Below are 57,671 nucleotides of genomic sequence, written 5' to 3'. Positions count from 1 at the left end.
CCATTATTTAAGTCATTGATATCGAATTGGTAATCTTCAGATGAAATGTTTTCAAATGATTTAACCAATTGACCTGTGATTGAGTATACTTCTACTTTAGAAACTTCTCCTTTGATACTGAAACTTCCTGAAGTTGGATTTGGATATAAACTAACACTATTGACAGGACTGAATTCATCTGTACTTAAAGTTGATTGCTTATTTCCGTAAACTCTGAATTCTCCAGGAGGAATTGATATGTTCATGTTAGTATCGGTAACAGTAATAGTTGAATTATCCATTAAGTTATACCAAGTTCCGGCAAAAGGAAATCCAGCTCCGGTATTTAAAGTATTATCTGAAAAATTTGTTCTGACAAAAACATAACTTAAAGTAGGAGTTTGTGAAGTACTAGTCCAAATATCAAGTCTTGGACTACCGGTAGCACTTAGATTCCAGGCATATTGTCCATCTTCAAAAACAGTTTCAGTTTTTTTCAATTCAATCATTTTGGCCCAACTGTTGTAAATATTTAATCGAGCTGCATCGCCAAGCCAATTGTCAACCCATTGAGGTTGTGGCTTTGTATCCAATTTACAATCTGGTGCTGAGTACGAAACAACTCCGTTATTACAGGTCCACAAGGAAGCTGTATTTCCTAAATCTCCAAAATGCCATATCATTTTTGGTCCTGGAACCAAAAGATGAACTGCTCCCATCGCTGGAAATCTTTGCAAAATTTTAGGTAAATTTCCTTGGGTTTGTCCAGCTTCGTTAAAAGCCTTATAACCTACTCTTTCTTCGTCATGACTTTCGGCGTAGCCAATAAATCTATTGGTTGTAGCATCTGCTACTCCTGAAAGGTCAGCATAATTTCCTTTTAATAAATTAGCATAAGGATCAGTCATTTTTCTCCACTGCATGATTCCTTTGGTATCCCCTGAACGTAGGTAGTTTGCCCATTCCAATTCTTCTGAAGCCGAACCACCATTACCTAAATGTTCAAAAATTACTAAAAAATTAGGATCATAAGCCCATTGAATATCGGCATACTGTTTCAATTTTGCGACTCTGTCTGTAAGATAGCTATTGGTACATCCCTCATCTCCACTTGTACAACTATTGGTAAACCCTTTGGTTAAATCCCAACGGAAACCATCAATTTTATAATCTTGAATCCAAGTTCTGATGGTTTCAGTAACATAAGGAGTGATTACATCTCCACCTGGACCAGTTGTTCTAAAATGGTTGATATCGCCTCCGACATTATAAGAATGTTTCGCTTCTTGGTGAAGATAAGGATTTTCAGTTGTAGTTCTGAAACCTGTACCATTTGCCCAGCCATCATTGTCAGTATCTAACATCCACATTCTTTCTAAAGGGGAACGACCAAAGACGTGGTTTAAAGCAATATCGAGTATTACCGCTATTCCGTTTTGATGACATAAATCGATCAATTCCTTTAGTTTAGCAGGCGATCCATATCTTTTGTCTAAAGCCATGTGGTAAACTGTATTGTAACCCCAACTCATATTACCTTCAAACTCCATTACCGGCATAAGTTGGATGGCATTGATTTTTAAATTTTTGAAATAGTCAATTCTATTTATCAAATCCTGGTATGTTCTGTTGGCGTCAAAATCGCGAACCAAAACTTCATAAATAACTAAATCTTTCTTTTTAGGTTTAACAAAATTTGTTGTTGCTGCACTCCAAGTATAGTTCCACCATGCTGTTGGCCCAGTCTGTAGAACAGACACTTCTCGTTGTTGTCCCGGAGCGATGTCGTTATAAATCGGTAATCCAGGATAAACTCCTAAAGTTACAATTTCTGGATCATCAAAAGGAGATAAAACTAATTTTGAATAAGGATCCGCTGTCTTAACTATTGCTGGTGACCCAATTGGCACATTAACTACGTCACATACCCAATATTGATAAGCATACATTTGACCGGGTGTTAATCCTGTTAGTTCCAACCAATATTTAGTAGATCCCGATGCGGTATCTTTTTTCATTGCATATGTTGCATTGGGTTGCCAACTATTAAAACTACCAGCCACATAAACAAAACTTTTTGTTGGAGCATTTAACACCAAAGTTGCTTTAGTAGGATCTGATGGATTATAATTAATCCCATCAACCAGCCCAGCGGGCATTGCTAATGAATTTGTGCCTGGATTTATGACAACTGCAAATCTTGCTGAAAAGGTTGTTGTTCCTTGTGTAATTCTTAATTCGTAGTTTTTATTTACAGTAACATTGGTATCCGTATAAGAATAGGAAGCTGTAGTAGTTGTATTGATAGACACTCCATTTGCTAAAAGATTATAGGTAGCACTACCATTAGTATTGTTTGCTGTTACAGTTACATTTGACCCGTTTGTTATGATATTACTGCTGTTTAAAAGTGGTGCAGTTAAAGTATATTGAAAAGCTCCAACAGGAATAAAGGCATCAGAAGTTTGCATTGAAGCATCGGCACTTCTAAATATAATACAAATTTGTGTTATTGAGTTTGTAGTTCCTACACCGAAATAAGTGTATAAATCAGGTGAAATAGTAAGACTATAAGTATTACTCGTTACTTGAGTCATTGTAGGTTGCAGATTATTTCCCCAAGTGGCGCTTCCTTTAATATTTTGCCATTGTACTCCATTCACTGTTACACCAACATAAGCATAAATTGTTCCTGTATAAGATGCCAATGGTGTTCCGGTTTTATTAAATGTAATGGTAGCTGTTTGATCCGCAAGAACCGTAGTGGGAGATGTTGTTATCTGTCCGAAAGACAAATAAGTAAACATCATCAAAATTACTAATATTAAATAGTTCTTTTTCATAGCTTGAAGATATAAAATGGACTGAGAGCTTTATTTCTCAGTCCATTATTAAATTGTTAATGTTGTTTACTTAATCTACCGTAATTACTTTGGTAATAGTGTTTATTTTAAATGTTCTAAGAGCTGTTGGACCAGTATATCTAATATTACTATCTCCATCAGCCGCATTTACTAATTCAGAATCGATTGTATAACCATTTGACTGGTAATAAGGATAATTTCTGCTTCCTAAGTCCCAGCTATCTCCTCCATTATTTCCTAAAAATATTCTGAATGCTTCACCGCTGGTCATAACAATTTTTGCTTCATAAACACCGTCAGAAATCAAACCGAATTCTGTTTCATTGTTACCGGCCCATGACCATCCTCCAGGAGTAGCAGCACCAACTAACCAGTTAGAACTAGCAGCTGTTGTACCTTGAAAAGCTGTTATTTTTTTTGTGTTAGCATCTATTTTAAAACGATAAGTACCCGGAGTTCCTATGAATCTGAAATTACTATCACCATCTCCGGCATTTTCGAAATTAGAGCTAATGGTATATCCTTCTGTAATGTAGTAAGGATAGTTTCTCCCTGTATTCCAATCTCCACTTACAGTGAAAATTCTGAAAGCATCATTGGCAAAATTTGTGGTCGCTGTTAAAACATTATCATCACAAATTAAGCTTAGTGGAGAATCCCAATTCCATCCCGCAGAAGGGATTCCGGCTCCTACAGCATATTGTCCTAAACAACCATAAGCCGTAACTAAATAGGTAATTGTAGAAGAATAAACTTCTTGAGTTCCCGTTGTTCCGGTTGTCGCTTTGATTCTAATATCTACCGGACTTTGCACAAAAGGAGTCCCTCCAGCAGTTAAAACAGCTAAATTCAAAACATCTGACTGAATGGTTGCAAAAGTACTAGTCGTTGAAGCTAGATCTTGAGCATTAGAAAAATCAGAACCATTTGGCGCTAATTGAACAGTATAAGTAACCTCAGTAGGTGTTGTGTAATCCATAGGAGACCACGTAAGTGCTATACCTGGATTGGTCGGAGTTGCTTCATTCAAAACTATAGATTCTCCTGATAATGGTGTTACGATTGAAAATGAGCCTTCAGGTTCTGAAAATTTTAAATTATCATCATCTGTACATGAGGTAATCCCCATAAATGCAATTACTGCTAATACTATTTTATATTTGTTTTTCATCTTTTATACTTTTAAAATTTTTGATTAATAACCTGGGTTCTGTGTTAAATTAGGGTTTGAGGCTAAAGATTGAGCTGGTATTGGGAATAATTTTAAGTTATTTGAAATTGAAATTCCATTAACGCCATTACCTTTCCATGCCCAGTTATAGCTTCCGCCTGTATATTTTCCAAATCGAATTAAATCTTGTCTTCTGTGACCTTCCCAATGCAATTCTCTGGCTCTTTCATCGATGATAAAATCCAAAGTTACATCACTACTTGCTACATTCGCAAAATTTCCATCATTAGCTCTTTCTCTTAAAGAATTTAAATACACTAATGACTCGGAACTCACATTAGTAGTAGTACTACCATTTGTAGCGCCGTCTCTTCTCATTTGTGCTTCTGCATACATCAAATAAACATCAGCCAATCTGAACAGAGGAAAATCTGTATTTACAAAAGTTGAATTTCCACCAGGAATACCTGTCGAGCTGATATTAGAAAACTTGGATAAAATGTACCCTTGATTTTTGTCGGCGATATCAGCAATATCTAGCGCTCTAGGACCGCCACCTGAAATTGTTTTTCTCGCATCAAAATCATAAGCTACTCCATCAAATTTTTGAACAAATTGCTTTCTTAAGCGTAAGGCACCACCCCATCCACCAGAACCAACACCAAATGAAGTTCCATTAGCTTCTAAAGAGCCTATTTGACCATTAACCATAACTGTTGTTGCTCCGTAACTTTGAGTTACTTGACCATCAGACTGAATAGTAAAAATCATTTCCTCTGAGGTATTATTATCTGCTTTAAAATTGTCTAGATAATTTGGTTTTAAAGCATATCCTCCGCTAATGATTTGTGTACATTGAGTTAAGCAGTCAGCATAGCGGTTAGCGCCAATATATACTTCCGCATTTAAATAAATTTTAGCCAGAACCATTCTAGCAAAACCTTGGTCTAGTCTCCCGCCTTCATTTGTTCTAGGAGCTTTCAAATTTGGCAAAACTTCAGTTAACTCACTCTCAATAAAAGCAAATAATTCAGCCCTATCATATTCGGGACCAACTGTATTTATAGGGTCTGCCTCTGTCAAAAATGGCGCTTTACCATACAAATCCATCAAGTTATAATAAGCATAAGCTCTTAAAACTCTAACTTCATTTCTATAATCCTCAATGTCGCTTAGCAAAGTAGCATCGGTAACGCCTCTTCCGCTTAGCTTAGCCGGAGTTGTTTGACGCAAATATTCATTTGCCAAAGCAACTTCAGCCATTGTTCTACTAAACATTCCTAAAATAAGAGGATTGCTTTCATTCCAAATATTTCTTTGTAATTCTCTAGTACCAGGGTCATTTTCATAACTCCAAATAACTTCATCTGTGGTTAAATTCTGTAAATACCACAAACATCTTGTAAACTGACTGGTTCCTGCATCAATTCCTTGAAGAAAAGAAGAACCCGCATCGCCAGCGCCCGTTAATGCCAAATTACCATAAACTCCCGCCAATCCGGACTTGTATGCTCCCGGTTGTGCGAAAAACTGTTCTGATAAAAATACATCATCATCTGTAGGCACTACATTTAGATCATCTGTACATGAATTAAGTACAAAGAAAAAACCTAATAAATAATACGCATTAATTTTTAATTTTTTCATAGTTTTTTTTTAAAATTTAATATTTGCACCAAATAAGAAAGATCTTTGTCTAGGATAAATAGTATTATCTCTTCCATTATTAGTTATTTCAGGATCTAATCCTGAATAGTCGGTAATCAAAAGCGCATTTTGAACACCGGTGAACAATCTCAAAGAAGCTTTTCCTTCAATCCATTTAGGGAAAGTATACCCTAAAGTTACATTATCTAATCTGATAAAAGACCCGTTTTCAACATAGATGTCTGACAAAACCACATCTGCTGTAGTAGTAAATCCTGTGTTTAAAACTGAAGTTGGAACATTTTCAAGAACACCATTAATCAAAGAATTGTATTGGGCTCTACCTGCATTAACTGCGTTGTATATTCTAGCACCATAGCTTGCTCTGGCATTGAATGAAAAATCGAAATTTTTATAATTCATAGTTGAAGCAAAACCAAAAGTTACTTTAGGATCTGCGTTTTTATAAATATATCTATCATCTCCATTGATGATTCCATCTCCATTCAAATCTGCATAGGCACCTTCAATTGGAGACCCCGAAGCATCATACAATTGCTTGTAAACATAAAATGAATAAGGTGTATATCCTTCTCTTAAAATTTGAGCAGTTCCTCCTGTTCCGGCTCCGGTATCTCCTGTGAAAATATCGGCACCATATGCTAACTCATCAATTCTTCTTTTGAAAGCTGTTGTATTGAAGTTAACATTCCAGTTGAAATTATCATTTTTTATAACCTGTGCATCTAAAGAAAACTCGATACCTTTTGTAGAGAAACTACCAATATTTTGAAATCCGGCATTTGAGAAGTTACCGCCATCAGCAAAAGCTGCATTTACAATCAAATCATCTGATACTTTATAAAATAAATCTAATGCTCCTGTTATTCTATCATTAAACAAACCATAATCAAAACCAACGTTATAGGTAGTTGTTTGCTCCCATTTCAAAGCAGGATTGTATGGATTCGAAATTGCGATAGGAGTTGGTGAAGTCCCAAAAATATATTGACTAGATCCACTTCCTGTAGTATACTGTTGTAAATAGAAATTTCTTTCATTAAACCCACCAAACTCTTGTTGACCTGTTATACCATACCCTAATCTTAATTTTAAATCAGAAATAACCTTTGAGTCTTTAAATGCTACATTTTTTAATTTCCATGCAAAAGCTGCCGATGGAAAAGTACCATACTTTTCATTTGATGGAAATCTCGAAGAACCATCTCTTCTAACAGTAAATGTAAATAAGTAGGTATCGTTAATCGCTAACTTGGTTCTACCAAAATATCCGAGCAACACATTATCTGTAAAGATTGTAGTTTCAGGAAAATTTGAAGGTAAGTTAGGGTCTAAAATATTCCCTGTTGATTGAATTTGGTTTTGACGAATCTGATAAGAGTAACCAGCTTGTGCTTCAAAGTCTATTTTGCCAAAAGTCTTGGTGTATACTAAGTAAGCATCAAATAATTTATTTCTAGCAATACTCTCTTCGTATTCATTTTTACCATAAGGTAAGTTATTATTACTTGGTCCGGAGGCGGCATCAGCTCCCATTAATTTTGTTCTTTCACCATTTGCTTCATCAAATCCAAGGTTGATAACCGCTCTCAATGCTGGGAAAAAGTGGAATTTGTAATCAATCTCAAAGTTACCAAAAACTCGGTTATTTACACCTCTGTCATCGGTTTGTAACAATTGAGCAACTGGATTTCTTGTTCCTAACTGTAAAGTACCATCTGGATTGTAATACTCAAAAAACCCTCCAAAAGGCGAAGCAGGGTCATAAACTGGCTGCGTAGGGTTAAACCTTAAGGCAGAACCTTCAACACCATCGGCAAATCTGTTTTTCTCATTAGTATAAGTAGCATTCAATCTAATTTTTAAATGATCGTTAAAAAAAGAAGGATTCAATGCAGTCGAAACTGTATTTCTATTGAAAGTATTTGTCAATCTCAAACCTTCTTGATAGGTATTCCCAAAAGACAAACGTGCTGGTATTATGTTAAATAAATTCCCTTTAATAGAAATGTTATTGTCAACATAATCAGTTCTTCTGTAGATTTTATCCTGCCAATCAGTATTCGCAGTTCCCAACATTGAAACATCTCCTGGTCTTAAATCCGTAATTAAGTCACGATAAGCATCACCGTTAAAAACACTGATTTTATCTACTAATCTTCCAGAACCATATTGAAAATTATAGTCAACCGCTAATTTTTTTCCTCCTCTTTTAGTGGTAATGATAATAACTCCATTTGAAGCTCTAGAACCGTAAATTGCAGTAGCAGATGCATCTTTTAGCACTGTAAAACTCTCTATGTCATTCGGATTTAAAGCTGCCAGAACCGAAGTTGTTCCTCTGTTGTTATCCGCATTATTTTCAATTGGCAAGCCATCAATTACAATTAACGGGTCATTAGATGCAAACAAAGAAGAACCTCCTCTAATTCTTATTTCAGAACCAGAACCCGGAGCCCCACTCGTGTTGACTGTTAAACCCGCCACTCTACCGTTAAGTAAATTTTCTGCGGTTACATTGGAGCCTTTGTTAAAGTCTTTTGCGCCTACAGTAGTTACTGAACCAGTGGCGTCTTTTTTCTTAACAGTTCCATAACCAACCTGAACTACAACTTCTTGCAGTTGGTTAGCACTTTCCTCTAAGCTAATGTTTACCGTATTCTGACCTGAAAAAGTAACCGTTTTAGAGTCATATCCTATAAACGAAAAGACAACTTTGTCTCCGTTTTTTAGGCCTCCTAACTGGAATTTTCCGTCAAAATCTGTTGTGGTGCTGCTGTTTGCACCTTGAACAATTACATTTACACCTGGCAAGGGTTGGTTTGATTTGCTATCAAGAACAACTCCACTTAAAGAGCTCTGTGCAAGAGCGCCAAAAGGCAGTAACAGGAATAAAAATAACAACTTTTTGTAAATTGTTTTCATACGTTTTGTTTAGGTTAAAAAATTTAATTTTGTGCTTGTACTTTTACTTCGAATGTTAAATTTATGTAAAAAAATCAATTTTTGAAATTAACACTTGTTAAATCTATACCGAAAACGTTTTCGTGTTGAAAACTTTTCTGTTATTGTATTATTTTAAGGCTAAAATTGAAAGAATAAAAAATAACTTATATCTTTATTCAGAAATCATTATTTATCACATGAAAAGAAAAGTAACGCTTAAACAAATTGCCAGAGAGCTTGATGTCTCCATTTCAACCGTCTCAAAATCCTTGAGAAACAGCTTGGAAATAAGCGAAGATACCAGACAAAAAGTGCAGGCATTTGCCAAATTATACAATTACAAACCCAACAATATCGCCTTAAGTTTAAAGAACAAAAAAACAAAGACCATTTGTATTATTATTCCTGAAATTATCCATCATTTTTTTGCCACAGTAATCAGCGGCGTCGAAAATGTAGCCAACGAAAATGGCTATAATGTTTTGGTCTGTCTTTCCGACGAATCTTTTGATAAAGAAGTAATTAACATGGAAATGTTGGCTAACGGAAGTATCGATGGCTTCATCATGTCGCTGTCAAAAGAAACCCAACAAAAGAAAGATTTTCACCACATCGTCGAAGTCATTAATCAAGGAATGCCGGTCGTTATGTTTGATCGCGTAACCAATGAAATTCTTTGCGACAAAGTAATCATTGATGACAATCTTGCAGCTTTTAATGCTACCCAACATTTAATTGATAAAGGCTTTAAAAAAATTGCTCTGATTTCAACAGTTGATTATGTGAGCGTCGGAAAACTCAGAACCGAAGGTTACACCAAAGCCCTAAAAAATAATGACATCAAAGTAGATGACAATCTAATTTTGAAAATCGAAGACACTGAAAACTTCGAAGACAGTATAGCTAATCTCTTAGCGAACAATGAAATCGATGCTGTTTTTGCCGTAAACGAATTATTCGCCGTAACCGCTATAAAAGAAGCCAACAAACTAGGCAAGAAAGTTCCGGAAGACATTTCAATTATCGGTTTCACAGACGGTATTATCTCTAAATATTCTTCTCCAAGTATTACCACCGTAAGTCAAAACGGCGTGAAAATGGGAGGCAAAGCCGCTAAAATGCTGATTGAAAGACTAGAAGCCGAAGAAGAAGACGAAGAACAATACAGAACTGAAGTGATCGAAACCGAATTGGTAGAAAGAGAATCCACGAAATAAAAAGGTTTTTATCAACAAAAAACGTTTTCGTAACCAGTTGATGCCATTTTTTTTTAGGAGAATAGTCTCAATATAAATTCTTTGTTATCTTTACGATAATTATCAAAGCTTGTACTTTACTTCGAAAATAGATTAAAGTTTTGATAAGCAAGGCGCTTATCGTTTTAAAAATCAACAAATTACGATAATGGAAAAGCGTAAATTAAGTTTCTGGGAAATTTGGAACATGAGTTTCGGTTTCTTAGGAATCCAGATGGGTTTTGCCCTTCAAAATGCTAATGCCAGTAGAATTCTTCAAATTTTTGGTGCTGATGTCCATGAGTTATCATGGTTTTGGATTATTGCACCCTTAATGGGATTAATTGTTCAGCCCATAATAGGCCATTACAGCGATAATACTTGGGGAAGGTTTGGCAGAAGAAAACCATACTTTTTAGCAGGAGCTTTGTTGGCTTCAATCGGTTTGATATTAATGCCACAAGCAGAAATATTTATTGCCTTTATGCCCGCTTTATGGGTTGGTGCCGGAATGCTGATGATTATGGACGCTTCGTTCAACATTGCTATGGAACCTTTTAGAGCCTTAGTTGGTGACAATTTAAGAGCCGACCAACACACTTTAGGCTTTAGTGTTCAAACCGCTTTAATTGGAATTGGTGCTGTAGTAGGTTCGTGGCTTCCCTATGTTTTAAACGAATGGTTTGGTGTAAGCAATTTACCTACTGAAACTTCCGCTATTCCAAATAATTTGATTTATTCTTTCATCATAGGAGCCGCCATTTTGATTGCTACTATTTTGGTAACCATTTTTACTACCAAAGAGTATTCGCCTGAAGAATTAGCGCAATTTCGCGATGAGAAAGAGCATGAAGAAGCTATGGGAGAAACCAAAGAATCTAAACTCTCTGATATTTTTACAGACTTTGCCAAAATGCCCGAAACCATGCGCCAATTGAGTTGGGTTCAATTCTTCTCTTGGTTTGGTCTCTTCGGAATGTGGGTTTTTACTACGCCGGCCATTGCTCAACACATTTATGGACTATCAGTAGAAGACACCAAAAGTCCTGAATTTCAATCTGCAGGAGATTGGGTTGGAATCATCTTTGGAGTTTACAATTTCGTATCTGCTATCGTAGCATTCATACTTCCTTATATTGCAAAACAAATCGGAAGAAGAAAAACGCATGCTCTTTCCCTTGTATTAGGTGGAATCGGACTGATCTCTATGTATTTTATGCCCAATAAAGAATCATTGATATTTTCCATGATATTAGTCGGGTTTGCCTGGGCAAGTATTTTAGCGATGCCTTATGCAATTCTGGCAGGTTCAATCCACCCGAAAAAAATGGGAGTTTACATGGGAATATTCAATTTCTTCATCGTAATCCCGCAAATCATTAACGCTTTAATTGGTGGTCCGCTAGTGAAATATGTATATGGCGACCATGCTATTTATGCTTTAGTAATGAGTGGCGTAAGTTTCATCATTGCCGCATTTTTAGCCCTAAAAGTTAAAGACAGTAAAGACATTAATTAATGAGTAAAAAAGCATTCATTTTCGACCTTGACGGAGTAATCGTAGACACAGCCAAATACCATTTTTTGGCGTGGCAAAAATTAGCTCAAGAGTTAGGAATCGAATTTACCCCAGAACACAACGAAGAATTAAAAGGCGTTAGCCGCGTTCGTTCTCTTGAGATTATTTTAGCGCTGGGCAATGTTCAAGCATCACAAGAAGACAAAAACAAATGGTTAATCCAAAAAAATGAAGAGTATTTATCTTATCTGGTCGATATGGACGAAAGCGAATTACTACCGGGTGTAATCAACGTTCTTCAATTTATTAAAGAAAAAAAACAACTGATTGCTTTAGGTTCGGCGAGTAAAAACGCCCGACCTATTTTAGAAAAAACAGGAATCTTACACTTTTTTGACGCAATCGTTGATGGTAATGATGTAGCCAATGCCAAACCCGATCCGGAGGTTTTTCTAAGAGCAGCCAAATTGGTAAAAGCAAACAACAAAAACTGTATTGTTTTTGAAGACAGTGTTGCCGGAATACAAGCCGCCAATATTGCCAATATGATAAGTGTCGGCATTGGAGAAGAAGAGATATTGCATGAAGCAAAATACAATTTTAAAGATTTTACGTTTATGGACCTTTCTTTTATAGAAGCACTTCTAGACTAAAATTGAATGATAAAAGGACAATAAAAAAATTACAATGAACCAAGATTATATCAAACCAGATAACTGGTCGATTATTGAAGAAGGATTTGATTTAGAACGAGTAAAATCCTCGGAAAGTTTATTCAGTATCGGAAACGGTGCCATGGGTCAACGAGCCAATTTTGAAGAATTCTATTCAGAAAATACTTTCCAAGGAAGTTACATCGCCGGAATTTATTATCCGGACAAAACCAAAGTGGGTTGGTGGAAAAACGGCTATCCGGAATACTTCGCTAAAGTGTTAAACGCACCAAGTTGGATTGGAATTCTAGTCGAAATCAATAGCGAAACGCTTGACATTGCGGCTTGCAAAATCACCAACTTCAAACGCGAACTGAACATGAAAGAAGGTTGGTACAATCGTTCTTTTTCGGCCACTTTGAACAACGGAATCGAAATCGACGTCAATGTTAGAAGATTTTTGTCTTTGGATATAGACGAATTGGGCGTAATCAAATACGAAATCACTCCAAAAAATAATGAGGCGACTATCGTTTTCAAACCTTATTTGGATGCCGGCGTGCACAACGAAGATGCCAACTGGGAAGAGAAATTCTGGGAACCATTGGAAACCCAACATAAAAATAACGAAGCTTTTGTCGTAGCGCGAACTTTCAAAACACATTTTGAAGTAGCAACGTATATGCACAATAGCATTTTCATCAATAACGAAAATCAAAACGCCGAACCAACATTCGTAGACACCACTTCAGACAAAGTGGTCTTCACTTATGAGCAATTGGTTTCAAAAGGTGATACTATAGCCTTTCAAAAGTTAGGCGGTTACACTGTTTCGATGAACCATTCTTCTGCCGAATTAATTCCGGCTGCACAAAAGGTAATCGAAAAAGCATTGTCTTTAGGCTACGATACTTTATTACAAAACCAAGTCGATTCTTGGGCAAAAATCTGGGAAATGAGCGACATCACTATTGAAGGCGATGTAAAAGCCCAACAAGGTATTCGTTTCAATATTTTCCAATTGAACCAAACCTATTTAGGCAAAGATTCTCGTTTGAATATTGGTCCAAAAGGATTCACCGGAGAAAAATATGGCGGTTCGACTTATTGGGATACGGAAGCCTATTGTATTCCGTTTTACATGGCTACTAAAGACCAACAAGTTGCTAGAAACCTATTGGCTTATCGTTATAACCAATTGGGCAAAGCCATTGAAAATGCCGAGAAATTGGGTTTCAAAAATGGCGCTGCATTATACCCAATGGTAACTATGAATGGTGAAGAATGCCATAACGAATGGGAAATCACTTTCGAAGAAATTCACCGAAACGGAGCGATTGCTTTTGCCATTTTTAACTATTACCGATTCACCGGAGATTACAGTTATATTCCTGAAAAAGGTTTGGAAGTCTTAATTGGTATTGCTCGTTTTTGGCACCAAAGAGCTACTTTTTCAACGTATAGAAATCAGTATGTAATTTTAGGCGTAACCGGTCCGAATGAGTACGAAAACAATGTAAACAACAACTTTTACACGAATTATATTGCCAAATGGTGTATCGATTATACCATCGAGCAAATCGAAAAAGTAAAACAAGAATACGCTGCTGATTTTGCTCGAATCATGAGTAAAGTAAAATTAGAAGCTACCGAAATCCAACATTGGAAAAAAGTGGCTGACCATATGTATTTCCCTTATTCTGAAGAGCACGACGTCTATTTACAACAAGACGGTTTCTTAGACAAAGAATTGGTCAAAGTGCACGATTTAGACAAATCACAACGACCAATCAACCAAAAATGGTCTTGGGACAGAATCTTGCGTTCGCCTTATATCAAACAAGCCGATACTTTACAAGGTTTCTACTTCTTTGAAGATCATTTCACCAAAGAACAACTAGAGAAACATTTCGACTTTTATGAACCTTACACCGTTCACGAAAGTTCATTATCACCTTGCGTTCACTCGATTCAAGCCGCTAATTTAGGCCGAATGGAACAAGCGTATACTTTCTATTTAAGAACGTCGCGTTTGGATTTGGATGATTACAATAAAGAAGTCGAAGAAGGTTTACACATCACATCAATGGCCGGAACTTGGATGAGTATCGTGGAAGGTTTTGGCGGCATGCGTATCAAAAATGACACCTTGCATTTCGAACCAAGAATTCCAAAAGAATGGAATGGCTATTCATTCAAAATCAATTTCAGACACCAAATTTTAAAAGTTTCTGTTCATCAAAACGAAACCAACTTTACCCTAGAAGGCGAAAAAGCGATTTCGGTTTTCGTAAACGGCACAGCCATTTTGGTGGAACCGAATAGTTTGGTGACTGTATAATTAAATCAACTAAAACCCTTTCGGACGCAATTCTGAAAGGGTTTTTTATTTATAAACCTATGAAAAAACTACTCTTCTCTCTCTTGATTTCTGTTTCAGCTTTCGCCCAAATTGACAAAGTTGAACCGCCGTTTTGGTGGAATGACATGACGCTTTCCGAGGTGCAAATTATGTTCTACGGTAAAAATATTGCTCAAAACGAAGTCACCGTTTCCAACGGCATCATCATCAAAGGCATTCAAAAAACAGAAAACCCGAATTATGTTTTTGTAACTATTGAAACGAAAAATATTCCGGCTCAGGATTTTGTCTTTACGTTTAAAAATGGCAAAAAAACATTTACCCAAAATTATTCGCTTAAAGCAAGAAGAGAAAATTCCCGCTTCCGCGAAAGCTACGACAGTTCCGATGTGATGTATCTTTTAATGCCGGACAGGTTTGCTAACGGCAATCCAAACAACGACAACAACGCTTTGCTAACTGAAAAAATGGACCGTTCAAAAGACAACGGAAGACACGGCGGCGATATCGAAGGCATCATCAAAAACTTAGATTATATCCAATCGCTTGGTGTGACAGCCGTTTGGCCAACGCCACTTTGCGAAGACAACGACGAAAGAGGTTCGTACCACACTTACGGTCAATCCGACGTTTATAAAATCGATGCGCGTTTCGGAACCAATGAAGAGTATGTTCGAATGAGTGCCGAATTACACAAACGCGGCATGAAAAACATTATGGATTACGTGACCAATCATTGGGGTTGGCAACATTGGATGTACAAAGATTTACCAACACGCGATTGGGTTCACCAATTCCCGGAATTCACGAATTCTAATTACAGAATGACTACGCAATTTGACACCAATGCTTCTGAACGCGATGCAAAATATTGCATGGATGGTTGGTTTGTAAAATCGATGCCCGATTTGAATCAGTCGAATCCTTTGGTCTTAAATTACCTGATTCAAAACGCCATTTGGTGGATTGAATATGCTGATTTAGACGGTTTCCGTGTAGACACTTATTCCTACAATGACAAAGTGGGCATTGCCAAATGGACCAAAGCCATTACCGACGAATATCCGCATTTCAATATCGTAGGAGAAGTTTGGATGCAAGACCAAGCCCAAATGGCTTTTTGGCAAAAAGATAGTAAAATTGGCGCCATTCAAAGCTATAATTCCTATTTGCCAAGTGTAATGGATTTCACTTTATACAATGCTTTGGAAAAAGTGTTCAACGAAGACAAAGGCGAATGGGACAAAGGAATGATTAGAGTATATGATAATTTAGCCAATGACTTTTTGTATCCCAACATAAACAACATCCTAATTTTTGCTGAAAATCACGATACCAATCGTATCAATCAAGCTTATAAAAACGATTTCAAAAAATACCAAATGGCAATGACCATATTGGCCACTGTTAGAGGAATTCCGCAATTGTATTACGGCTCCGAAATTGCGATGGCCGGTGACAAAGGCAAAGGCGATGGCGACATTCGTCATGATTTTCCCGGCGGATGGAATGGCGATACCAATAATGCTTTCACCAAAGCCGGAAGAACTGAAGAACAAAACAAATTCTATGATTTCACCGCCAAAATATTCAACTGGAGAAAAAATAAAGAAGTGATTCATTTCGGAAAAACAACACATTACATCCCGGAAAACAACGTTTATGTTTATTTCCGTCACAACGAAAAAGAAAGCGTGATGGTTTTGGTAAATAATAGCCCCGAAAAACAAACTTTCAAAACCAACAGGTTTCAAGAGAATTTAAACCATTATAAATCCGGAAAAGACGTGTTAAGCGATGCTTCTTTCGATTTGAAAAAAGATATGACTATTGAAGGAAAATCGGTTTTAGTCTTAGAATTAAAATAAATAAGTCTCGCAATCCCGAACCTTCGGGAGCAGAGACGCAAAATAAATAAAAAATGCCTTGTGCCTTTGTGCCTCTGCGAGATTAATTAAACAAAATGAGAAAGCTATTACTCTTATTATTAATTACCACATTTTCATTTGCTCAAAATGCGAATAGAAAATACCTTTCCCACAGCTGGAAAAACAACCTATTGGAAGTAAAAACCAGTGACGGAACTTATCGCATAAAACCTTATTCTGATAAAATTATTGAAACTTCTTTTGTCCCGAATGGGGAAATTTTCAATACCAATTCGCATGCGGTAATCAAAACTCCCGAAAAAGTGAAAGCAACCGTTTCTAAAACAGATAACTCCGTTTTGCTTTCTACAAAAGACATTACGATGGTGATTAACAAATCGCCTTTCAGAATTACTTATTCCAACAAAGGAAAAGTCTTGTTGTCCGAGAAAAACGGCTACATTAAAAAAGACAGCACCGAAATTCTACAATTCAATCTTGACAATTCAGAAGTTTTATTTGGCGGTGGTGCGCGTGCCCTAGGCATGAATCGCCGTGGTAATCGTTTGCAATTGTATAACAGAGCGCATTATGGTTATGAAACCAAAGCCGAATTGATGAACTTTTGTATTCCGCTTGTTTTATCTTCTAAATTATACGCGGTGCATTTTGACAACGCTGCGATTGGCTATTTGGATTTAGACAATAAAAAGAACAATACTTTAGAATACGAAACCATTTCGGGAAGAAAAACTTATCAAATAATTGTAGGCGATACTTGGGAAGATTTGGTAGCCAATTATACTGATTTGACCGGAAAACAACCCATGCCGGCACGCTGGACCTTCGGAAATTTCTCGAGCCGATTTGGGTATCATACGCAAGATGAAGTGGAAAACACCATCAAAAAATTTGAAGCCGATAACATTCCGGTTGATGCAATCATATTAGACTTGTATTGGTTTGGTAAATCAATTAAAGGCACTATGGGCAACCTCGATTGGGACAAAGACCAATTCCCGAATCCGGAGAAAATGATAGCCGATTTGAATGCCAAAGGTGTTAAAACCATTCTAATTACAGAACCATTTATCTTAACAACCTCATCAAAATGGCAAGAAGCAGTCGATAAAAAAATATTGGTCACAGATAAATCAGGGAAACCCGCCACTTGGGATTTCTACTTCGGAAATACAAGTGTGGTTGACATCTTCAAACCCGAAGGCAATCAATGGTTTTGGAATGTTTACAAACGATTAATCAATCAAGGTGTCGGCGGCATGTGGGGCGATTTGGGTGAACCTGAAGTTTTTCCTTCCAAAGCAATGACCGCTGCCGGAAAAGCAGATGAAGTACACAATATTTATGGTCACAATTGGGCCAAATTAATAGCCGATGGTTACCAAAAAGATTTTCCAAACCAACGTCCATTTATCCTAATGCGTGCCGGTTATTCGGGTTCGCAAAGATTCGGTATGATGCCGTGGAGTGGCGATGTATCCAGAAGTTGGGGCGGATTGCAATCACAAATGGAAATCGCGATGCAAATGGGAATGCAAGGCATGGCGTATATGCATTCGGATTTAGGCGGATTTGCCGGAGATTATTTTGATAACGAATTGTATTTGCGTTGGTTGCAATACGGCGTTTTTAACCCCATTTTCCGTCCGCACGCGCAGGAAGAAGTCGCTTCAGAAGTCTCCAGAAAAGATATTATCACCAAAGCCAAAGCCAAAAAATCGGTTGAACTTCGTTACCAACTACTGCCTTATAATTACACTTTGGCATTTGAAAATAACCAAAAAGGAACGCCATTAATGCGACCGTTATTCTTTGAAGAACCAACGAATGAAAAACTGCTCAACGAAAAGGAAAGTTATTTTTGGGGCAATGCATTTTTAGTAAAACCAATCACAAAATCAGGTGTAACTTCGACGGAAGTTTATTTTCCAAAAAGCAACAATTGGTTTGATTTTTATACCGGTAAAAAATACAATGCCGGCGCAACAGAATCGGTAAAAGTAGAAGAAACAACTATTCCAACTTTCGTTCGTGGCGGTAGTTTTGTGCCTATGATTGAAACCATTCAAAACACTTCAAAATATACGGTTGACAACTTCAATTTGCATTTTTATTTTGACGAAACCGTGAAAACTTCTTCCGGTAAATTGTACAACGACAATGGTGAAACACCACAAGCTTTTGAAAAAGGACAATACGAAATATTAAATTTCAATAGCAATAACAATGGCAAGGAATTGGTTCTAAAACTAACATCAACTGTTGGTAAAAACTATTCGTCGACTGATAAAACGGTTTTGGTGTTAATTCACAACATCAAAGCCAAACGCATTTTTGTAAATGGCAATGAAATGCTGTTTAAAACCTTTAACGAACCTTTACAAATTCCGGTAGAATGGAAAAAAGGAACTGCTTCTGAAATTAAAATTGAATATTAGACTATGAAAAATATACTGCTTACCCTATCGGCTTCGCTTTTATTCTTTGGTTGTAAATGTACCAAAGAAGTAGCTGCCAAACAACCAACAACCACTCAAGCGTCAACTCAAACACCTTTCATTTGGGAAAGTGCCAATGTGTATTTTCTATTGATTGATAGATTCCAAAACGGCAATCCGGAAAATGACAAAATCATCAACCGCAACAAACCCACCGGAGTTTTGCGTGGCTTTGAAGGCGGCGATATTCGTGGCGTAATTCAAAAACTCGACGAAGGTTATTTTACCAATTTGGGAATCAACGCCATTTGGATGACGCCGGTCGTGGAGCAAATTCACGGTTCAGTCGATGAAGGCACCGGAAACACTTATGGCTTTCACGGGTATTGGACCAAAGATTGGACGGCGGTTGATCCGAGTTTTGGCACCAAAGAAGATTTAAAAGAACTAGTCGAAAAAGCACACGCAAAAGGTATTCGCATCATGTTGGACGCGGTTATAAATCACACTGGTCCGGTAACCGAATTGGATCCTGCGTATCCGAGTGATTGGGTTCGAACTTCGCCGAAATGCACCTATAAATCATACGACACTTACATCAATTGTACGTTGGTAGAAAACCTTCCGGATGTTTTAACCGAAAGCAATGCCAATGTGGCTTTACCGCCAATGTTGATTGAAAAGTGGAAAAAAGAAGGCCGTTACGAACAAGAGGTGGCCGAATTGGATGCTTTCTTCAAAAAAACCGGTTATCCTCGTGCTCCGAAGTATTACATCATGAAATGGCTTTCAGATTACATTACCGATTATGGCATTGACGCCTATCGTGTTGATACCGTAAAACATACCAGAGAAGATGTTTGGGCTGATTTCAAAAAGGTATGTGACCAAGCTTTCACCGATTTCAAGAAAAAAAATCCGGAAAAAGTCTTAGACAACAACGATTTCTTTACTGTTGGCGAAGTTTACGGTTATAATATCGGTGCCAAAAAACAATATGATTTCGGAGACAAAAAAGTCGATTACTATGCCAACGGTTTCACCGGATTAATCAATTTCGACTTTAGAAATGAGGCCAAAATGAACTATGAAGATTTGTTTTCCAAATATTCTAACCTCTTGCAAAACGACCTAAAAGGCAATACAGTCATGAACTATGTTACCTCGCATGACGATGGTTATCCTTTTGACAAAAAACGCGAAAAAATATTCGAAGCCGGCACCAAATTACTATTGACTCCCGGAATTTCGCAAGTGTATTATGGTGACGAAATTGCTCGTTCACTCGAAATCGAAGGCGCACAAGGCGATGCTACTTTGCGTTCGTTTATGAATTGGGATGATTTATCATTTGACAGAATCAAAAACCAATTATTGATGCATTACAAACTTTTGGGAACATTCAGAAGTAACCATCCTGCGGTTGGCGCCGGAGTGCACCAAATGATTTCGCAATCACCTTATGTGTTCAGCAGAACGTATACTAAAGGCAATTTCAATGACCAAGTAGTTGTTGGTTTGGATTTACCAAAAGGCCCGAAAGAAATCTCAGTCGGAACTATTTTTGCCAATGGCACTAAAATCAGAGATGCTTATTCTAATTTATCTGTTATAGTAGAAAACGGAAAAGTAAATTTAGATACTAATTTTACGATAGTTTTACTCGAAAAACTATAACCATGCTCAAAATAGGTCATCGCGGTGCGAAAGGTCATGCTGATGAAAACACTTTGGATTCTTTCCAAAAAGCCATTGATTTAGGCGTTGACATGATTGAACTAGACATACAATTGAGCATAGACAAAGTGCCAATGGTTATTCACGACACAACCGTCGATCGAACGACTTCTAGCATTGGTTTGGTAACTGATTATAGTGCCAAAGAATTGCGAAAATTAGGTATTCCAACTTTAAGAGACGTATTTGAATTGGTTCACAATCAATGCGAAATTAATATTGAAATCAAAGTGTTTTCGGCAACCCAAGGCGTATTAGATTTGATTGACCAGAACATTTTCGACAAGAACAAAATTCTTATTTCGAGTTTCGATTGGAATGCTTTGCAGGAAGTGCGTTTTCACGATGAGGATATACGCATTGGGGTTTTGACAGAAACCGACTTAGATTTGGCACTGGCTTTCGCCAAATTTATTAAAGCCTATTCGATTCATCCTTATTATCATTTGATAACCGCTGAAAACATTCAAAAAATAAAAGAAAAGCACTTTAAAGTTTTTCCATGGACGATAAATGAGCCTACAGCTATTACCTTTGTCAAATCGTTAAACGTTGACGGTATTATTACAGATTTTCCGGAAAGACTATGAACTCAAACTATGACATTATAATTGTTGGCGGCGGTGCAGCTGGTTTTTTTACAGCTATCAATATCGTTGAAAACAATCCGAAGCTAAAAGTTGCCATTTTAGAACGTGGCAAAACGGTTTTGGAAAAAGTGCGTATTTCCGGTGGCGGACGTTGTAATGTAACTCATGCCTGTTTTGTGCCGAATGATTTGGTCAAATTTTATCCGCGTGGGGAAAAAGAATTGCGCGGTCCGTTTCACCAATTTTGTTCCGGCGATACGATTGAATGGTTTGAAAAGCATGGCGTAGAATTGAAAATAGAAGATGATGGCCGGATGTTCCCGACATCGGATTCCTCTCAAACTATCATCGACTGTTTTTTGGGCTTGACCCAGAAATTGAAAATCGATGTGCTTACCGGTCAAAGTGTACAATCACTTTTTAAAGGCGACAATTACTGGAAAGTAGAAACCCATCACGAAACTTATTCTTGTTATAAATTAGTCCTGACTACCGGTAGCAATCCTAAAATTTGGGAACTACTCGAAAGTATGAACCACACAATTATTCCTCCGGTTCCTTCGCTATTTACTTTTAACATCAAAGATACTCGAATCAAAGATTTGATGGGTGTTTCAGCTTTTGCCAATGTGAAAGTCAAAGCTACTAAACTAGAAGCTTCCGGACCATTATTGATTACGCATTGGGGCATGTCGGGTCCCGGAATTCTGAGACTTTCGGCTTGGGGCGCGATTATTTTGGCGGAAAAAAAATACCAGTTTGTAATCGAAATCAATTGGCTCAACGATGTTACTTTTGAAGAAGCGATGGAAACTTTAAAAGAACTCAAACAAGAACACGCTAAGAAAGTAGTCAGTAAAAAATCGCCTTTCGAGTTTCCGAATCGATTGTGGGAAAGTTTGGTGTTGGCTTCCGGTATTTCAAATGAAACGAAATGGGCTGATTTGACTAAAATACAATTGACCAATTTGGCGAACCAACTCACCAACGGGCAATTTCAAGTGAATGGCAAAAGTACTTTCAAGGAAGAATTTGTCACCGCCGGCGGCATTGATTTAAGAGAAATCAATTTTAAGACAATGGAAAGCAAGTTACACGAAAATTTATTTTTTGCAGGCGAAATTGTCAATATCGATGCGATTACGGGCGGCTTTAACTTTCAAAATGCTTGGACAAGTGGATTTTTGGCAGCGAATTCAATTACCTCATCATGAAAAAAACAATCACTATTTCAGTACTATTTATAGCTATTCTTTTCCTAGAGAGTTGTAGTACGCCAAAATCAAATAGTTTTCAATTAACGAAAAACTACCAACCGGATAATCCCGAGTTGTATGAAGCTATTGTAAAACTTGACAGTGTATTTTTTGACGCTTACAATAATTGTGATAGTAAATTTGAAATTTATGCCGATTTCTATTCAGATGATATTGAGTTTTACCATGACCAAGGCGGCTTATCCAATTCAAAAAAAGATATCTTGGAAGGCACCAAAAAAAATATCTGCGGTAAAGTAACCAGAACATTGGTAAAAGGCAGTATTGAGGTTTATCCGATTAAAGATTATGGCGCGATTGAAATTGGTTTGCATTCCTTCAGCAACAACACCAATCCACCGAATGAGCCCAAAAAAATCAGTCGGTTTACCATTTTTTGGAAAAAAGTGAATGACCAATGGAGAATTGCTAAAGTGATTAGTTTACATTAAAAAATTTCTTATGTTTATATAGTAGTTTGCTCAAAATCAGTTAAATTTGGGTTTCAAAATTACTAACGGATGAAAAAACTACTACTTCTATTGTTGTTTGCTGTTACGGCTAATGCACAATTTCTACCTTCATATCCAACGATTTCTCAATGTGATGATAACAATGATCAATATGCTGTTTTTGATTTAACCCAATTAACATCACAAATTTTAGCTGCTGTTGTTGAAAGTAATTACACCATTACTTATTATCCTTCCTATGCTAACGCTCTGAATAATACAAATCCGATTATCAATGCAAACAATTATAGTAATATCCAACCCGCTATCCAAACGTTGGGCATTAGAATAGTAAACAATTCAACCAATGATGTCAATGTGGCTACGGTTGATATTAGGGTTTTACCCAGACCTACTGTCAATTCGGCAATATTACAGTTTTGCGACACCAATGAGTTGCCTATATATAATTTGAATGATGCCATACCACAAATAATTAATGGCGATCCAAGTGTTACCATAACCTTTTATGAAACAATAGCTGATGCTGAAACTGGTTCTAACGCTATACTTGATGGCGGATATATCCCCTTAATTAGTCCCGGAATACAAATACTATATGCCAGAGTTGAAAATACTCAAAATGCCTGTTTTTCAGTTACAACATTAACATTGAATACATACAACTGCGGAGAAGCCTGTCCGGCGCCAAGTAATTTAATGGCAACCAACATCACTCCTACTTCATTTACTTTAAATTGGAGTAATTCGGGTGGCTTTATAGGTTACATTTTCAACCGAATTTCAATTGTTCCTTATGGCGCTCCTCCACCAACAGAAGACAACTCAATAGTCGTACAAGCTCCTTTAAATTCCTATATTTTCACAGGACTATTACCGGATGCCTGTTATTCGGTATATGTTAGAAAAGTTTGTGACATTGGAGTAAACAGTCCTTGGTCTGAACCTTTAACCATTTGTATGTTAGATTGTGTCAATAGTGGAAACTGTGCTGAAGCTTTAATATTAAACGCTTTCTTAGACAGTAATAACAATGGCATCAAAGACACCGGAGAGTTCAATTTTAATCAAGGTAATTTTGTGTATCAAATCAATGATTCAGGTAATAATCTTTATGGAAGTTCGAATAATGGTTCTTATTATATCTATGAAAATAACCCTCTGAACTCGTATGATATTAATTTCGCTGTGAATAGCGAATTGACCAATTATTATGTGTCCAATGCCTCTTATACAAATGTAACACTACCCGACGGAAGTGGCGCAAATTACTTGTATTTTCCAATTACTACCAACCAATCTTATATTGACGCCGTTTGTTATGTTTATCCACAAAACCAACCTAGACCGGGATTTACATATGATGTTGTAGTAAGCTATACAAACAATAGTTTTGGAACAATTTCAAATGGTACTTTGACATTTACCAAAGACCCAAATGTAACCATAGTTTCAATTTCGCAAACAGGAACAACAGCATCAAGTACCGGATTTACTTATGACTTTACCAATTTAGCCTATAATGAAATTCGTTATATTACTGTAACGCTACAAGTTCCAACGATACCAACTGTCAATTTAGGAGATTTATTAACCAATAGCGCTTCAATTCAAGTTGATGGTGATGCCAACCTCGCTAACAATTCTTCCTCTTTTACCCTAACGGTTGTGGGTTCTTATGACCCAAATGACAAAGCCGAATCTCGCGGGGGCAAAATAGTTTTTGACCATTTTACTGCCAATGATTATCTGTATTACACCATTCGTTTTGAAAATACCGGAACGGCCAACGCAGAGTTTATCAGAGTGGAAGATGTACTTCATGCCGATTTAGACGAAAACACTTTTGAAATGCTTAACGCCAGCCATACAGTAAACACAAGACGTGAAGGCAATCAACTGACTTGGCATTTCTTCGACATCAATTTGCCGCCAAGCAGTATTAACATCAGTGATGGTCATGGCTATGTTTATTTCAGAATCAAACCAAAATCAGGTTATGCCATTGGTGATATTATTCCGAATACGGCTTCCATTTTCTTTGATTACAATCCGGCAATTGTGACCAATAGATTCGATACAGAATTTGTAGAAAGTTTGGGTATTCCGACTTTTGAAGCTAATAATATTATTTTGTATCCTAATCCGGCAAGCGAACTGGTTACCGTAAATCTATCCAATGTAGCCGAAAACCTCAAAGAAATTGTCTTCTACGACATTATTGGCAAAAAAATAAAAACAATTTCTTCTTTATCTGATAATCAAACAACAATTGATTTATCCGATTTATCAAAAGGAGTTTACTTGGTAGAAATCAATACAGAAAACAACTTGAAAACCATCAAAAAACTAATAATTCAATAATCGAATATTCATAGAAATAAAAATCCCGTCTCAATAAAAGACGGGATTTTTTTATTTGTTCAACCACCAAATACTCGCATTGAGTACGGTAGCAAAACTGACCCAAGCCAAATACGGAACAAACAACATTCCGGCGACTTTATCAATTTTCTTAAATTGAGTATAGGTTTCAAAAATCACTAACCAAAGCAAAATGATTTCAATCAAAGCCAATAACGGATTGTGCAATCCAAAGAACAAATAAGACCAAAGCGCATTCAACCCTAATTGGTACATAAAAAACTTAAAAGCCTTTTTGACATTTTCTTCATCAGTCTCCATTCGGTTCCAAATCATGCCGCCTGCAACACCAATCATGATGTAAAGTACTGTCCAAACCGGGGCAAAAATCCAATTCGGCGGATTAAAAACAGGCTTAATCAATGTCGGATACCAAGTCGTAATACTTTCACGAGTAACTACTCCGGATAAGTAACCAATAACCAAACATGTTGCTACAACGAGGACTATTCTTAAAATCTTTTGCATGGCGATAAGTTTTAATTTTAGTCAAATATACTAAAGTTTAACCACTAAGCACAAGAGGAAAGGACTAGGAACACTATGCTCTTTGTGAACTTTGCGTATCTCTTTGTTTCCTTTGCGGTTAAAATCAAAACTCCTTAAGTCTATTTGTCAATTCAAAAAAGAAAAAATTATCTTTGCTTACTCAAGACCAATTTTGGTCAAACTGAACGAAGTTAAAATCAAATCTATGCTTTCTTCCAGTAATTCGCTTAAGCTCTTGTCCGAAAAGGATTTTATGACAAAACCATTTTCAACAGTAATCGAAAACGGAAGTTTTCAATGGAGTGCACCTAGTAATATTGCTTTAGTCAAATATTGGGGCAAAAAAGAGAATCAGGTTCCGGCCAATCCTTCAGTCAGTTTTACTTTGAACAATTGTAAAACAATTACCAAATTGGCTTTCGCCAAAAAAGAGAGTAATAGTAATTTCTCTTTCGATTTGCTGTTTGAAGGCCAACCCAAAGAAGATTTCAAACCGAAAATCCAAAAGTTCTTAGAACGTATTGAAATCTATTGTCCTTTTCTGAAAGATTATCATTTCACGATAGATACCGAAAACACTTTTCCGCACAGTTCAGGCATTGCTTCTTCCGCTTCAGGAATGGCTGCTTTGGCGATGAATATTATGTCTTTGGAAAAAGCTTTATCCCGAAACTTCGGGACGGAAATGACAGACGATTTCTTTAACCAAAAAGCTTCTTTCTTAGCCCGATTAGGTTCGGGAAGCGCTTGCAGAAGTGTAAAAGGAAGTGTTGTCGTTTGGGGCAATCATGCTGAAATCAATGGAAGCTCAGATTTGTTCGGAGTGGAATTTCCATCGAAGATTCACGACAATTTCAAGAATTACCAAGATACTATTCTCTTAGTGGATAAAGGCGAAAAGCAAGTTTCAAGTACGGTGGGACACGATTTAATGCACAATCATCCATTTGCTGAACAACGATTTGCGCAAGCACACGAAAATTTATCGGCTATCAAAAAAGTTTTGGAAAACGGCGATTTAACCCAATTTATAAAGATAGTCGAAAGCGAAGCTTTGACACTTCACGCGATGATGATGACCTCGATTCCTTATTTTATCCTAATGAAACCCAATACATTGGAAATCATCAATGAAATTTGGAAGTTTAGAAACGAAACGAATATTCCTATATGTTTTACCTTAGATGCCGGTGCCAACGTACATATTTTGTATCCCGAAAACGTTAGAGTTCAGGCAATGCAATTTATTACTACAGAATTAGTTGGCTATTGTCAAAATGGTAACTATATTTGTGATGCGATTGGACTTGGAAGTCAATTGATAATTGATAATTGATAATTGATAATTGATAATGCAAAATTAGAACATGGAGAAGAAAAACGTTATCAAGGAGAAATCATTTTCTTTTGCGATTGAAGTTGTTTCTCTTTATAAAGTTTTAGTTGAAAGGAAAGAGTTTGTTTTGTCAAAACAATTGTTACGTTCTGGAACATCAATTGGAGCCAATGTCAGAGAAGCAGAACATGCTCAAAGCAAAGCAGATTTTATAAATAAATTATCTATTTCCCTTAAAGAAGCAAACGAAACTGAATATTGGATAGATTTATTGTTTGAAACCAAATATTTAAATCAAGCCGAATTTGAAAATATAAAACCAAAAGCAGTAGAATTATTAAAGTTACTAACTAGTATAATTAATACGTCAAAAACAAAATAATTATCAATTATCCATTGTTAATTATCCATTAAAACATATGAAAGGACCATTATTTTACTCAAAGATTCTTCTCTTCGGAGAATACGGAATTATAAAGGATTCTAAAGGTTTATCCATTCCCTACAATTTTTACAACGGCGCTTTGAAAGTGGACGAAAATCCATCCGAAGAAGCGATTAAATCTAACGCGAGTTTGCGTCGTTTTGTAACCTATTTGGACCAACTTCAAAAAGACCAACCCGAGTTAGTAACTTTCAATATTGAAGTTTTAAAAACCGATGTAGAACGCGGCATGTATTTCGATTCCAGTATTCCGCAAGGATATGGTGTTGGCAGCAGCGGTGCTTTAGTGGCGGCGATTTATGACAAATATGCCAACGACAAAATCACGGTTTTAGAGAATTTAACCCGTGAGAAATTATTGCAGTTAAAAACGATTTTTTCCCAAATGGAGTCATTCTTCCACGGAAAAAGTTCCGGTCTTGATCCATTAAACAGCTATTTGAGCATTCCGATTTTGATCAATTCCAAAGACAATATCGAAGCCACCGGCATTCCGTCTCAAAGTGCGACCGGAAAAGGTGCTGTGTTTTTGTTAGACTCCGGAATCGTAGGCGAAACTGCTCCAATGGTGAACATCTTCATGGAAAACCTAAAAGAAGAAGGTTTTCGAAAAATGTTAAAATCACAATTCATCAAATACACCGACGCTTGCGTGGAAAATTTCCTCGGCGGCGATATGAAATCTTTGTTTGCCAATACCAAACAATTGTCTAAAGTAGTCTTAAACAATTTCAAGCCAATGATTCCCGAAGCGTTTCACGGCGTTTGGCAAAAAGGACTTGACACCAATGATTACTACTTAAAACTTTGCGGTTCCGGCGGCGGCGGTTATATTCTAGGATTTACCGAAGATTTAGAAAAGGCCAAAAAATCCCTGAAAGATTACAAATTGGAAGTGGTTTACCAGTTTTAAACATGAAATCCACTTTTGTCATCCTGAGCGCAGTCGAAGGACTAATGTATGCAAAATGTTAAGCCGAAAAACCAAACACACCTTACTGAAAATCATCAGCATGTTTTCTGTAGTGCGCGGTTACAACATTCCCGTAATTGCTTTAGCCCAATATTTATCGGCCATATTCATTTTGGCTCCCGAAAAAAGAGCACTCGATGTTTTGCTCGATTTCAACTTGTTTATCATCGTTTTAGTTTCCAGTTTGACCATTGCTTCGGGTTATATCATCAACAATTTTTACGACAGCAAAAAAGACCTAATCAATCGTCCAAACAAATCCCAATTAGACAGATTGGTCAGTCAAAAAACCAAACTACAGGTCTATTTTTCAGTAAATTTCATAGTCTTCTTGTTAGCTTTCTTGGTTTCTTTTCGAGCGGTTCTATTTTTCTCCGTTTACATTTTCCTGATTTGGTTCTATTCGCACAAACTCAAAAAAATCACCATCATAGGCAATCTGACTGCTTCATTTCTAGCCGTTTTGCCTTTCTTCGCGATTCTTTTGTATTATAAAAATTTATATCCGCAGATATTTGCGCATGCCACTTTTCTCTTTTTATTGATTTTAATCAGAGAAATGATCAAAGATTTAGAAAACATCAAAGGTGATATTGCCAACGATTATCAAACCATTCCGGTGCTTTTCGGAGAAGCTTTTTCCAAAAAAGTAATCACGCTGTTAACCGTTTCCACCATCATTCCCATCTATTATTTGGTCGAAGTTTTTGAAGTCGGTTACATGGATATCTACTTTTACATCAGCATGATTATCCTGATTTTTTTTCTGCAAAAACTCTGGAAATCCAACTCCAAACCCGATTACCTAAAACTACACAACATTTTGAAATTCCTAGTAGTTTCAGGCGTGTTTTGCATTGTACTTATCGATCCGTCGGTCTTAATTCACGGCAAAAAAATGGTGGAAACCATTGTTCGTTAGGTTTGATATTAAGAGGAGAATGTCCTGTGGACATTCGGTAGAATATTGTGATAAACTAAAATTATCTGACAGTCATTAGCTGTCTTCCTTTTAATTTCATATTTTCTGGGCTAATTCAATCCTTAGTTTTGTACTCTTTAAAAACGTATCTTTGCACCCACCCGAGGCCAAAATGGCCGAACGGAACGAAGTTAAATTACAGAATTTATGAACAAGAATGAAGGCAATAACAAAAGAGGTGGTTCACGTCCGAACAGTTCGAGACCAAGCTCTAATAAGCCTAAACCAGCCATGCAAAAAAGAGCGCAAGGCCCGAAAAAAGCCAAGCCAACCACTGACGATGCCGCTGCAAAAAAAACCCAAAAACCTGCTAAAGCAGTAAACAATGTCCCGAAACCTTTGAAATCGGATGATATTCGTTTAAACAAATACATCTCCAACTCGGGCGTTTGCTCGCGTCGTGATGCTGATATTTACATCCAATCCGGAAATGTGAAAGTGAACAATATCGTCATCACCGAAATGGGTTATAAAGTAAAACCGGGCGATGTGGTCAACTTTGACGGTGCGACTTTAACACCGGAACGCAAAGAATACATTTTGCTGAACAAACCTAAGAACTTCACCACTTCTAACGAAGACAATGATGATTACAGAAATGTATTGGAATTGGTTCGTGGTGCCACGAACGCCAAAATCCAACCGATTGGACGTATGGACAAAAACACTACCGGATTGTTGATCTTTACCAATGATACCGATATGGTTAGAAAATTCAGCTTACCCAATCAAAAATCAGCTAAAATCTACCAAGTTTCTTTAGACAAGAATTTGAAATTTGAAGATTTAGAGAAAATTTCCAATGGTGTAACTTTAGACGGACACAAATTATACGTAGACGAAATCTCGTATATCGAAGGCGAACCTAAAACAGAAATCGGGTTAAAATTGAGAACTCCTAACGTAAAAGTGGTTCGCGCTATTTTTGAAAATTTCAAATACGATGTATTGAAAATCGACCGTGTGGCTTTCGCCGGTTTGACCAAAAAGAATTTACCGCGTGGCAATTGGCGTTTCCTGACTGAACAGGAAATTATCAATTTGAAAAACGTTTAAAAAAATTATCATACATTTACCATTATAAAAATTCTCTCGTTCGATTAACGAGAGAATTTTTTATTTCTAACAATATGTCAGCAGAAAAAAATCTCTCAATTGCCCATCTTTGGTTTGAAGCTTTCAACGCACACAACCTCGAAAAATTATTGTCCTTGTACGATGACGAAGCGGAACACTTTAGCCCTAAACTAAAAATCCGCCATCCGGAAACCAATGGTTTAGTCACCGGAAAAGACGCTTTACGCACGTGGTGGCAAGAGGCGTTTGACCGTTTACCGACTTTAAACTACAGAGTAACTTCTTTGACTTCCAATTCCGACCGCGTTTTTATGGAATACATTCGAACCGTAGAAAACGAAGCCGATATGTTAGTCGCCGAAGTATTGGAAATCAAAGAAAACAGAATCATTGCTTCACGAGTATATCACGGATAATTTATCATTCTGTTAACAATTCAATTGACCAAAAACCAATAGCTTTACTTCAACTAAACCATTAACCATGAGAAACTTATATTTATTTTCTTCGGCAATTTTATCGTCACTTTTTTTTGTAAGCTGCAAAACTGAAGAAAAACAAGGTGATATCAATGCCATTGCCAAAACCTATTTTGATTACAAAAATGCGCTAAACCCTTTAGAAGCTACTCAAAACGGTCAAAGCCAATTCAATGACCAACTGATTTTTGAAATGACTGATTCCCACCGAAAAAAGCAAGCTGAATTTTACGCAAAATATGAAAAAGAACTGGCAAGTATTGATACTACTTCATTATCAGAAGAAGAAAAAAACAGTTTCGACATCATCTCATGGGAAATTACCATTGGTAAAGATTTATTAAAACAAAATGCCAATTTGACTCCTATTCATCAATTTTGGGGAACGCATTTAACCATGGGCCAATACGCAAGTGCCGAAAGTGCCCAACCGTTTAAAACCGAAAAAGACTATCAAAACTTCCTAAAAAGAATGGATGCCTACACGGTGTGGATTGACTCGGCAATGGTGTATATGAAAAAAGGAATTCAAGAAAAAGTAGTCTTGCCAAAAGCTTTAGCAGAAAAAATAATTCCGCAATTTCAAGACGTAATAACGCCCAATGTTGAAGATAATTTATTCTATTCAAGCTGCAAAAAATTCCCGGCTGATTTTACGCAAGAGCAAAAAGACCAATTTTCCAAAGCTTATGCCGACTTAATTAACACCAAACTTACACCACAATTTCAAAAGCTTATTACTTTTATGAAATCCGATTACGTTCCGGTTTGCCGAACCACAAGCGGAATTGGTAGTTTGAAAGGCGGAGCTGACTTGTATAAAGTCTATGTAAAACAATGGACGACCACTACTAAAACGCCCGAAGAAATTCACGAATTAGGCTTAAAAGAAGTGGCGCGTATTAAAGCTGAAATGGAAAAAGTAAAAGCCCAAGTAGGTTTCAAAGGCACCATCATCGAATTCTTTGATCATGTGAGAAACAAGCCCGAATTAAAGCCTTTCAAAACGCCGGAAGAGGTAATTGCTAATTTTGAAAGAGTGCACAAAATCATTGAACCTAATGTGAATAAATTTTTCTCTTTACAACCCAAAACCGCCTTCCGAATTAAAAGAACGGAAGCTTTTAGAGAGAATACCGCAAGTGCCGAATATTCTCAAGGCGCCGCCGATGGCAGTAGACCGGGCACGTTTTACGTTCCGATTCCGGATGTAGCCAATTACAATTATTATGGCGATGAGGATTTGTTTTTGCACGAAGCGATTCCGGGACATCATTTCCAAATTTCACTCCAACAAGAGAACGAACTTTTACCTGATTTCAGAAAGTTCAATTGGTTTGGCGCTTATGGCGAAGGTTGGGCTTTATACACGGAGAGTCTAGGAAAAGAATTGGGATTGTACAAAGATCCGTATCAATATTTCGGGATGTTGGGTAACGAGATGCATCGTGCGATTCGTTTGGTTGTTGATACCGGAATACACAGTAAAGGTTGGACACGCGAACAAGCTATCAAATATTCATTGGAAAATGAAGCCGAAAGCGAAGCCAGTATCATCGCCGAAATTGAACGCTATATGGCTATTCCGGGTCAGGCATTGTCGTATAAAATTGGGCAATTAAAAATTTTAGAATTGCGCAAAAAAGCAGAAGAAAAGATGAAAGATAAATTCGACATCAAAGTCTTCCACCAAAAAGTATTAGAATCGGGCGTGATGCCTTTAGCCTTATTGGAAAAGAAAATTAACAACTGGATTACCACCGGAAAATAGGGCCGAACTTAAAAAAAAATATTCAGTGAACATTTTTAGTAAAGGAGCAAGCAGGCGCGCTGGAGTTTTTAAATTTTAAATAAAAAGCCTCTCGACTGAGAGGCTTTTTTTATTAGTTACTAATGTTGTTTTCGAGATTATTGAAATCAATCGTATTCCCATTGACATCAAAAAATTCATAATTGTATTTTAACTTTCCGTCGACTTCATCAATCTTGATAAACATTTGGTAAAACCCTTGACTCCATTCTACAATCACATGGTATTGATAATCGGCAACGCCAAAACTACTCGGCAAATTACTGGTGTAAAGTAGCTTCTTCGATTTTAAATTAAGCGTATTGACTTCAATATTTTCATACTCGCCCATTTCCGCATCATTCACTTTTTTACCCAAATAATCAACACTCGCCACGGCTTTGACCATTTTCCTTTTTTCTTTGCCTTTGTTGTAATCATCTTTTATAGAGAATATTACATCTTTCAAGGAACTTTTTCCGGCATTGACTAAGGAGAATTTGATTTGGTGATTGTACATTAATTTATGTACTTTCTTATTACCGTCTTCAGTCGAACTTTCTTCACTTAAATCGTTATCCACAATTTCTATAATGGGAATATTTTGCCCGGCAGATAAGGTAAAAGTATCAAATCTTAGGGTTTTTATTTTTTGCTCTGCTTCGTCAACAATTTTATCCTTTTCAACAATTTCCGCATTCAACACCTCAATTTGCTTAATAGCTTCTTCCAACTGTTTTTGTTTTTCCGCCGAAATGGAATTGGAACTATTTCTATATAGCAAATACCCCGACAGTGCTAACAAAACAAATCCAAAAATTCCAAGTACCACAGTTATCATAAGCTTTTTCCCTTTCATTAGAATAAAAGATTTACCTCAAATTAGTATTGATGCTGTAAAAATAATCGAATTTTCAAAAATTAAAACACTCTAAAAGAACAAACTGTAAACATATTATTAACCAATTGGTAACAATAAAAAAGCCCCAACTTTCGTTAGAGCTTTATTGTGCGGGTAATAGGACTCGAACCTACACGCCTTGCGGCACCAGATCCTAAGTCTGGCACGTCTACCAATTTCGCCATACCCGCAAAATCGTGAGTGCAAATATAATCATAACTTCAAACTTTCAAAGGAAAATTATTAAAAAAAATAACGCTCAATTTTGTACTTTTGAAGCACAACAAATTTAAACCCATGGACAACATCAAAAATTACGTTCAACAAAACAAAGAACGTTTTATAAATGAGTTAATTGAACTCCTAAAAATCCCTTCCGTAAGTGCCGACAGCGCTTATGCCCAAGACGTAATCAACACCGCCGATGCCGTAAAAGCCAGCTTGGAAAAAGCCGGTTGTAACTTTGTAGAAATTTGCGAAACGCCGGGTTATCCAATTGTTTTTGGGGAACATATCATCGACAAGAATTTACCAACGGTTCTGGTTTACGGTCATTATGATGTGCAACCGCCGGATCCAATTGATTTATGGACTTCGCCTCCATTCGAACCGGTAATCAAAACTACTGAAATCCATCCGGAAGGAGCGATTTTTGCCCGTGGCGCTTGTGATGACAAAGGTCAGATGTACATGCACGTCAAGGCTTTTGAATACATGATCCAAAGCAATTCGCTTCCGTGTAACGTGAAATTCATGATTGAAGGTGAAGAAGAAGTGGGTTCCAAAAGTCTAGGCTGGTTCGTAGAAAAAAACCAAGACAAACTAAGTTGCGATGTGATTTTAATTTCTGATACCGGAATGATATCCAACCAACAGCCATCAATTACAACCGGTTTGCGTGGTTTGAGTTATGTAGAAGTAGAAGTAACCGGACCAAATCGCGACCTACATTCAGGTTTATACGGTGGCGCTGTAGCCAATCCGATTAATGTGTTGACTAAGATGATTGCTTCGTTGCATGACGAAAACAACCACATTACCATTCCCGGTTTTTATGACAAAGTAGAAGAACTTTCCGCTGCAGAAAGAGCTGAAATGGCGAAAGCACCATTCTCTTTAGACAAATACAAACAAGCGTTAGACATCGCCGATATTTATGGTGAAACCGGTTATGTAACCAATGAAAGAAACTCGATTCGTCCGACCTTAGACGTTAACGGAATTTGGGGCGGTTATACCGGCGAAGGTGCCAAAACGGTTATTGCGAGCAAAGCTTACGCCAAAATCTCGATGCGTTTGGTACCCAACCAAGACTGGGAAGAAATCACCGAATTATTTAAAAACCACTTCGAAAGCATCGCTCCAAAAGCGGTAAAAGTAAAAGTAACACCGCATCACGGCGGACAAGGTTATGTAACGCCAATTGACAGCATTGGTTATAAAGCCGCGAACAAAGCCTATACAGAAACCTTCGGCGTGCAAGCCATTCCGGTGCGTTCCGGCGGAAGTATTCCGATTGTGGCTTTATTTGAAAAAGAATTAAAATCAAAAACTATCTTGATGGGATTCGGTTTAGATTCTGATGCAATTCACTCGCCTAACGAGCATTTCGGAGTATTTAATTACTTAAAAGGGATTGAAACGATTCCATTGTTTTATAAATATTTTGTGGAGTTGAGTAAGTAATATTGCTCGCAAAGACGCAAAGTCACAAAGAAAATCCGTTTATTCCTTTTTTGAATAAACGGATTTTTTATTTGTTGGGCGTTCACTATTGCAGAAATTCTTTCTTAAACAGAAACCAAACACAAGCAATAGCGGCGGGCTTTACGCACTCGCTTCCCGATAAAAATCGGGAGAGCTCAAACAATGCTTCAATCCCTAACGCAAACCATAATAAATTAGACGTAAATGTTAAATTTTTACTCTACAGTTGTAGAATTGATTTTTTATTCTACATTTGTAGAGTTAATGTTAAAAACCTCAGCACAATGCAGTTATCCAATTCAGAAGAACAATTAATGGAACATTTGTGGAAATTGGAGAAAGCCTTCATGAAAGATTTATTAGAAGCCTTTCCCGAACCCAAACCGGCAACGACAACCGTGGCAACACTTTTGAAAAGAATGATTGACAAAAAGTTTGTGGCTTACAACGAATATGGAAACTCACGAGAATATTATCCGTTAGTCAAAAAATCGGATTATTTCTCCAAACACGTCAACGGATTGATTAAAAACTTCTTTAACGATTCGGCTTCTCAGTTTGCTTCCTTCTTTACGACTTCAACCAATTTATCGGAAAAAGAATTAGAAGACCTAAAAAAAATTATTGATGTTGAACTTCAAAAAAAGAAAAAATGACCGACTTCCTAATTACATCAACCATAGGCCTAATCGTTTTTCTTGGTTTCTATCATTTAGTACTAGAAAAAGAAAAAATGCACCAATTCAATCGGTTTTACTTATTGTTTTCGATTGCAATTTCACTCGTGCTTCCGTTTATAACTTTTGAAATAATCAAAGAAATTCCGGTTACAGCAATTCCAGAACCGATTTACATGCCGATTCCAATTTCACCTGAAATCGTTCCGGCAACCGAAACCATCAATTATACTTCACTTTTTTTATGGGGTTTATATGGATTGACAACACTTATTCTTGTGTTCAGATTCGGTAAAAACATTTGGAAACTAACTTCAAAATCAAATTCCAATCCAATTATAAAATACAAAAACGCGCAATTGGTTTTAATTGATGAAAAAATACTTCCACATACTTTTTTGAATTCTATTTTTATCAATTTTGACGACTACAATCTGCGAAAAATTGAAGACGAATTATACACCCACGAATTGGTTCATGTTACTCAAAAACACACGTTAGATATCTTGTTTGTTGAATCTTTGAAAACCGTTTTTTGGTTCAATCCTCTATTTTATTTCTATAAAAAAGCCATCCAACTCAACCATGAATTCCTCGCCGATGAAAAAGTGGTGGTAACCTATAATAATATTCCGTTTTACCAAAGCTTGCTATTGCAAAAAGGAAGTAAGAACCCAACGATTTGCTTGGCCAGTAATTTGAATTATTTAGTAACCAAAAAACGCTTAATCATGATGACTAAAAACACTTCTAAAACATTGGCTTTGCTAAAAAAAGCAACCATTTTACCCATAATTTTCGGATTGATTTATTTATGCTGTGTGGAAATTGTGGCGCAAGAAACAGCATTACCGACAACAAATAAGGCTGAAAAAAGCATAACTAATGAAGATAAGATTAGAGATCGTTATTACTCCAACGTCAGAGTCATTTTGAAAGATGCAAGGAACGGTACAACGATTGACAAAATGTATGAAGAACTAACCCTTGAAGAAAAAAGAAAGTATTTGAGTTGGGTTCCCGATATGATTATCGAAAAAGAAATTCCGGAACCTTTGTTTCAGAAAATGAAAACCAAAAATATGGCGGTGTGGATTAATGGCAAAACAAGTAGCGCAGCCGAGATTCAAAAGTACAAGAGAACCGATTTTTCGCATTATACTTATAGTTTTGTGCACAAAAATGCCCGTTCAAAACGTTTTCCTCAAGAATACCAATACACGTTGTATACCAAAAAATATTTTGACGAAAATCTAAAAAACAGCCATTTGCATTTCGGAAATGACACTTTAAAAATGGTCATCTCAAATTACAAAAAAAACAAAGTCGATGAAATCCTAAACCAAAGCAATCCGGACACAATCGTTTGGCATACCAAAGGAAAGGAAGAGTATAATTTATATGTCAAAGATACAGTCAAAAAAAGTAAAATTATCGAGAAACCAAAACCAACCTACAATCCGGAAGTACCCATAAAAAAAGACAGTAGTGATGTTAAATCTGTAGCTGAATTGACTGAAAAACCCGAGTTTGAATTAGGACTGGAAGCCTTTTTCAAATACATTGGCGCCAACTATAAAATACCGGAAGAAGTAACCAAAAACAAACTAAAAGGAAAGGTTTTTGCCAGTTTCATCGTGGAGAAAGACGGAAGTTTATCCAACATAAAAATCCTCAGAGACATGGGTTACGGTACTGGAGAAGAAGCCGAAAGAGTCTTGAAAAATTCACCCAAATGGAAACCGGGAAAAATAGACGGAAAACCGGTGAGAACAATGTACAGTTTGCCAATTTCCATAAAATCTGAGTAGATGAATTGGAGAATTCTATCCTTTTTGATGCTTTTTTTATTGGTTTGCAGTTGTAAAATCAATAAAACGGTAAATCATGACCGCGTTGGAAAATGGGTTTACAAAGACACGGTAAACGGCATTCAATACAAATCAAAAGGACGATACAAAAAGAGTATAGAAATCAAAACTTGGAGATATTACGAAAACCGAAAACTAGTTAAGACCGAGAGATATTTGAATGGCATTTGCCACATTAAAACTTTTGATCACAAAGGCGATATTACTTCAACCGGTCAATCGATGATGGTAGAAGAACAAGACGGAACGCATTGGTATATCATTGGAGAATGGACTTTTTTTGACCCAAACGGTAAAGTTATTGGCATCAAAAAATACGAAAAAGGCGAATTGGTTTCGGAAATAGCAATGTAAAATACTATTCTTTTAAAAACTGCTTCGAATAGCTGGAATCATCTGTTTTGATTTTCAAATAATAACTTCCCTTTGCCAGTCGTGAAACGTTGATGGTTTGTTTATTTCCAATTTCTTTTTGGACAATTTGCCCTAAGTTATTATAGATTTCAATCGCTTTGACATCTAAGTTATCCATTGTCTCAATATGTAAAATATTTTTAGCCGGAACAGGATGAATCGTAAATAGATTATCTGCCTCAAAATCATTTTGCCCTAAAACGGCAATTACAGAACTTGTAGTATTGGTAACAATCGGAAAATTATAATCAAAGAAAATACTCGCTTGATTGCTAAACGTCACGCCTTGAATTACGCTCGGCAACAATTTTATTTTGAAAACCAAATAGCCATCATTGATAGAATCATCAAATGGCAAGTTGATATTTTCAAAAATAAATTCAGCGGTATTTCCCGTAATTCTTGTGAAGAAACTATGGCTTCCGGTGATTGGCGTTAAAGTTGAAATATCAAATTTGGTAGCATCAATAACATCTTTTACCACTATGTTTTGTGCCGGAAAAGTGCCTGTGTTTTCAAATCTGATTCGATAGGAAACATAATTCCCAATAAAATCATTGCTCAACGATTCTCCTTCTAAACAAATTTTATCATTTGGATCAAAAGAATTCACGACAGTCTGATTCAATGAATGGGTATTAAGATACGGTATTGCTGCATCGGTTTCGCTTATAGAAGTTGTATAACTCAACACATCATTGCTATTCAATGGAGGCGTTTCCATCGGACTGTTAAGATTGAACGTTAAGTTTATTGTTCGGGTTTCAAACGGCAATAAATTCGCAAATGACCAACTCAAAGCTCCACCTAAAATGGCTGTTGGAGTGATTGAAGCAGCAACAAAATCCAAAGTTGCATCGGGAAAATTTAGTAATATCATTCCACTGTCAATAGTGTTTCCGGTATTCTTGTAGACTATTTTATAATTTGCATCAAATCCAGAAACCGCTGGACTTAGCGGAATTAAGGTAATATCAAAATCATGTATTGCTGCGCCTGCGGACAAACAAAAGTTTTGATTCAGCGGACTGTTTTGGGTTGGAAAATTGACCGTGACATTGGCTGGTGTGATTGCAAATGCTGCTGAATTCTCAAGAACCGGTGTTATGGTGTGCGTTCCGAAACCAACATTTAGTGTATAATTCCCGGAAGCATCAGAAATTATAGTGCCTGTTTCACTGCCATTGGTAATGGTAAACTCTTGATAAGGAATTGGGAAATCATTAATATGACACCCATTGGCATTAAAATCAAATTTTGTTTCTCCGCTTACCGTATAATAAATGCCACCAGGAGTGAATGTGCAATAAGAATTGACCTGAACCTGATTTTGCAACCCCAATTGGTTGATTCTTGATTGAATATTAGGCCTTTCGCCATCGTCCACACAGATAAAGGATAAATTAGGACAACTCCAAATACTCAAGCTTAATGCAGGATTTTGAAAAATATCACCTCCTTCATTACAACTAACAGTAGTATGATTGAATCCGTTTTTTAAAATGACATATTCCAAATTTGGACTATTAGAAATACTGAGATGCCCTTGATCTTCCGGATCACAAGAAGTAATCATCCTAAAATTTCCTAAATCAAAAAAAGTGTTGTTGGAGTTATAATAAATATTCCCCGGTTGTATGTAATTTTCACTAAAAAGGACTCTGTCAACCATGTTATTTCCAAGAAAAACATCACACTCATTGTTAAAACTAAAAAGTGAAAGATCTAAAAGTGAAAATTGATTATTCCTAAAATCGGCACTGGAATAAGCAGAAGTAGTTCCATTAACTTGAATGGTCGTTAAATTATTATGACTGACACTGAAAAACTCAAAAGTAGCATTATCAATGACTAAACTCGTAAGCTGATTGTGACTCAGATTAACGGTTTCGTAATAAGTACCGCTTTCAATCGTATAAGAGGTAAGATTGTTATAACTCAAATCAAGACCTTCTTTAAAGGAATCCCAATTTACACTAACTGAAGTTAAGGCATTGTGATTGGCGTACAACATTGACAAAGCTGTCGGCGCCAATATAGAGATTGTAGTCAGTAAATTGTTATTACAATTGAGGTATTTTAAACTGGTAAAGTATTCTATCCCTGTTAAATCTGAAATGTTCGCATTGGACACATCCAGTTGCCAAACATTGTCAACTTCACTCACTTCAAGCTCACCATCGTTATTGGAATCAAGATATATATCATTTGGATTATTGGTCACTGCTACATAAGGCTGCATCAATTTCGCTTTAAAATTAGCATCCGGAAAATTGATGATTTGTCCATTAACTAAACCGCAGAAGAGTAAGCAAAAGAATAAGTAAAAATGTTTCATAACCAAATATTTACCATTTAAAAGTAATCTTTTATTTTAATTTACCAATATAAAAACAAAGTTTTTAAGTCACTATCAAATTACTCTCAACCCATCATTAAATTAATTATCAACGTCTTACAATAAACCAAAAGTTTTGGCGTTATATTTGTATAATCATCATAATCAAAATCTTCCGAACCCGTTTCGGAGTAAAATCAATCATCATGTTAAAACGTTTCTTCCTTCTTTGTTCCGGTGTCGACAGTGACATCGTGAACTCTTGTTCCAATGGCGAACAAAACAAATACGCAGGCATTGGCGCTACCGTATTTTTTACAGCAGTAATGGCATTTATTGCCGGCAGTTATGCGCTTTATACCGTTTTCGACAATATTTATACCGCGGTTTTCTTTGGATTGATTTGGGGATTTTTAATCTTCAATCTCGATCGGTTTATCGTTTCTACCATCAAAAAAAGAGATCGTTTTTTAGACGAATTTATTCAAGCTTCGCCTCGAATTTTGTTGGCCATTATCATCGCCATCGTGATATCGAAACCCTTGGAAATAAAAATTTTTGAAAAAGAAATCAATACCGTTTTATTAAAGGAGAAAAATGAAATGGCGATTGCCAATAAAAATCAGGTGTCTAATTATTTCAAAGGCGATGTTGATAAAAACAAAGCCGAAATGGACAGCTTAAAGTCATCGATTGCCAAAAAAGAAAAAGAGGTTTCGGCCTTATACGATTCCTATATTACTGAAGCTGAAGGTTCAGCCGGAACGAAAAAAATGGGCAAAGGTCCAATATACAAAGAGAAACGTGCCGCACATGATTTGGCCATCAAACAATTGGATTCGTTAAAAATATCAAGTGCCAAAATCATCGCCGAAAAAGAAACCCGAAGCAAAACACTTCAAGCTGATTTGGATAAAAAAGTTTCCGAATCTCAGCCTATCATTGACAGTTTCGATGGATTAATGGCAAGAATTAATGCTTTAGGAAAATTGCCTTGGTTGCCATCCTTTTTTATCATGTTGTTGTTTTTAGCGATAGAAACTTCTCCTATTTTCGCCAAATTATTATCCCCAAAAGGCGAATACGATTTGAAACAAGAAGACCAAGAAATGGGCATCAAAAATATCATTGAGCAAAACCGCTACCAAAGCGAATTGCAAAAGAAAACCGATGCCGAGATTTACGATAAGGTTTATGCCGACATTCGCGACGACAAAGAATTATACCACTACAAGAAAAAAGGTGCTATCGAATTGCTCAAACTTCAAGCTGATGGTTTTGTGGATAAGCAGAAGAAATCGATGTAGGATTAGGTAGGCATTAGGCAAAAGTAAAAAAGGCAATAGTTAGAAAATTTAACTATTGCCTTTTGCCTTATCACTATTGCCTTAAATTACATATGGCTTAGAATCTCTTTTTTGTAATTATCATATTCTCCTTGAAGAATCAATCCGTTGTCTAATAATTTTTTGTAGTTCTGTAGTTTTTCGAACAATTCGTCTTGCGACAATTCTGCCAAACCCGATCTGTCATCAGGAAATTGTTTTTCGTCACGGTAACCTGATTGCTCCACCGGAATAATTTCTGCATAATTGATTACTTCTACAGTAGCTACTTCTTCAATTACTTCGGGTTCTGCGATGACTTGTGGCTCTTCAATAACCTCAACGGCTTTGGGTTGCTCAACAATTGGCGTGTCTACTTTTGGATGCTTTAATAAATCCAATTGCTCTTTGGCAAAAGTGTATAATTTTCGTGCTTGATTTTTAGGTAAATAATCAACGGTATGCGTCAAATCTGACTTGGTAGAAAATGTAAAATCAGCCCCTAAAATCCCTTCTTTTACAAAACTCGCTTCAATATCATCCCAATCATAATCTATGAATTCCATTGACAAGCCTAAGTTTTTAGGTTTGCAAAGGATGATTCTTTTATTGGTCACGACAATGCTGTCGGGAAACATGTTTACAGCTGGTTTTTTTTGAACAGCGATGTATCCGATTTCTTCGTTTGACATTAGTAAATTATCCAACTTGGCGGTGATTTTCTCAATCGCCTTTGGATCTTGGTCTTCGTTTAATATCTTTTTTAAATTATCTAACATGGTTTGGTGTTTTAATTTGACGCAAAATTTTTAGCAAAAGTAATGCCTAATTCTCATTTTCGAGAATTTCGTTTTGAATTTTTTTAGTCAAACTTTTGAAAACCAATTCATAGGAATGATTTATCAATTCGCACATCATTTTATCCGAAACATCGCCATGGAAATCAACCGTATTCCAATGGATTTTACTCATGTGATAACCGGGCTTAATGGCGTCGTATTCGGCACGTAATTCTTCGGCGCGTTCCGGATCACATTTTAAATTGAGTGATGGTGTTTCTTTTTCCCATTCCTTAAGCGAAGTTAGGCAAAACATTTTGCCGCCGACTTTAAACACCAAAGTGTCTTCATCAAACGGAAAGTGTTCAGTTACACCTTTTTTAGAAAGGCAAAATTCGTAGAGTTGTTGTATGTTCATGGTATTACTTTTTCCATCATTTTTTCGGGATGCGCCAAGGCTGTAAATCCAAATTTTTCATATAAAAAATGGGCGTCAGACGTTGCCAAACGCCAAATCTTGACTTGTTGTAATTGGGGTTCTTTCATCATTGTTTCAATCAACAGAGAAGAATAACCATTTCCCCTATGTTGTTCGTCAATAAATACATCCATCAAATAAGCAAAAACGGCATAATCCGTAATCACTCTGGCAAAGCCAATTTGTTTGTCATCCAAATAAATCCCGAAGCAAACCGAAGCATCAATCGTAGTTTGTACCTCTTCAATCGTTCTTCCGGCTGCCCAATAAATATCTTTCAGGAAGTTTTGGATAAATGGAACGTCAAACTTATTTTTATCGGTTGAAACAGTGATCATTAGTGGTCAGTGGTCAATTTTTAGTAATCAGTTAAATCGTTTAAGTTTCAAATATTGGGTTTTGTTCTCTACGTTATTCTACTGAACACTGAATACTATAAAGAACAGGTTTACTTGGCGATGCATCATTTTCAAAAGAAGCAATTTGCAAATTCAGCATGTAACTTCCATCTTGAACTTCGTCGTTTACATAAATCATTTCGGTAATTGTACAATCCAATCGAGCATCTGTATTGATATTGTTGACATTTTTGACATTCCAAAACGCTTTGTGTGCTAATAATTTTCCTTCATCTTCTTCCCTATCGACACTTGGCAAATCAATCAGCAAATGTTTGATACCGCTTTCGCGGATGAAAATCGCTGCCTCTTCTGATAAATAGGGCGGATTAGTGCGTGAATAATTTTTATTTTTTTTACTTATTTCATTGGGCAAAGTCCGAATGACAATAGCTTCTGGTGTTTTACCTGCCAAAGCGGAAGCTATTTGAAATTTAGTGATAATTAAATCATCAACTATCCTTTCGGGCTCAATTGAAATCAATTCTGCCGTAAAGAAAAACTGCTTCAAACATTGATTGATGCTGTAAAATTCTTTGGTAATATGTCCGAGACATTCGGTGTGCGTACCGTGTCCGTGTGGATTGAAGAAAATATTGTTGAAGTTGGTCGAACTGCCTTCGGATACTTTTCCAACCCAATCGCCAAATTTAACCGGTTCAATTTCGGGTTTTTCAATATACCACGCAATCGGATTGGCATCGGTATTGGATAATGGAATAGAGATATCAATGGGTTTTGATAAGTCGATTTGGAAGTTGTTTATTATTGCTATCATATTGTTTAACCGCAAAGCTCGCAAAGAATTACGCAGAGCTTGCAAAGGTTTAAAGATTATTTACAATTCTTTTTATTCCGTTTTTTTATCATTTCACAAAACAAACACCCTTAGTAATTGTAATCTAAAATGCTAGTATACAATGTTTTATAAACAAAAAAGCAAAGTCAAATACACTTCAGACAATCCATTCTCTATCATAATTATCTTATTCTTTGCGTAATCTTTGCGAGCTTTGCGGTTAAATCATTCCAAATTTAGCAAAAACAAATCACTTGCAATTCCGTCTCCTAAAAACTTACCGCTTTTGGTAGTTCGCAAAACATTGTCATCTACAAAAAGCAAATGATCTTCGATGTATTTAGCAGATTGTTGATTCAAATAGTCAAGGTATTTTGGCCCAAATTCGGTTTCGATTCTATCCAAAGAAACGCCCCAAATGGTGCGCAAACCGGTCATGATGTATTCGTTATACCGATCTGTTTTGGTTAAGGTTTCGGTTTCAATCGGCAATTGATTTTCGGCTAAAGATTTTAAGTAAAGTGAATTATTAGACACATTCCAACCGCGTTTTTCGCCATCATAACTGTGTGCCGATGGACCAATGCCGATATATTTCTTGCACAACCAATAACTGGAATTGTTTTTAGAAAAATAATTCTCTTTTCCAAAATTGGACAATTCATAATGTATGAATCCGTTTTCCTCTAACTTGTCTACCAAAATATTGAAGTGTTCTTGTGCCAATTCGTCATCCAATTGCGGAATGATGCCTTGCTTGATGAATAGGTCCAAAGCCGTTTTTGGCTCGACAGTCAAAGCATAACTCGAAATGTGTGGAATATTATAAGACAAAGCCATTTCGATATTCTGAAGCCATTTTTCATTACTCATGTTCGGCATGCCGTAAATCAAATCGATGGTAATATTGTCGAAATATTGCGTGGCGATTTCCAAACACTTTTTGGCTTCTTCCACATTGTGCGCGCGATTCATCAGCTTTAAATCATCTTCAAAAAAAGATTGGATTCCGATGGACAAACGGTTGATTCGGTTATTGGATAATTCAGTTATTCGTTCTTCGGTTAAATCATCGGGATTGGCTTCGACAGTGATTTCGGGATTGTCGACAACAGTATAATTTTGATAAACGGCATCAATCAACAACTCTAAATCTGCAATGGACAATATACTTGGTGTTCCGCCGCCGAAATAAATGGTTTCGACAATCTCGTCTTTAAACTCGTCTTTTCGCAAAGCGATTTCTTTGGCTAAAGCCAAAACCATCTCGTCTTTTTTCTTTAAGGAAGTCGAAAAATGAAAGTCACAGTAATGACAAGCTTGTTTGCAGAAAGGAATATGGATGTAGATACCGCTCATGTTTAGTGGTCATTGGTCAGTATTTAGTGGTCAGAACTTTTTACTGAGCACTAAATACTGAACACTATTTTTTTATTCGTTCTTCATTCTGTTTTACAAAAGCATCCCAACCGGTATAACTTTTTGTTCCGGATACTTTACCCGAGTTGAAAAAATGACAAACCGCCGCCGCTAAACCATCGGTTGAATCGAGATTTTTGGGTAATTCTTTTAAGCTTAAAAGCTGTTGAAGCATTTTAGCAACTTGTTCTTTGCTGGCATTTCCGTTGCCGGTGATGGCCATTTTTATCTTTTTGGGTTCGTATTCGGTGATGGGAATTTGACGTGATAAACCTGCGGCCATTGCCACGCCTTGCGCTCTTCCTAACTTCAACATCGATTGCACATTCTTTCCGAAAAATGGTGCTTCAATCGCTATTTCATCAGGATGATGGGTTTCGATGAGTTCGATGGTGCGCTCAAAAATGACTTTCAGCTTGGTGTAATGGTCATCATATTTGCTCAAAATGAGTTCGTTCAACTGAAGGAACTCCATTTTTTTGTTGACTACTTTGATTAACCCAAAACCCATAATGGTTGTTCCTGGGTCAATTCCTAATATGATGCGTTCGTTCATTTTCGTTGTCAGTTGTCAGTTGTGGGTTGTCGGTTTAATTTATTTTCAAATTCTCAAATCTTCAAATCTTCAAATCCATTTACCTACTTTTGCAACAATGATTGCAATTCCTCACAAAGCTAAACAATTCGTCGTTTTTTTAATCAAACTTTTGATTGTAACTGCTGCTTTTTATTTTATCTATGACCAATTGGCGAATAATGACCAACTCGATTGGAAAAAGTTCAGCACTTTAGTCAAAGAAAAACAATCAGTTTTAGGAATACTGTTCTTACTTTCCTTTAGTGTTGCCAATCGTTATTTAGAAATCTTGAAATGGCAAAATCTGGTTTCTTTCATCAAACCGATTTCCGTAGGCGAATCGACTAAACAAGTGCTTGGTGCTTTAACTGCGGGAATTTTTACGCCCAATGGGTTAGGCGAGTATGCCGGAAAAGCGTTGTATTTTGACAAAAAGAAAACCAAAAAAATCATTTTCCTCAACTTGATTTGCAACGGAATCCAAATGATTTTGACAGTTATTTTCGGGACGATTGGTTTATGGATTTTGGGTTATAAGTTTTGGGCTTTAATTATTGTTGGATTTTGTATTTTATTTTTCGGAATCTCTTTCTTGACGAAATCAATAAAAGTCAAGGGCTATTCCATTGAAAAAATTTTAGCCAAAATCAACGAAATCCCGAAAACCATTCACAGCAAAAATATACTCTTGGCTATCGGGCGTTACTTGGTTTTTTCGCACCAATACTATTTTTTATTTCTGGCTTTTGATGTAGATTTACCATATCTAACGATGATGGCATCGATTGCGGCGGTTTATTTTTTAGCTTCTTCTTTGCCGAGTTTTCAGTTTTTGGACTTTGCCGTAAAAGGAAGTGTCGCGATTTTTTTCTTCGGAAAATTGGGTGTTAACGAATGGATTGTTGTTTTTATTTCCACTTTGATGTGGTTTTTAAATGTCGTTTTACCGGTGGTTATCGGAAGTTATTTTGTCTTAAAATTTAAACCGAAATGGAATTAATTACAATTGCGCTTTACTTGGTATTATTACTTTATGTCATCCTAATGGTTCAATTGATTTTGGGTTATGACAAAGTGAAATCTTTTAAAAGAACGGATGTTGAACCCAAAACGGCTTTTTCCATTATTCTTCCGTTTCGCAATGAGGAAAAGAATTTGCCTAAATTATTAGCATCCTTTTCGAAGCTCAATTATCCCTATAAATTAATCGAGATTGTGATGGTCGATGATTTCTCGACCGACAGTTCGGAGCGTGTTTGTATCAAATGGCGATTAGAGCATGAGTTTTTGGATACGACACTTTTAGAGAATTTACGCTTATCGAATTCACCCAAAAAAGATGCGATTGGACGCGCGGTTCCGATTATCAAACACGATTGGATTATTACCACTGATGCCGATTGTACTGTACCTAAAAATTGGTTGCTGACTTTAGACGATTACATTCAAAAAAACCAACCCGAAATGATTGTTGGCGCTGTCGCTTATAAAACTAAAAACAACTGGTTTCACAAGTTTCAACAACTAGATTTATTGAGTTTGCAGGGTACAACGATAGGCAGTTTTGGAATTGGAAAACCATTTATGTGTAATGGTGCTAATTTTGCCTACACCAAAAAACTCTTCAACGAATTGGATGGTTTTAACAGCAATGACACAATGGCGAGTGGCGATGATGTCTTCTTATTGCAAAAAGCGACAAAGCATCATTTGGACAAAATTCATTACCTAAAAAACACGGAAAGTATCGTTAAAACCAAACCTGAAAACGATTTGTTTCACTTCTTTATGCAGCGCGTTCGTTGGGCAAGCAAAACTACCGGCTACCAAAGTACTTATGCGAAGTTTTTAGCGGTTATCATACTAATGATGAATGTTGGGTTGGTTGTCGGTTGTCTGTTGTGTGTAATCGGGATATTTGACTTACGCCTATTGCTTGGTGTGTTTTCGGCTAAATATTTGGTGGATTATTGGTTGCTTTATAAAACCAACCGCTATTTATTAAAAGGAAAATGGATTTTGCCTTTAGCGACCAGCATTATTTATCCTTTTTACTCGAGTTTGGTTGGGATTTATTCTTTGTTTGGTAGTTTTTCTTGGAAAGGCAGACAATTTTCTAAATAGCCCGGATAGCAGTGAAAATCCTTTTTATAGTTTGTAAAAAGCCCTTCGACGGCGCTCAGGGTGACAAACTATAAAAAGATTGTAACGTAAAGCCGGAAAAAGCTCCTAAAAAAATTATTCCTGCTTAATAATCACCGGAAGCACAAACTGTGTTTTGACCGGAATACCTCTTTTTAAAGCCGGATTTACTTTGGGAAAATCGATTAGACGCGCACGAAGAATACTGTCGATTTTGATGGTGTCGTAGGCTACGGAATCTTTTGGGAATTCGGGTTTGAATTCTAAAGTGGCATCGGGTAAGACAGTCACTCTGACTTCTATCGTGTCTAATTTTGGAAACATTGTCGCCAAAGTATCAATGGCTAGTTTTTGTTCGATTGTAGCGGTTAAAAAGTCGAAAAAACATTGTTTGCGTTGGTTGGCATCTGTTAATTTTTCACAATCGCCTACAGAAGGATATTCATCGACTTCTTTCCAATTGATTTCTTGCATTTGCTTGTCTAACAATTCTTGTTCGGAAGGCACTTTCTTCTCCAAGTATTGGCAGGAAAAACATAAGGTTAGTAAAAATAAAGCGAATGCTTTTTTCATGTAAGGTTTCCATCGGATTAACAGTTTCAAAAATAAGAAATTATATTCACGAAGCTACGGTTTGCCCAAAAAAGAAAAGCCTTCTCGAAAGAAGGCCTTGTTATTTAGAACTTAAAAATTATTCTACTATCAATTTCTTCACCACTTTCAGGTTAGCATCGGTTGTCACTTCTAAAAGATACATTCCTTTGGAAACAGAAGACAAGTCTAACATTTGAGTGGATAAAGAATTAGCGGGTTTTTGCGCCATGATCATTTTACCTGATACATCGTAAAGGGCAATGTTATTGATTGTTCCATTATTTTTAACGGTAATCGTAACAATATCTGACACCGGATTCGGGTAGAACACAAAATCTGCATTTTCAAATTCGCCAATGCCTAATTGTTGTACAAATTCAGTATTGAATGTATTAGTAACAATCGCCGGATTGAAATCGAAGTAAATCGAAGCCGTATTCGGAATGATATCGCCTACGGCATAACCAGACATTGGTTTAACCATAAAAGTAATATAACCTTTTCCTATGTTCGTATCGGCTACAGATGGCGGCAACATAATGTCATCAAAATACCAATTGATATTATTCCCTATTCTGTCCATAACATACGAATGGCTGGCACTAATCATTCTAACGCTATTCACATCCAACTGCGAATTTAAAACATCGTTAATTCTAACGTTAATCGCATCGGCAGTTCCGGTATTTTCAAAACGAATCGTATACGTTAAGAAATCGTTTGGTGTAAATGTCGAATGCAGTATTCTTTCGCCATGGGCTTCCATTTTGTCATTCGGGTCATAAGCTCCAATAATGATTTGGGTGTTGGCTGCCGAATTATTCTCCGGAACTACATCACCGGTAAGCGGAACAATAGAAGCGGTATTGGTTAATAATCCGTTAATGTTTACCGTTGGTATCGTCGGCACTTGCATCACAACCGTCATTTCTCTTGACTCGAAAGGCAACAAGTTGGTGAAATTATACGTAAAACCATTTGCAATTGGCGTTGTTCCCGCTTGTGAATTTGCGACGATTGAAACTAAAGCATCGTGATTGAAAGTCACTGTTCCGGAAGCAATAGTTTGATTTCCATTATTGGTATAAACTATTTTATTCGTATAATTAAATCCTGGTCTTGGAGCATTTATCGGAACTATCGTTACCGCCAAATCATTATAAGTTTGCGTTATAGTAATCGGGAAATTATAGGTTTGCATGCCAGCGCCGATTATTACATTTACATTGCTATAAGAAGCGGTTGTAATACCATAAGAAGCAATATAGTTAGGGTCAATCGCATAACTCAAATCATAGGAATTTGATCCATTAGTATCATAAATATTATAGATTCCGGTTGGAGAAACTATATTGTGAACATTTCCATTGTCGTTGATTTCATAAGTAAATTGTCCTAATGGGAAATTTTGTTCACCGTTGTCGTGTGTTCCGTTATTGTTAGCATCTAAAAAGGCATTCAATGTCAAACCGGAACAATCTATGGCACCAAGAGAACTGGAGAGTTCATTTATAGTTATTAATCCCTGTTGATTACTAAAATTAGTGACCATCAATAAATAGTATTCTCCCGGTTGTCCATTTGGAATTATAGGATATTCAATTGCTGCAGTTGAGTAACTACAACTAACTATGTTATTTGGCGATATTTGACTACAAGCATTAGACAAAGAAGAAAATGGGCCGTAAACGATATAATCCACATCTGATTGTACTCCATTTACAGAAGTTTGTGAAATTTGTAAATTAATAGTTCCTGCTCCGCTTATTGGCAAATAAAACCAAGTTTGATTTGGCGAGGTAACTAAACAACCAAAAGCTCCAGTCGAACTCATCATGGTTGTATTCTGAAAAGGAACGCCCAAAGAATTACACAAAGAATTTGCACCAACACAAGTAGAGGCTAAATTACAATTGGCATAGACTTGCAATTGGAATGTATGAATAATATCACAACCATTAGGCACAATTTCCCTAACAAAAACATTGGTAATTGGACTTTGAATCCCAATATTTAAAGATGAAGGATTGGTAAACGGCACGACTTGATTTTGGGCATTGGCTAAACTCGGATAATATTCCAAAGCATTGGTGGAATTGATTTGCGCCTGAACCGAAGTTAAATCAAAAGTGACTATGCTGTCATTATTATCGTCACACTGTTGCATGTTGCTAAGTAAAAGAACATTGTTTGAAAAAGTTTCTACGACTAATGCAAACCCAAAAACTTGATGTTCCATTGTGGCATTATCTTCCAGTCGCGCATAAATAACCTGACCATGTTGGGCGCAAAAATTAGCTGGATTAGAAATAGCAGCTGCATCATTATCGGCGTCAGCTTGAGATAAATGATAAGTGATGGTGTATTCTGAAGGATTTAAAGTACCCATGATATAACCATCATTTGAAGTGAGATCAAAACAGGCTTGAGCAGTATCTCCACATTGAATTAAATTAAAAGGTTGCCCAGCTTGAGGTGCACAAGGTCCAATATCAAAAGTAATCCATTCTGCATAGGCACTCGTTCCATTATTGTCACAATTGGCACTTACTGAAAAGACATAGGTTGAACCACAAGCTAAATCGGTTAAAACAAATGGATTCACTTGAGTAAAAATAGTTGCCGTTGTTTCGCCATTGGTAGAAATCATGATATTCCATGAAGACTCATTGGCATTGGCTGTCCAACCAATTACTGCTGAAGTCGGTGTAATACTGTTTACTATTAACTGCGTTGGTGCAGGACAATTTGTGTTTTCACAGGTAATGGTAATCAATTCAATCATACCGACAGAAAAACAACCACTCCCGGCAAAAACTGATCGGTAATAAACCGGTGGTTGATTTGGAGCCATTACTGGACTGAGATAGCAACTTGGATTTTGAATAGGATTATTTCCAGTTTGGGCATCGGCTAAAGTTTGATAATATGTAACAAACACCGAAACTTGCCCTTGAACAATTTGAGCCTCAACAGTAGTTAAATCCCAACAAGGAAAACTAGTAGTTACGCTGGCACAATTGGTGACTGTTACCGTTGGAGCCTGTGGTCCTGAATTAACATTCAGGTTATAAGTCAAAATCATAACTTCACTGGTAGCAACAGTCACTATTCTAACAAAAATGGTTTGTGTAAAAGGATTTATATTCATGTAAGGACTTGACAACGCATTGGTTCCTACGGTCGCATCCGTTTGCGTTTCGTGATGGGTAATCAAATAGTCTTGGGCATTTAAATTGCCAAGGATTTCAAATGAGATTTCTCCAAGCCAAAAAGAGGCTATTCCATCATTGTTATCATCGCAGACATTGTTGAATTCTGTGGGTTGATTAAAGTTTTGGGCTAATAAAATTGCAGTTGAAAAAAATAAAGCAAGGGTTAGTAATAGTTTTTTCATCGGTGAAAATTGGTTTGGTTGATTGATAATTGCCCGCAAATATCATTATACTCAAAAGGCAAGGCAAGTTACAAATTTTCAATTAATTACAAGAAAAAAATAAATTATTGAAGCCTATGATGTTTACTTTTATGCTTAAAGCCAAAAAAAACAAGTAGCCTAAAGTGGTATAAAGCAAAAAAGCCATCCACAATAAAGTGGAAAGCTTTTCATTGGTCTAACTACTAAACCTGCTACGAGTTACAAAGTCGTAGCGAAACAACACAACTAATCTTAGATACTTTATTGGAACCTAAACAGATTTTTCAAAAACCTATTTTGGGCAAAAAAGGTTTTCATCTCTGAAAACCTTTCCCAATTTTAGCGGTCTGGACGGGACTCTTACTTTCTAAACCAAGACTAGTAAAATCAATACTTGGTGAAGTTTTAAAAATTATGTTGTCGAAATGTATGCCTTTTTAATAATCTACAAGCATAATAAACCTTCATCTGTGAAACTGTAATAACCTTCTTTAGTTATTATTAAATGGTCTAGTAAACCAATATCCAATAAACTACATGCTTCCTTTAATCTTTTGGTAATTGATTTATCTGTATCACTTGGAGTTAATTTTCCGCTTGGATGATTATGAACCATAATAATACTTGAAGCATTACATTTTAGAGCAACTCCTAAAATAATTCTAATATCAACCACAGTTCCTGAGATACCACCTTTTGACATTTCATATATACCTAATACAATGTTAGCTCTATTAAGCAATATTATTTTGACTTCTTCTTGATACTCAATTATATCAAGATTCCAATGTTTCATAATCAAATTATATATGATTTTACTATTGGTCACTTTGACTTTTATATTGTTCCTATTGGAATAGGAAACTTTTATTTCTGAAACTTTCATAAGATTAAAAAAAAATAAAAAACTCGTCTAGTTTGACATTTCCCTGAATTGGGTATAATCATTTTAGGACGAGTTTAAATTAAAGTACTGGCTCTTCTTTATGCTGACCATTTTTAGAAAAAGTATTCCATCTGCCAAAAGTTTTTGAATAGCTTTATCTTCTTTAGTTGTGGCATCTTGATTTAATTCATAAACATATTTATGAGCTAATCTGATTACCTCACCAGTTTCTTTAATTAGGTAGTCATAAGGCTCGCAATCTTGTTTAACAACATATCCTGCCATCTCAGTTCCAATTAAAGCAATACAAGTCTGCTCATCAAATGTGGACGGAAGAAATGCTTTTTTTGAGGTAGCATAAAATTGATTTGTAACTTGGCTTTTTACCATTTCAAGACCACCTGAAATTTCTAATACAAAGAACTCTTTACCATTCTCTGCTTGTCTTTTTTGATAGTTAATTATTCTAACCATGATTTAAAAGTTTGTGTTGAACTTAGCCTACTTATAACATACATCTATACTTAAAAAATTACAACTATCACCTTGAATTTTAAGAGCATAAAAAAATCAAATGTTTTACTTAGGCACAAGAAATCCTTTCCTGCTCACAATGAGTGGGGGTATTTGGTGAGATTGAAAGTAGCGGGGTGTGTTTCTGGGAGAAGTTTGCATATGTATAAACCCATAGAAATTTTGTTTTATAATTTTTTTTAACATCTTATTAAAGAAATTACTTAATTTTAACACACCTAATTAAATGAGATGGAGAGGATTGAAAAGGCTATTGATAGCTTACTAATAGATACAAATAAGGAGATTTTCTCGAGAATAGAAGAAATAGCTTTTGAACTTGACATTGAAAATACAAGCTCAAAGGGTTATTGTTATGCATTAAAAATAGATGGAAATAATAATCTTAGACTCCAGGAATTAATTGAATTTATTGATACAAAAATTGTTGATTACGCCATTCCCAAAAAAGAAATTGACAAAGCTAGAGAGCACTTTATTGAAACTGGTTCTACTTCAAAGATAATAAGTTTGAAAAAACAAGCTGTCTCCTTATTCACAGAGTTAAAAAACACTGGTGAGGGAGGAGAATTACTACTTTACATTTTGACGCTAGAAATTTTAAAGATTCCACAGCTTATTAGTAAAATGTCTTTAAAGACGTCAGGTCAATTACATTATCAAGGTTCAGACGGCATTCATGTTAATTATAATAGTGTTTCTAAAACACTAGACTTATATTGGGGAGAATCTAAAATGTATGAGGATGTTAACTCAGCAATCAATAAATGTTTTACAAGTTTAAATGGCTTTCTACTAGACCCAATGAGTCATTCATCTACTCAAGAAAGAGATTTAATACTGATAACTCAAAACATTAATAATAATGTAAATAATCCTGAGTTTGAGGAATTAATAGTTGAATATTTTGACAAGGATAGTGAATTGTCAAATCGTTTAGTCTATAAAGGAATTTGTTTTATAGGATATGACATGAAAGCTTATAAAGAACTAAATAAAACAAAAACAATTGACAATATTAAAGATGACATTCAAAACGAACTTCAGTCTCACTACGGAAGGATTTCTGAAAGAATAAAAAATTTCCCTTTACTTGACACTAAAGAAATTCATGTTTTTTTGATGCCCTTTCCTTCTGTTTCTGAGTTTAGAAAATATTATCTTGAAACGTTGAATTTATGATAGCTGATAAATTATTTGAACTTGAAAGTTTCAAAAGACAATACGAAGCAGTACTTATTTTGTCTGTGTGTGATACAATTCCAAAATTAATTTGGAATGAAAATAAAGTAACATTGCTTTCAAAAATTGATTGGAATAATTTGTTGGGGATTTCCACAATTTTGAGCTATTCTGATATAAACTCCCATTTAGAAGCTGCTTTGAGAATTTCCCAAACTTGCATTTCTGAAGAATCATCTAATGAATCACAAAAAAATGCTTCTGCCATTATTCTTTCAAATTTGACAAACAAGCCATCGTTAAATCTAGCTGTACAAAGAAATTTTATTAGTAAAGAATACAAAAAAGACTTTCCTCTTATTTTCAAATTACAGACATTAAATACTGATATAGATAATTCTATATTTATTAATGGAAAGTTACTTTCATTGAATAAGTTTCAAAAAAATGTTCATGATTCGTACGAGAATTTTGAGACAATAAGTATATCTGCACCAACATCAGCAGGAAAGTCATTTATCCTATGCAATATATTAATCGAAGAAATAACTAAAAGCAAAAAAAATATAGTCTATTTAGTACCGACTAGAGCATTAATAAGCCAGGTAGAGGCTGATTTGAAAAATCTCGTGAAAAAGTATGAAATTAACAATGTAAATATCTCTACAGTACCTCAAAATGAATTAGAAGAAGATAATTCAAATATATTCATATTTACACAAGAGAGATTACATTGGTTTTTATGTGAAAGTGATTTAAGATTGGACTTAATATTAATAGATGAAGCTCATAAAATAGATGATGGGAATAGGGGAATTCTTCTTCAGCAAAAACTAGAAGAAGTAGTAAAAAATAATGTTGGAATACGAGTCTATTTTTCTAGCCCATTTACGTCAAATCCAGAAATACTACTTGAAAATGTCAATAATGAAAGTAGTAAGCAAATTGTTAACACGCAATTCATTTCAGTAAATCAGAATTTAATTTATGCTACTCAATATCCTAGAAAAAGTGATAAATGGAATCTTCACTTAAGCCTGCCGGATAAAAAAATACTTTTAGGTCAAGTTAACCTTAAAGAAAGACCTAATACTGAAACTAAGAAAATAACTTATTTAAGTGAATCTATTTCAAATTCTCTTAGCGGCAATATTATTTATTCTAATGGAGCAGCAGAATCAGAAGATAAGGCTATAATCCTTTATGATTTGTTAAATGAATTTACAACTTCAACCAAAATTAAAGAATTAATAAGTTTAATTAAAAAAACGATACATAAAGATTATTCTTTGGCTAAGGTATTAGATAAGGGTATCGCATTTCATTATGGAAATATGCCTTTACTAATCAGGCAAGAAATAGAGAAATTATTTGCTGAAGGAGAAATCAAATATTTAATATGTACATCTACTTTATTAGAGGGAATAAATCTACCTGCAAAGTCAATCTTTATTAGAAAGCCAACTAGAGGTAGGAATACTCCTCTCGATGAAAATGATTTTTGGAACTTAGCAGGAAGAGCAGGAAGATGGGGGAAGGAATTCAGTGGAAATATAGTTTGTATAAATCCTCAAGATTGGAGAATACCCCCGAATCCAAACAAATCCAAACAGAAAATTAAAAGAGCAATTGATGAAGTAGTCGCAAAAAAAGAAGAACTTATAGAGTTTATAAAAAATAACAGTCCTAGAGATATTGCAGAAAGCAAACAAGACATAGAGTCCGCTTTCGGGTATTATTATATAAAGTTCTTAAATAATGAATTAGATACCCATAACGAACTAGAGCGTGAATTATCCAAGATATTCGAAGAGCTTAAAAAAACAATTATTATACCTGATTATATAATCAAAAGAAACCCTGGTATTTCACCTATTGCACAGCAAACTTTATATGATTATTTTAATGATAATATTGATGCAATTGATGAGTTTATTCCGGTTTATCCTGAAGATGATAATTCATATGAAGAATATGTAAAATTAGTAGGCAGAATAGGTACAACAATATCTAATTACCCAGAAGCTCTAAATAATTCTAGAGCAATTCTTTTAATTAATTGGATGAAAGGAAGACCATTATCTTTTCTAATTTCGGGGAGTCAAATATCCTATCAAAATAGAGGGAGTGATAAAAAATTAAAAACCATTATAAGAGAAGTAATGGAAAATATAGAAAGCTTCGTTAGATTTAGATTTGCTAGAGATTCGGGATGTTATATAGACATCCTAAGATATTTTTTAGAGATGAATGATAAAAAGGAATTACTTGACCAAATTCCTCAACTAAACCTATGGCTTGAATTTGGAGTTTCTCAAAAAACCCACTTGTCTCTTTTATCATTAGGTTTAACTAGAAGTACTGTAATTGAACTCTCTAATTACATCACAAATACTCAAATGTCAAAGAATGAATGTTTGCAATGGTTAAAAGAACAAGATTTTGAGCAATTTGATAT

44 protein-coding genes and 1 tRNA gene (2 of these 45 running past the window's edge) are annotated in these 57,671 nt (G+C 36.0%); 27 read left to right on the top strand and 18 right to left on the bottom strand.

Features of this window, described 5'->3' with window-relative positions; genetic code table 11:
* From C8C84_RS05635 to C8C84_RS05620, 4 genes are all read right to left on the bottom strand, one after another.
* Window positions 1–2,822, bottom strand: the 5' portion of a protein-coding gene (locus C8C84_RS05635) for an alpha-amylase family glycosyl hydrolase (RefSeq protein WP_121312607.1). Its footprint begins 67 nt before the window's first position; only the first 2,822 of its 2,889 coding nucleotides appear in the window; the start codon lies at window positions 2,820–2,822; its stop codon lies beyond the left edge, outside the window.
* A 70-nt stretch (window positions 2,823–2,892) separates the two neighbouring features.
* Window positions 2,893–4,014, bottom strand: coding sequence for a SusE domain-containing protein (locus tag C8C84_RS05630; RefSeq protein WP_121312606.1), 1,122 nt, complete (start codon window positions 4,012–4,014; stop codon window positions 2,893–2,895).
* A 24-nt stretch (window positions 4,015–4,038) separates the two neighbouring features.
* Entirely contained in the window at window positions 4,039–5,661 is a 1,623-nt protein-coding gene (locus C8C84_RS05625; RefSeq protein WP_121312605.1) for a RagB/SusD family nutrient uptake outer membrane protein, read from the bottom strand.
* A gap of 9 nt (window positions 5,662–5,670) precedes the next feature.
* Window positions 5,671–8,607, bottom strand: a complete 2,937-nt coding sequence (locus tag C8C84_RS05620; protein ID WP_121312604.1) for a SusC/RagA family TonB-linked outer membrane protein — start codon at window positions 8,605–8,607, stop codon at window positions 5,671–5,673.
* A gap of 218 nt (window positions 8,608–8,825) precedes the next feature.
* On the opposite strand from C8C84_RS05620, the gene C8C84_RS05615 reads away from it, so the two are divergent.
* The 11 genes from C8C84_RS05615 (at window position 8,826) to C8C84_RS05565 (ending at window position 25,144) form a co-directional block, all read left to right on the top strand.
* On the top strand, window positions 8,826–9,845 hold the full coding sequence (locus C8C84_RS05615; protein WP_121314980.1) for a LacI family DNA-binding transcriptional regulator: 1,020 nt from the start codon (window positions 8,826–8,828) through the stop codon (window positions 9,843–9,845).
* Between the two features lie 187 nt (window positions 9,846–10,032).
* Entirely contained in the window at window positions 10,033–11,382 is a 1,350-nt protein-coding gene (locus C8C84_RS05610; protein ID WP_121312603.1) for an MFS transporter, read from the top strand.
* Window positions 11,382–12,035: a beta-phosphoglucomutase gene (gene pgmB, locus C8C84_RS05605; protein ID WP_121312602.1), complete on the top strand. Its 654-nt coding sequence runs from the start codon at window positions 11,382–11,384 to the stop codon at window positions 12,033–12,035. The genes C8C84_RS05610 and pgmB overlap by 1 nt, the downstream gene beginning before the upstream one ends.
* A gap of 34 nt (window positions 12,036–12,069) precedes the next feature.
* The gene (locus C8C84_RS05600; RefSeq protein WP_121312601.1) at window positions 12,070–14,376 is read left to right on the top strand and encodes a glycoside hydrolase family 65 protein; all 2,307 of its coding nucleotides are present in this window, start codon (window positions 12,070–12,072) and stop codon (window positions 14,374–14,376) included.
* Window positions 14,377–14,435: 59 nt separating this feature from the next.
* Window positions 14,436–16,265: a glycoside hydrolase family 13 protein gene (locus tag C8C84_RS05595; protein ID WP_121312600.1), complete on the top strand. Its 1,830-nt coding sequence runs from the start codon at window positions 14,436–14,438 to the stop codon at window positions 16,263–16,265.
* Between the two features lie 95 nt (window positions 16,266–16,360).
* The gene (locus tag C8C84_RS05590) at window positions 16,361–18,724 is read left to right on the top strand and encodes a TIM-barrel domain-containing protein (RefSeq protein WP_121312599.1); all 2,364 of its coding nucleotides are present in this window, start codon (window positions 16,361–16,363) and stop codon (window positions 18,722–18,724) included.
* 3 nt (window positions 18,725–18,727) lie between these two features.
* Entirely contained in the window at window positions 18,728–20,401 is a 1,674-nt protein-coding gene (locus tag C8C84_RS05585; protein ID WP_121312598.1) for an alpha-amylase family glycosyl hydrolase, read from the top strand.
* 2 nt (window positions 20,402–20,403) lie between these two features.
* Complete coding sequence (locus C8C84_RS05580; protein WP_121312597.1) at window positions 20,404–21,051, top strand: glycerophosphodiester phosphodiesterase family protein; 648 nt, start codon at window positions 20,404–20,406, stop codon at window positions 21,049–21,051.
* Window positions 21,048–22,265 (top strand): NAD(P)/FAD-dependent oxidoreductase, encoded by a 1,218-nt coding sequence (locus C8C84_RS05575; RefSeq protein WP_121312596.1) that lies wholly within the window; start codon window positions 21,048–21,050, stop codon window positions 22,263–22,265. The genes C8C84_RS05580 and C8C84_RS05575 overlap by 4 nt, the downstream gene beginning before the upstream one ends.
* Window positions 22,262–22,759, top strand: a complete 498-nt coding sequence (locus tag C8C84_RS05570; protein WP_121312595.1) for a nuclear transport factor 2 family protein — start codon at window positions 22,262–22,264, stop codon at window positions 22,757–22,759. The genes C8C84_RS05575 and C8C84_RS05570 overlap by 4 nt, the downstream gene beginning before the upstream one ends.
* 69 nt (window positions 22,760–22,828) lie before the next feature.
* The gene (locus C8C84_RS05565; protein ID WP_121312594.1) at window positions 22,829–25,144 is read left to right on the top strand and encodes a T9SS type A sorting domain-containing protein; all 2,316 of its coding nucleotides are present in this window, start codon (window positions 22,829–22,831) and stop codon (window positions 25,142–25,144) included.
* 51 nt (window positions 25,145–25,195) lie between these two features.
* Here C8C84_RS05565 and C8C84_RS05560 read toward each other — a convergent pair whose 3' ends face one another.
* The gene (locus tag C8C84_RS05560; RefSeq protein WP_121312593.1) at window positions 25,196–25,672 is read right to left on the bottom strand and encodes a TspO/MBR family protein; all 477 of its coding nucleotides are present in this window, start codon (window positions 25,670–25,672) and stop codon (window positions 25,196–25,198) included.
* Window positions 25,673–25,946: 274 nt separating this feature from the next.
* Here C8C84_RS05560 and C8C84_RS05555 point away from each other — a divergent pair, with 274 nt between their 5' ends.
* From C8C84_RS05555 to C8C84_RS05525, 7 genes are all read left to right on the top strand, one after another.
* Window positions 25,947–27,029 carry a diphosphomevalonate/mevalonate 3,5-bisphosphate decarboxylase family protein gene (locus C8C84_RS05555; protein ID WP_233549729.1) on the top strand — a complete coding sequence of 361 codons (1,083 nt, stop codon included), beginning with the start codon at window positions 25,947–25,949 and terminating at the stop codon, window positions 27,027–27,029.
* Window positions 27,030–27,060: 31 nt separating this feature from the next.
* Window positions 27,061–27,411, top strand: coding sequence for a four helix bundle protein (locus C8C84_RS05550; RefSeq protein ID WP_121312592.1), 351 nt, complete (start codon window positions 27,061–27,063; stop codon window positions 27,409–27,411).
* A 37-nt stretch (window positions 27,412–27,448) separates the two neighbouring features.
* On the top strand, window positions 27,449–28,387 hold the full coding sequence (locus C8C84_RS05545; RefSeq protein WP_121312591.1) for a mevalonate kinase: 939 nt from the start codon (window positions 27,449–27,451) through the stop codon (window positions 28,385–28,387).
* A gap of 55 nt (window positions 28,388–28,442) precedes the next feature.
* On the top strand, window positions 28,443–29,369 hold the full coding sequence (locus C8C84_RS05540; RefSeq protein ID WP_121312590.1) for a geranylgeranylglycerol-phosphate geranylgeranyltransferase: 927 nt from the start codon (window positions 28,443–28,445) through the stop codon (window positions 29,367–29,369).
* A 207-nt stretch (window positions 29,370–29,576) separates the two neighbouring features.
* On the top strand, window positions 29,577–30,485 hold the full coding sequence (locus tag C8C84_RS05535; protein WP_121312589.1) for a pseudouridine synthase: 909 nt from the start codon (window positions 29,577–29,579) through the stop codon (window positions 30,483–30,485).
* 74 nt (window positions 30,486–30,559) lie between these two features.
* A complete protein-coding gene (locus C8C84_RS05530) occupies window positions 30,560–30,922 on the top strand; it encodes a nuclear transport factor 2 family protein (RefSeq protein ID WP_121312588.1) in 363 nt (120 codons plus the stop codon).
* A gap of 67 nt (window positions 30,923–30,989) precedes the next feature.
* Window positions 30,990–32,756 carry a DUF885 family protein gene (locus C8C84_RS05525; protein WP_121312587.1) on the top strand — a complete coding sequence of 589 codons (1,767 nt, stop codon included), beginning with the start codon at window positions 30,990–30,992 and terminating at the stop codon, window positions 32,754–32,756.
* Window positions 32,757–32,868: 112 nt separating this feature from the next.
* Here C8C84_RS05525 and C8C84_RS05520 read toward each other — a convergent pair whose 3' ends face one another.
* Complete coding sequence (locus C8C84_RS05520) at window positions 32,869–33,633, bottom strand: hypothetical protein (RefSeq protein ID WP_121312586.1); 765 nt, start codon at window positions 33,631–33,633, stop codon at window positions 32,869–32,871.
* Between the two features lie 151 nt (window positions 33,634–33,784).
* Window positions 33,785–33,866: transfer RNA gene (locus C8C84_RS05515), tRNA-Leu, on the bottom strand.
* Window positions 33,867–33,972: 106 nt separating this feature from the next.
* Between C8C84_RS05515 and C8C84_RS05510 the strand changes: the two genes are divergently transcribed.
* The 4 genes from C8C84_RS05510 (at window position 33,973) to C8C84_RS05495 (ending at window position 38,284) form a co-directional block, all read left to right on the top strand.
* Window positions 33,973–35,361 (top strand): dipeptidase, encoded by a 1,389-nt coding sequence (locus C8C84_RS05510; protein WP_121312585.1) that lies wholly within the window; start codon window positions 33,973–33,975, stop codon window positions 35,359–35,361.
* A 305-nt stretch (window positions 35,362–35,666) separates the two neighbouring features.
* Entirely contained in the window at window positions 35,667–36,038 is a 372-nt protein-coding gene (locus tag C8C84_RS05505) for a BlaI/MecI/CopY family transcriptional regulator (protein WP_121314978.1), read from the top strand.
* On the top strand, window positions 36,035–37,870 hold the full coding sequence (locus tag C8C84_RS05500; RefSeq protein WP_121312584.1) for an energy transducer TonB: 1,836 nt from the start codon (window positions 36,035–36,037) through the stop codon (window positions 37,868–37,870). The genes C8C84_RS05505 and C8C84_RS05500 overlap by 4 nt, the downstream gene beginning before the upstream one ends.
* Complete coding sequence (locus tag C8C84_RS05495; protein ID WP_121312583.1) at window positions 37,871–38,284, top strand: hypothetical protein; 414 nt, start codon at window positions 37,871–37,873, stop codon at window positions 38,282–38,284. It abuts the gene before it with no gap.
* Window positions 38,285–38,288: 4 nt separating this feature from the next.
* Here C8C84_RS05495 and C8C84_RS05490 read toward each other — a convergent pair whose 3' ends face one another.
* Window positions 38,289–40,682 (bottom strand): T9SS type A sorting domain-containing protein, encoded by a 2,394-nt coding sequence (locus tag C8C84_RS05490; RefSeq protein ID WP_121312582.1) that lies wholly within the window; start codon window positions 40,680–40,682, stop codon window positions 38,289–38,291.
* Window positions 40,683–40,888: 206 nt separating this feature from the next.
* Between C8C84_RS05490 and C8C84_RS05485 the strand changes: the two genes are divergently transcribed.
* Window positions 40,889–41,989 carry a DUF4407 domain-containing protein gene (locus C8C84_RS05485; RefSeq protein ID WP_121312581.1) on the top strand — a complete coding sequence of 367 codons (1,101 nt, stop codon included), beginning with the start codon at window positions 40,889–40,891 and terminating at the stop codon, window positions 41,987–41,989.
* Between the two features lie 86 nt (window positions 41,990–42,075).
* Here the strand turns inward: C8C84_RS05485 and C8C84_RS05480 are convergent, their stop codons facing one another.
* From C8C84_RS05480 to ruvC, 6 genes are all read right to left on the bottom strand, one after another.
* On the bottom strand, window positions 42,076–42,786 hold the full coding sequence (locus C8C84_RS05480; protein WP_121312580.1) for a PH domain-containing protein: 711 nt from the start codon (window positions 42,784–42,786) through the stop codon (window positions 42,076–42,078).
* Between the two features lie 46 nt (window positions 42,787–42,832).
* The gene (locus C8C84_RS05475; protein ID WP_121312579.1) at window positions 42,833–43,204 is read right to left on the bottom strand and encodes an MmcQ/YjbR family DNA-binding protein; all 372 of its coding nucleotides are present in this window, start codon (window positions 43,202–43,204) and stop codon (window positions 42,833–42,835) included.
* Window positions 43,201–43,602: a GNAT family N-acetyltransferase gene (locus tag C8C84_RS05470; RefSeq protein ID WP_121312578.1), complete on the bottom strand. Its 402-nt coding sequence runs from the start codon at window positions 43,600–43,602 to the stop codon at window positions 43,201–43,203. The genes C8C84_RS05475 and C8C84_RS05470 overlap by 4 nt, the downstream gene beginning before the upstream one ends.
* Before the next feature lie 73 nt (window positions 43,603–43,675).
* Window positions 43,676–44,440 carry a cyclase family protein gene (locus tag C8C84_RS05465; protein WP_121312577.1) on the bottom strand — a complete coding sequence of 255 codons (765 nt, stop codon included), beginning with the start codon at window positions 44,438–44,440 and terminating at the stop codon, window positions 43,676–43,678.
* 246 nt (window positions 44,441–44,686) lie between these two features.
* The gene (gene hemW / locus C8C84_RS05460) at window positions 44,687–45,820 is read right to left on the bottom strand and encodes a radical SAM family heme chaperone HemW (RefSeq protein ID WP_121312576.1); all 1,134 of its coding nucleotides are present in this window, start codon (window positions 45,818–45,820) and stop codon (window positions 44,687–44,689) included.
* Between the two features lie 64 nt (window positions 45,821–45,884).
* Window positions 45,885–46,436, bottom strand: coding sequence for a crossover junction endodeoxyribonuclease RuvC (gene ruvC, locus C8C84_RS05455; protein ID WP_121312575.1), 552 nt, complete (start codon window positions 46,434–46,436; stop codon window positions 45,885–45,887).
* A gap of 97 nt (window positions 46,437–46,533) precedes the next feature.
* Here ruvC and C8C84_RS05450 point away from each other — a divergent pair, with 97 nt between their 5' ends.
* Together C8C84_RS05450 and C8C84_RS05445 are read left to right on the top strand one after the other, a co-directional pair.
* Entirely contained in the window at window positions 46,534–47,457 is a 924-nt protein-coding gene (locus C8C84_RS05450; protein WP_121314977.1) for a lysylphosphatidylglycerol synthase domain-containing protein, read from the top strand.
* The gene (locus C8C84_RS05445) at window positions 47,448–48,581 is read left to right on the top strand and encodes a glycosyltransferase (protein ID WP_121312574.1); all 1,134 of its coding nucleotides are present in this window, start codon (window positions 47,448–47,450) and stop codon (window positions 48,579–48,581) included. Before C8C84_RS05450 ends, C8C84_RS05445 begins: the two co-directional genes overlap by 10 nt.
* A 114-nt stretch (window positions 48,582–48,695) precedes the next feature.
* Here C8C84_RS05445 and C8C84_RS05440 read toward each other — a convergent pair whose 3' ends face one another.
* The 4 genes from C8C84_RS05440 to C8C84_RS05425 all read right to left on the bottom strand — a co-directional run bounded on the left by C8C84_RS05440 (window position 48,696) and on the right by C8C84_RS05425 (window position 53,971).
* Complete coding sequence (locus C8C84_RS05440) at window positions 48,696–49,172, bottom strand: hypothetical protein (protein WP_121312573.1); 477 nt, start codon at window positions 49,170–49,172, stop codon at window positions 48,696–48,698.
* A gap of 118 nt (window positions 49,173–49,290) precedes the next feature.
* The gene (locus C8C84_RS05435) at window positions 49,291–52,590 is read right to left on the bottom strand and encodes a T9SS type A sorting domain-containing protein (protein ID WP_121312572.1); all 3,300 of its coding nucleotides are present in this window, start codon (window positions 52,588–52,590) and stop codon (window positions 49,291–49,293) included.
* A gap of 466 nt (window positions 52,591–53,056) precedes the next feature.
* The gene (locus C8C84_RS05430) at window positions 53,057–53,497 is read right to left on the bottom strand and encodes a RadC family protein (RefSeq protein ID WP_121312571.1); all 441 of its coding nucleotides are present in this window, start codon (window positions 53,495–53,497) and stop codon (window positions 53,057–53,059) included.
* A gap of 63 nt (window positions 53,498–53,560) precedes the next feature.
* Window positions 53,561–53,971, bottom strand: coding sequence for a hypothetical protein (locus tag C8C84_RS05425; protein WP_121312570.1), 411 nt, complete (start codon window positions 53,969–53,971; stop codon window positions 53,561–53,563).
* 291 nt (window positions 53,972–54,262) lie between these two features.
* On the opposite strand from C8C84_RS05425, the gene C8C84_RS05420 reads away from it, so the two are divergent.
* On the top strand, window positions 54,263–55,213 hold the full coding sequence (locus C8C84_RS05420; protein ID WP_121312569.1) for a DUF1837 domain-containing protein: 951 nt from the start codon (window positions 54,263–54,265) through the stop codon (window positions 55,211–55,213).
* On the top strand, window positions 55,210–57,671 hold the 5' portion of the coding sequence (locus tag C8C84_RS05415; RefSeq protein ID WP_121312568.1) for a DEAD/DEAH box helicase. 43 nt of this gene lie beyond the right edge of the window; only the first 2,462 of its 2,505 coding nucleotides appear in the window; it begins with the start codon at window positions 55,210–55,212; its stop codon lies beyond the right edge, outside the window. Before C8C84_RS05420 ends, C8C84_RS05415 begins: the two co-directional genes overlap by 4 nt.

The sequence above is a fragment of the Flavobacterium sp. 102 genome (assembly GCF_003634615.1).
Taxonomy (GTDB): Bacteria; Bacteroidota; Bacteroidia; order Flavobacteriales; family Flavobacteriaceae; genus Flavobacterium.
Note: the sequence above shows the minus strand (reverse complement) of the source record. Positions and strands in the feature narration are given on the sequence as shown.

Excerpts from the sequence above, each read along its gene's own strand:
- C8C84_RS05630 (WP_121312606.1), bottom strand. The coding sequence starts at position 4,014 with ATGAAAAACAAATATAAAATAGTATTAGCAGTAATTGCATTTATGGGG.
- C8C84_RS05625 (WP_121312605.1), bottom strand. The coding sequence starts at position 5,661 with ATGAAAAAATTAAAAATTAATGCGTATTATTTATTAGGTTTTTTCTTT.
- C8C84_RS05620 (WP_121312604.1), bottom strand. The coding sequence starts at position 8,607 with ATGAAAACAATTTACAAAAAGTTGTTATTTTTATTCCTGTTACTGCCT.
- C8C84_RS05615 (WP_121314980.1), top strand. The coding sequence starts at position 8,826 with ATGAAAAGAAAAGTAACGCTTAAACAAATTGCCAGAGAGCTTGATGTC.
- C8C84_RS05610 (WP_121312603.1), top strand. The coding sequence starts at position 10,033 with ATGGAAAAGCGTAAATTAAGTTTCTGGGAAATTTGGAACATGAGTTTC.
- pgmB (WP_121312602.1), top strand. The coding sequence starts at position 11,382 with ATGAGTAAAAAAGCATTCATTTTCGACCTTGACGGAGTAATCGTAGAC.
- C8C84_RS05600 (WP_121312601.1), top strand. The coding sequence starts at position 12,070 with ATGAACCAAGATTATATCAAACCAGATAACTGGTCGATTATTGAAGAA.
- C8C84_RS05595 (WP_121312600.1), top strand. The coding sequence starts at position 14,436 with ATGAAAAAACTACTCTTCTCTCTCTTGATTTCTGTTTCAGCTTTCGCC.
- C8C84_RS05590 (WP_121312599.1), top strand. The coding sequence starts at position 16,361 with ATGAGAAAGCTATTACTCTTATTATTAATTACCACATTTTCATTTGCT.
- C8C84_RS05585 (WP_121312598.1), top strand. The coding sequence starts at position 18,728 with ATGAAAAATATACTGCTTACCCTATCGGCTTCGCTTTTATTCTTTGGT.
- C8C84_RS05580 (WP_121312597.1), top strand. The coding sequence starts at position 20,404 with ATGCTCAAAATAGGTCATCGCGGTGCGAAAGGTCATGCTGATGAAAAC.
- C8C84_RS05575 (WP_121312596.1), top strand. The coding sequence starts at position 21,048 with ATGAACTCAAACTATGACATTATAATTGTTGGCGGCGGTGCAGCTGGT.
- C8C84_RS05570 (WP_121312595.1), top strand. The coding sequence starts at position 22,262 with ATGAAAAAAACAATCACTATTTCAGTACTATTTATAGCTATTCTTTTC.
- C8C84_RS05565 (WP_121312594.1), top strand. The coding sequence starts at position 22,829 with ATGAAAAAACTACTACTTCTATTGTTGTTTGCTGTTACGGCTAATGCA.
- C8C84_RS05560 (WP_121312593.1), bottom strand. The coding sequence starts at position 25,672 with ATGCAAAAGATTTTAAGAATAGTCCTCGTTGTAGCAACATGTTTGGTT.
- C8C84_RS05555 (WP_233549729.1), top strand. The coding sequence starts at position 25,947 with ATGACAAAACCATTTTCAACAGTAATCGAAAACGGAAGTTTTCAATGG.
- C8C84_RS05550 (WP_121312592.1), top strand. The coding sequence starts at position 27,061 with ATGGAGAAGAAAAACGTTATCAAGGAGAAATCATTTTCTTTTGCGATT.
- C8C84_RS05545 (WP_121312591.1), top strand. The coding sequence starts at position 27,449 with ATGAAAGGACCATTATTTTACTCAAAGATTCTTCTCTTCGGAGAATAC.
- C8C84_RS05540 (WP_121312590.1), top strand. The coding sequence starts at position 28,443 with ATGTTAAGCCGAAAAACCAAACACACCTTACTGAAAATCATCAGCATG.
- C8C84_RS05535 (WP_121312589.1), top strand. The coding sequence starts at position 29,577 with ATGAACAAGAATGAAGGCAATAACAAAAGAGGTGGTTCACGTCCGAAC.
- C8C84_RS05530 (WP_121312588.1), top strand. The coding sequence starts at position 30,560 with ATGTCAGCAGAAAAAAATCTCTCAATTGCCCATCTTTGGTTTGAAGCT.
- C8C84_RS05525 (WP_121312587.1), top strand. The coding sequence starts at position 30,990 with ATGAGAAACTTATATTTATTTTCTTCGGCAATTTTATCGTCACTTTTT.
- C8C84_RS05520 (WP_121312586.1), bottom strand. The coding sequence starts at position 33,633 with ATGAAAGGGAAAAAGCTTATGATAACTGTGGTACTTGGAATTTTTGGA.
- C8C84_RS05510 (WP_121312585.1), top strand. The coding sequence starts at position 33,973 with ATGGACAACATCAAAAATTACGTTCAACAAAACAAAGAACGTTTTATA.
- C8C84_RS05505 (WP_121314978.1), top strand. The coding sequence starts at position 35,667 with ATGCAGTTATCCAATTCAGAAGAACAATTAATGGAACATTTGTGGAAA.
- C8C84_RS05500 (WP_121312584.1), top strand. The coding sequence starts at position 36,035 with ATGACCGACTTCCTAATTACATCAACCATAGGCCTAATCGTTTTTCTT.
- C8C84_RS05495 (WP_121312583.1), top strand. The coding sequence starts at position 37,871 with ATGAATTGGAGAATTCTATCCTTTTTGATGCTTTTTTTATTGGTTTGC.
- C8C84_RS05490 (WP_121312582.1), bottom strand. The coding sequence starts at position 40,682 with ATGAAACATTTTTACTTATTCTTTTGCTTACTCTTCTGCGGTTTAGTT.
- C8C84_RS05485 (WP_121312581.1), top strand. The coding sequence starts at position 40,889 with ATGTTAAAACGTTTCTTCCTTCTTTGTTCCGGTGTCGACAGTGACATC.
- C8C84_RS05480 (WP_121312580.1), bottom strand. The coding sequence starts at position 42,786 with ATGTTAGATAATTTAAAAAAGATATTAAACGAAGACCAAGATCCAAAG.
- C8C84_RS05475 (WP_121312579.1), bottom strand. The coding sequence starts at position 43,204 with ATGAACATACAACAACTCTACGAATTTTGCCTTTCTAAAAAAGGTGTA.
- C8C84_RS05470 (WP_121312578.1), bottom strand. The coding sequence starts at position 43,602 with ATGATCACTGTTTCAACCGATAAAAATAAGTTTGACGTTCCATTTATC.
- C8C84_RS05465 (WP_121312577.1), bottom strand. The coding sequence starts at position 44,440 with ATGATAGCAATAATAAACAACTTCCAAATCGACTTATCAAAACCCATT.
- hemW (WP_121312576.1), bottom strand. The coding sequence starts at position 45,820 with ATGAGCGGTATCTACATCCATATTCCTTTCTGCAAACAAGCTTGTCAT.
- ruvC (WP_121312575.1), bottom strand. The coding sequence starts at position 46,436 with ATGAACGAACGCATCATATTAGGAATTGACCCAGGAACAACCATTATG.
- C8C84_RS05450 (WP_121314977.1), top strand. The coding sequence starts at position 46,534 with ATGATTGCAATTCCTCACAAAGCTAAACAATTCGTCGTTTTTTTAATC.
- C8C84_RS05445 (WP_121312574.1), top strand. The coding sequence starts at position 47,448 with ATGGAATTAATTACAATTGCGCTTTACTTGGTATTATTACTTTATGTC.
- C8C84_RS05440 (WP_121312573.1), bottom strand. The coding sequence starts at position 49,172 with ATGAAAAAAGCATTCGCTTTATTTTTACTAACCTTATGTTTTTCCTGC.
- C8C84_RS05435 (WP_121312572.1), bottom strand. The coding sequence starts at position 52,590 with ATGAAAAAACTATTACTAACCCTTGCTTTATTTTTTTCAACTGCAATT.
- C8C84_RS05430 (WP_121312571.1), bottom strand. The coding sequence starts at position 53,497 with ATGAAAGTTTCAGAAATAAAAGTTTCCTATTCCAATAGGAACAATATA.
- C8C84_RS05425 (WP_121312570.1), bottom strand. The coding sequence starts at position 53,971 with ATGGTTAGAATAATTAACTATCAAAAAAGACAAGCAGAGAATGGTAAA.
- C8C84_RS05420 (WP_121312569.1), top strand. The coding sequence starts at position 54,263 with ATGGAGAGGATTGAAAAGGCTATTGATAGCTTACTAATAGATACAAAT.